28 protein-coding genes and 1 pseudogene (1 of these 29 only partly in view) are annotated in these 57,671 nt (G+C 72.7%); 17 read left to right on the forward strand and 12 right to left on the reverse strand.

The window, feature by feature from the left end:
• The first annotated feature begins 200 nt into the window (after nt 1-200).
• Both ABEA26_RS01030 and ABEA26_RS01035 read left to right on the forward strand, forming a co-directional pair.
• Nucleotides 201-1,373, forward strand: coding sequence for a type III PLP-dependent enzyme (locus ABEA26_RS01030; protein WP_345588307.1), 1,173 nt, complete (start codon nt 201-203; stop codon nt 1,371-1,373).
• Nucleotides 1,370-1,927 (forward strand): GNAT family N-acetyltransferase, encoded by a 558-nt coding sequence (locus ABEA26_RS01035; protein ID WP_345588227.1) that lies wholly within the window; start codon nt 1,370-1,372, stop codon nt 1,925-1,927. Before ABEA26_RS01030 ends, ABEA26_RS01035 begins: the two co-directional genes overlap by 4 nt.
• Before the next feature lie 211 nt (nt 1,928-2,138).
• On the opposite strand, the gene ABEA26_RS01040 is transcribed toward ABEA26_RS01035, so the two are convergent.
• The gene (locus ABEA26_RS01040; RefSeq protein WP_345588228.1) at nt 2,139-3,494 is read right to left on the reverse strand and encodes a type I glutamate--ammonia ligase; all 1,356 of its coding nucleotides are present in this window, start codon (nt 3,492-3,494) and stop codon (nt 2,139-2,141) included.
• Between the two features lie 433 nt (nt 3,495-3,927).
• On the opposite strand from ABEA26_RS01040, the gene ABEA26_RS01045 reads away from it, so the two are divergent.
• The 7 genes from ABEA26_RS01045 to ABEA26_RS01075 all read left to right on the forward strand — a co-directional run bounded on the left by ABEA26_RS01045 (nt 3,928) and on the right by ABEA26_RS01075 (nt 33,358).
• Nucleotides 3,928-4,257 (forward strand): DUF5132 domain-containing protein, encoded by a 330-nt coding sequence (locus ABEA26_RS01045; protein ID WP_345588230.1) that lies wholly within the window; start codon nt 3,928-3,930, stop codon nt 4,255-4,257.
• A 212-nt stretch (nt 4,258-4,469) separates the two neighbouring features.
• Nucleotides 4,470-6,770 carry an ABC transporter ATP-binding protein/permease gene (locus ABEA26_RS01050; RefSeq protein WP_345588232.1) on the forward strand — a complete coding sequence of 767 codons (2,301 nt, stop codon included), beginning with the start codon at nt 4,470-4,472 and terminating at the stop codon, nt 6,768-6,770.
• A 99-nt stretch (nt 6,771-6,869) separates the two neighbouring features.
• The gene (locus ABEA26_RS01055) at nt 6,870-30,869 is read left to right on the forward strand and encodes a non-ribosomal peptide synthase/polyketide synthase (protein ID WP_345588234.1); all 24,000 of its coding nucleotides are present in this window, start codon (nt 6,870-6,872) and stop codon (nt 30,867-30,869) included.
• A gap of 3 nt (nt 30,870-30,872) precedes the next feature.
• Nucleotides 30,873-31,088: an MbtH family protein gene (locus ABEA26_RS01060; protein ID WP_345588236.1), complete on the forward strand. Its 216-nt coding sequence runs from the start codon at nt 30,873-30,875 to the stop codon at nt 31,086-31,088.
• A gap of 11 nt (nt 31,089-31,099) precedes the next feature.
• Nucleotides 31,100-32,347 carry a cytochrome P450 gene (locus ABEA26_RS01065; protein WP_345588238.1) on the forward strand — a complete coding sequence of 416 codons (1,248 nt, stop codon included), beginning with the start codon at nt 31,100-31,102 and terminating at the stop codon, nt 32,345-32,347.
• 37 nt (nt 32,348-32,384) lie between these two features.
• A complete protein-coding gene (locus ABEA26_RS01070) occupies nt 32,385-33,128 on the forward strand; it encodes an SRPBCC family protein (protein WP_345588240.1) in 744 nt (247 codons plus the stop codon).
• Nucleotides 33,129-33,169: 41 nt separating this feature from the next.
• Nucleotides 33,170-33,358 carry a hypothetical protein gene (locus ABEA26_RS01075; RefSeq protein WP_345588241.1) on the forward strand — a complete coding sequence of 63 codons (189 nt, stop codon included), beginning with the start codon at nt 33,170-33,172 and terminating at the stop codon, nt 33,356-33,358.
• 160 nt (nt 33,359-33,518) lie between these two features.
• Here ABEA26_RS01075 and ABEA26_RS01080 read toward each other — a convergent pair whose 3' ends face one another.
• The 4 genes from ABEA26_RS01080 to ABEA26_RS01095 all read right to left on the reverse strand — a co-directional run bounded on the left by ABEA26_RS01080 (nt 33,519) and on the right by ABEA26_RS01095 (nt 39,130).
• Entirely contained in the window at nt 33,519-34,544 is a 1,026-nt protein-coding gene (locus ABEA26_RS01080) for an oligopeptide/dipeptide ABC transporter ATP-binding protein (protein WP_345588243.1), read from the reverse strand.
• On the reverse strand, nt 34,541-36,400 hold the full coding sequence (locus tag ABEA26_RS01085; RefSeq protein ID WP_345588245.1) for a dipeptide/oligopeptide/nickel ABC transporter permease/ATP-binding protein: 1,860 nt from the start codon (nt 36,398-36,400) through the stop codon (nt 34,541-34,543). Before ABEA26_RS01085 ends, ABEA26_RS01080 begins: the two co-directional genes overlap by 4 nt.
• Before the next feature lie 97 nt (nt 36,401-36,497).
• Nucleotides 36,498-37,484 carry an ABC transporter permease gene (locus tag ABEA26_RS01090; protein ID WP_345588247.1) on the reverse strand — a complete coding sequence of 329 codons (987 nt, stop codon included), beginning with the start codon at nt 37,482-37,484 and terminating at the stop codon, nt 36,498-36,500.
• 47 nt (nt 37,485-37,531) lie between these two features.
• A complete protein-coding gene (locus ABEA26_RS01095) occupies nt 37,532-39,130 on the reverse strand; it encodes an ABC transporter substrate-binding protein (protein ID WP_345588249.1) in 1,599 nt (532 codons plus the stop codon).
• Between the two features lie 389 nt (nt 39,131-39,519).
• On the opposite strand from ABEA26_RS01095, the gene ABEA26_RS01100 reads away from it, so the two are divergent.
• Together ABEA26_RS01100 and ABEA26_RS01105 are read left to right on the forward strand one after the other, a co-directional pair.
• Complete coding sequence (locus tag ABEA26_RS01100; RefSeq protein WP_345588251.1) at nt 39,520-39,849, forward strand: DUF5132 domain-containing protein; 330 nt, start codon at nt 39,520-39,522, stop codon at nt 39,847-39,849.
• A 259-nt stretch (nt 39,850-40,108) separates the two neighbouring features.
• The gene (locus ABEA26_RS01105; RefSeq protein WP_345588253.1) at nt 40,109-40,876 is read left to right on the forward strand and encodes a thioesterase II family protein; all 768 of its coding nucleotides are present in this window, start codon (nt 40,109-40,111) and stop codon (nt 40,874-40,876) included.
• A 161-nt stretch (nt 40,877-41,037) separates the two neighbouring features.
• Here ABEA26_RS01105 and ABEA26_RS01110 read toward each other — a convergent pair.
• The 5 genes and pseudogenes from ABEA26_RS01110 to ABEA26_RS01130 all read right to left on the reverse strand — a co-directional run.
• Nucleotides 41,038-41,938, reverse strand: a pseudogene (locus ABEA26_RS01110) (IS200/IS605 family accessory protein TnpB-related protein); the annotation flags it as partial.
• A gap of 160 nt (nt 41,939-42,098) precedes the next feature.
• A complete protein-coding gene (locus tag ABEA26_RS01115) occupies nt 42,099-43,994 on the reverse strand; it encodes an SMI1/KNR4 family protein (RefSeq protein WP_345588255.1) in 1,896 nt (631 codons plus the stop codon).
• Nucleotides 43,995-44,221: 227 nt separating this feature from the next.
• Nucleotides 44,222-45,724 carry a tripartite tricarboxylate transporter permease gene (locus ABEA26_RS01120; RefSeq protein WP_345588257.1) on the reverse strand — a complete coding sequence of 501 codons (1,503 nt, stop codon included), beginning with the start codon at nt 45,722-45,724 and terminating at the stop codon, nt 44,222-44,224.
• Nucleotide 45,725: 1 nt separating this feature from the next.
• Nucleotides 45,726-46,208, reverse strand: coding sequence for a tripartite tricarboxylate transporter TctB family protein (locus tag ABEA26_RS01125; protein WP_345588259.1), 483 nt, complete (start codon nt 46,206-46,208; stop codon nt 45,726-45,728).
• A gap of 74 nt (nt 46,209-46,282) precedes the next feature.
• A complete protein-coding gene (locus ABEA26_RS01130) occupies nt 46,283-47,269 on the reverse strand; it encodes a Bug family tripartite tricarboxylate transporter substrate binding protein (RefSeq protein ID WP_345588261.1) in 987 nt (328 codons plus the stop codon).
• A 330-nt stretch (nt 47,270-47,599) separates the two neighbouring features.
• Here ABEA26_RS01130 and ABEA26_RS01135 point away from each other — a divergent pair, with 330 nt between their 5' ends.
• Complete coding sequence (locus ABEA26_RS01135) at nt 47,600-49,246, forward strand: sensor histidine kinase (RefSeq protein WP_345588263.1); 1,647 nt, start codon at nt 47,600-47,602, stop codon at nt 49,244-49,246.
• A gap of 299 nt (nt 49,247-49,545) precedes the next feature.
• Nucleotides 49,546-50,259 carry a response regulator gene (locus ABEA26_RS01140; RefSeq protein WP_345588308.1) on the forward strand — a complete coding sequence of 238 codons (714 nt, stop codon included), beginning with the start codon at nt 49,546-49,548 and terminating at the stop codon, nt 50,257-50,259.
• Here ABEA26_RS01140 and ABEA26_RS01145 read toward each other — a convergent pair.
• The gene (locus ABEA26_RS01145) at nt 50,222-50,812 is read right to left on the reverse strand and encodes a TetR/AcrR family transcriptional regulator (RefSeq protein ID WP_345588265.1); all 591 of its coding nucleotides are present in this window, start codon (nt 50,810-50,812) and stop codon (nt 50,222-50,224) included. The genes ABEA26_RS01140 and ABEA26_RS01145 overlap by 38 nt on opposite strands.
• A gap of 211 nt (nt 50,813-51,023) precedes the next feature.
• On the opposite strand from ABEA26_RS01145, the gene ABEA26_RS01150 reads away from it, so the two are divergent.
• From ABEA26_RS01150 to ABEA26_RS01165, 4 genes are read left to right on the forward strand one after another with little or no spacing between them, the layout of a single operon-like run.
• Nucleotides 51,024-51,614 (forward strand): (2Fe-2S)-binding protein, encoded by a 591-nt coding sequence (locus tag ABEA26_RS01150; protein ID WP_345588267.1) that lies wholly within the window; start codon nt 51,024-51,026, stop codon nt 51,612-51,614.
• The gene (locus tag ABEA26_RS01155; protein ID WP_345588269.1) at nt 51,611-52,603 is read left to right on the forward strand and encodes an FAD binding domain-containing protein; all 993 of its coding nucleotides are present in this window, start codon (nt 51,611-51,613) and stop codon (nt 52,601-52,603) included. The genes ABEA26_RS01150 and ABEA26_RS01155 overlap by 4 nt, the downstream gene beginning before the upstream one ends.
• Nucleotides 52,600-54,750 (forward strand): xanthine dehydrogenase family protein molybdopterin-binding subunit, encoded by a 2,151-nt coding sequence (locus ABEA26_RS01160; protein ID WP_345588271.1) that lies wholly within the window; start codon nt 52,600-52,602, stop codon nt 54,748-54,750. Before ABEA26_RS01155 ends, ABEA26_RS01160 begins: the two co-directional genes overlap by 4 nt.
• Nucleotides 54,743-55,873, forward strand: coding sequence for an XdhC family protein (locus ABEA26_RS01165; protein WP_345588273.1), 1,131 nt, complete (start codon nt 54,743-54,745; stop codon nt 55,871-55,873). Before ABEA26_RS01160 ends, ABEA26_RS01165 begins: the two co-directional genes overlap by 8 nt.
• Nucleotides 55,874-55,921: 48 nt before the next feature.
• Here ABEA26_RS01165 and ABEA26_RS01170 read toward each other — a convergent pair whose 3' ends face one another.
• Nucleotides 55,922-57,671: the 3' portion of a glycoside hydrolase family 15 protein gene (locus ABEA26_RS01170; RefSeq protein WP_345588275.1), read on the reverse strand. It continues 26 nt past the right edge of the window; only the last 1,750 of its 1,776 coding nucleotides appear in the window; its start codon lies off the right edge, out of view; its stop codon occupies nt 55,922-55,924.

Raw genomic sequence — 57,671 nt, forward strand, 5'->3', positions numbered from 1 at the left:
GCGCGCCGGCGAGTACTTGGCGCCCATCATCCAGCCGGACCGAAAGTGCACACGTGAGGCCTCAGAACACCGGAACGCACCAGATCGCCGGACCGCGCCAGGCAGCCGATCATGACAGAACCAGCCACCGCGCCCCGATCGCACCGGCTGCCTCGAACACGGCCAACGCGCCTCTCCCCGTCCGGCACGGCCGCCCCGCCCTGCGCGCCGCGCTCGCCGCCGCCACCGAGGATGCCGTCATCTACGACCTGGACGGCATCGGTCGCCAGTACGCCGCCCTGTGCGCCGAACTTCCCGGTGTCGCGGTCCGTTTCGCGATGAAGTCCTGTCCGGTGGACGAGGTGCTCGGGCACCTGGCCCGGCTCGGCTCCGGCTTCGACACGGCGAGCCCACAGGAGGTCGCCCAGGCACTACGCGCCGGGGTGGCTCCCGGGATGGTTCACTACGGCAACACCGTCAAGTCCGACCGCAACATCGCCGAGGCCTACCGGCTGGGTGTGCGCGACTTCGCCACCGACTGCCTCGAGGACGTCGCGGCGATCGCCGTACACGCCCCCGGCTCGCGAGTGTTCTGCCGGATCGCCAGTACGGGTGAGGGTGCGCTGTGGGGCCTCAGCCGCAAGTTCGGATGCTCGCCCGAGGATGCGCCGCGGGTGCTCGATGCCGCCCGCACCGTCGGACTATTGCCCTCCGGCCTGTCCGTGCACGTCGGCTCCCAGCAGATGACCGCCGAAGCCTGGGTCGCGGCGATCGACTCGCTGGCCGCTGTTCTGAAGGCGCTCAGCCGACGCGGCATCACCCCGGAGCGGATCAACCTCGGCGGCGGACTGCCCGCCCTGGGTGTCCTCGACCGAGGCGGCCGGCCGCTGGTACCGCCGTTGCGCGAGATGTTCACGGCGATCCGCGAAGGCATGGAACGGCTGCGCGTCGTCAGCGCCGCCCCGCTGGCCTTCTTGCTGGAGCCCGGCCGCCACCTGGTCGCCGACCACGGCGCGATCCGCGCCCACGTGGCGCGGCTCACCTCCCGGCACCGGCTCGACGGCATCCGTGAGGACTGGCTCTACCTCAGCTGCGGCAAGTTCAACGGCCTCTACGAGATGGACCAGTTGCGGTACCGCCTGGAGTTCCCCTCCCATTCCGGCGAGCAGTTCGTCAACGCAGTGGTGGCCGGCCCGACCTGCGACAGCGACGACGCGTACGCCCAGGAGGGCAGTCCGGTACGGGTCCCGCGTGCGATCGCCTCCGGCGACCCGGTGTGGGTTCACTCCTGCGGCGCGTACGCCACCTCCTACGCCACCTGCGGCTTCAACGGCTTCCCGCCGCTGCCGTACACCTGTGTCGGTGGCCAGGCTGTGAGCGGGGAAGACGCGTGAACGACACCCGGATCCGGCCGCTCCGTGAAGAGGACTGGGACGATGTGGTCGCGTTGGAGGAACGGGCCTACGCAGCGAGTGGCCTGTCCGAGGGGCGCGAGGCGCTGCGCTCCCGGCACCGTGCCTCACCCTCGACCTGCTTCGTGCTGGAGCACGCGGGCGGCTTCGGTGGCTACGTGCTCGCACTGCCGTACCCGTTGTTCCGCTGCCCGGACCTGAGTCCGGCCGAAGAAGGCGCGGCACAGGAGGGCACCCGGGGAAGCAACCTGCACCTCCACGACTTGGCGATCGCCGAACGGGTGCGCGGCCGGGGCATGGCCCGCCGGATGGTGCGGCACCTGGAGGAGACCGGCCGGGCGGCCCGCTACCGGTCCCTCGGGCTGGTCGCCGTGTGCGGCTCCGAGACGCTGTGGTCCCGGCTGGGCTACCGCGCCCGGCCCGAGGTCGCGCCGCCCGCGAGCTACGGCACCGAGGCGGTCTACATGGTGAAGCCGCTGAGACCCGCTGCTGATGATCCGGCTCTCGGGTTCTCGCCCAGAGCCGAAGCGAGCTGATACGGACGCCCCCGTAGCCGGCGAGCTCCATGTCAGCCGCGTCGGCCGGCGGTCCGCCGAGGGCTGCCCCGGGCGTCCCGCGGCGGACCACAACGGTGCCTGGCCCGGGACCGTCCCGGTCACAGGCACAGGCAGTCGAGCGAATCGACGGCGAACCACGGGGCTTCGACCGTTCATCGGCCGGGAGCCGGCGGAGCAGCGTTGGTCCGCGTCAGTAGCGCCAGCGGACGGCTTCGATGACGTCCGCGTCCGTGTGCCCCGAGAACAGCTCCACCTCCGCCTGCCGGACGGCCAGTACGGCCTCGTACAGTTCGGGACCGAGCGCCTGCCGCAGCAGTGCGGACTTCTCGTACGCGTCGATCGCCTCAGGCAGGCTCGTCGGGAGGCGCTCGGCGGGGCCGAGGGCGGCGGGGCCGAGGGCGGCGGGGTCGCTCGGGGTCTCGGGCGGAAGAGGCAGGCCGGACTTCAGGCCGGCGAGCCCGGCGGCCAGCACGCCGCCGACCACCAGGTACGGGTTGGCTGCGGCGTCGAAGCACTTGAACTCGGCGTTGGCCTGTCCGGCGGCGGAGCCGGTGATCAGGCGCAGCGCCGCCTCACGGTTCTCCAGGCCCCAGCAGCGGTAGGCCCCGGCGAAGCGTGAGGGGACCAGCCGCAGGTAGGAGGCGACGCTGGGCGCGCCGAGGGCCAGCAGGGCGGGCAGCTCGGCCAGTGCGCCCGCGAGGAACTGTTCCGCGTCGGGGTGCAGCCCGTGGCGGCCGGGGCCGCCGTGCGCGAGGTTGCGGCCCTGTCGCCAGAGGCTGAGGTGCAGGTGGCTGCCGTTGCCGAGTGAGCCCTCGGTGAAGACGGGTGCGTACGAGACCCGCAGGCTGTGTCGGGCGGAGACGGCTCGGATGGTGTGGCGTACCAGCATCGTGGTGTCGGCCGCCTCGACCGGCCCCTCGGCGGCGATCGAGACCTCGAACTGCCCGGCGGCGTACTCGGGGTGGAGCTGGAGCACGGTCAGCCCCTGGTCGGTGAGGGCGCGCAGCACCTCCCGCAGGTAGTCGGAGTGTTCGATGAAGCGGGTCATCCCGTACGCGGGCGCGAGCGTCGCGGGGGCCCCGGCGCTGTCGGCCACCACCCACTCGACCTCGATCCCGGCCTTCACCGAGAGCCCGCGCCGTTCGATGGCCTCGGTGACCCGGCGGGCGAAGCCGCGCTGGCAGCCGGGATGCGGAGTGCCGTCCTGGGCGTAGCGGTCGGCCGGAGCCCAGGCCCAGCCGGGCTGCGCGGCCAGCGCGACGAGCCGGTCGAGGTCGGGGACGAGACGCAGGTCGCCCACCGGGCCGGTACTCGAAGGCGCGACGGTGAAGGAGTCGTCCACCAGGGAGACGTCGAAACAGGGCGCGGCGCCGACGCCGTACTCGGCGGCGTGTGCGAGCTGGGTGAGGGGGACGGACTTCACCCGGGTGAGCCCGGCATTGTCGACCCAGCCGAACACCACCCCGTCGATTCCGTCGGCGGCGAGCTGGACTGCGGCTGTCCGGGCCTGGGCAGCCCGCTCAGCTCGGGGATACGTGATGGCCATGCCGGTCATGCTGGTGATCGCAGCGGCCGGTGCGCCAGCAGCCGACCCGGGGTTCACTCGTCCGTGCAAGATGCGGAACCGGTTTCCCGGGGTGGGCTCCCCGATCACTGTTAATTAATAGGGTAATCAGAAAAACGCGCGGCTTGATAAGTGTCGCCTACTACGTCTCGTAGCGCTCTGAACAGGAACAGCACTCGCATGAGTGAAACCCCCGGGACCGTTTGGCCTCGTCGGACATGACTCGACTACGGTGATCCAGAAGCGGACGGCTCACCATATCGGCAAGGAATTCCGACCCGGCAGGCCGTTCGGCACGGGACGTCAAAAGACCCCGGAGGTGGGTGATTCCGCCCTCTCCTTTGTGCGTGCTCGGGGTTCACAGTGCCCTGGGTCCCCTGTCATACACTGCTCTGCGCAGAGAGGTTGGAGCATCATGCCTCCCATCGTTCCGCCGTTTCTCATCGGTCTCATCGCCGCGCCCCTGGCCAAGCGTCTCTTCAAGCCACTGGTGCGAGGTGTCGTCACGACATCCGTCGGTGTGGTCATGGAAGTGAAGAAGGCGGCCCACGCGGCCGGGGAGAACATCAACGACCTCGCGGCCGAGGTGGCTGCCGACGTGATGGCGTCGCAGATCGTCTCCGCCGACGGTCACCCGCCCACCGAGGGCGTGGTCTCGAAGGGCGAGAAGGGCGGTGACCGGGTCGAGAGCGAGAGCAGGAGCTCGAAGATCCGTACGAGCACCGGTGCCGGCAAGACCCAGTGACGTCCTGATGCGCGGCTCTTCCGCCGCCTGGGCGCGTCTTCCCGCCGGCTGAGGAAGACGAGCCCTCGCGGTGGACCGCCATTGGCCCTTCGGCCGTCCCCCCCCCGCTCCCCTCGGACCTTCCGTTCTGTCGCAGTAATCCGCCGTGCGCCGACTTCCGCCGCGCCCGTTGACGGACTATCCGTGACCTCCGTAAACAGGTGATCGTACGCATGTCATCGCTACTGGGCACCGCAGCAGGAACCCGCTCCGTGGAATGGAACGCGCGTCCGCGCTCGGTCACACCGGGCCGCCAGCGCTGGGACGTCAAGCCGGTGCTCGGACGGCCACGGACGGCCGAGGTGCTCGCCGCCGCCCTGCGCCGCATTCCCGGAATCACCGACGCTCAGGCCAACCCGGTCACCGGCGGGGTGCTGGTCCGGCACGAAGCGCGGGTGCACGCCGCAGACGTCGGCCGAATCGTTCGCAGAGCCGTCACCCTGATCGCGGGTGACCCGACCGGAACGGGCGGGCGTCCGACACCGGCCCGCCCCGCCGCCGCACCGGCCCCCCGGGCGGACCGCGGTCTGGTCGTGCGACCGGTGCTCGCGGTCGGCGGAGGGGTCGCGGCAGGGATCGCGCTGGTCAAGGGATCGGCGCGGAGCAGGCAACTGGTGGCGTTGGGCGCGGTGACCGCGGCGACCGCGACCGTCCTGAGGAAGGCATGGGACAGAACGACCGACGCGTCCCGGAACGCGGCCCGGCCCGGCGACGAACGCCACCCCCTGCTGGAGATCGTCGGACCGCACCGCCGCCGCCTCTCCCGGGCCGCTGCCCTGTCCATCGCCTGCCAGGTCTCGGAGATCGCGCTCGGTACCTTCCTCGGCTGGACCGGACTCGTCCTCATCAAGGGCGAGGCAGCTCCGCTGGCACGCCTCGGCCTGACCACCGCCTCCGCTCAACTTCTCGGCCTGGCCGGGCTGGTGGCCGCAGCATGTGCCGCCGTGGCGGGCCTCTCCTACGCCTCCAACCTCCAGTGGCGCCGGCTCGGCCAGGACATCGAGCACGACTGGCGAAGCCGCACGTACCGACACGTCCAGCACCTCGAACTGGGGCAGCTGGAGGGCGAGCGGACCACCCGGGTGGCAGGCGCGCTCACCGACGACGTCGGCCAGCTGGGCGCCTTCTTCGCCGGACCGGCCAACGAAGTACTGCAACTGGGCACCAGCCTGGCCCTCCTGGTACCGGCGTTCCTGCTGCTGGCCCCCCAGATCGCCTGGATCGCGTTCCTGCCCATCCCGGTCGTCGCCTGGCTGTCGCTGCGCCACCAGGACAAGGCCGCGGCCGACTACGCCGTCACCGGCGAACGGCGGGCCCGGCTGGGCAGCCAGGTGATCAACTCGCTGGAGGCCGGCGCCACCGTGAAGAGCTTCTGTACCGAGGACCACGAGGCCGAGCGCATCGACGAGTTGAGCGAGGCGGCCCAGGAGAGCGGTCGACGGACCGACCGCAGCACGATTCGCCACGCCGAGACAGTCCGGGCCTGTACCACCGCATCGATGGCCGGCACGCTGCTGATCGGCGGCCGCTCGGTGCTCAACGGCACCCTGCGCTTCGAGGTGTTCAGCCCGCTGATCGGGCTGCCCCAGATGCTGCTGATGCGGATGAGCCGGCTCGGCGGCATCGTCGACCAGTACCAGCGCACCCTCGCCTCCCACGACCGGGTCCAGCGGCTGCGGGCCCTGCCTGTCGAGGCAGACGGCACCGGCGGAACGGTCGACGTCGGCAAGGTGCGTGGAGAGATCGCCCTGGACCACGTGTCCTTCGCCTACCCCGGTCGGACGCCTGCACTGGAAAACCTCTCGATGACCATCCCGGCCGGGCAGGTCACCGCCCTGGTCGGCGCCACCGGCTCGGGCAAGACCACGATCGCCAGGCTGCTGATGCGGTTCCAGGACGCGGACTCCGGCAGCGTGCTGCTCGACGGGCGGGACGTGCGCGAGCTGCCGAGGCACCATCTGCGCCACGCTGTCGGGTTCGTCGCCCAGGACCCGTTCCTCTTCGACGGCACCATCGCCGACAACATCCGCTACGGCAGCTTCGACGCCTCGGACGAGGCAGTGGTCGAGGCGGCCATGAGGGCCGAAGCCCATCCCTTCGTCGCGGCGCTGCCGGACGGCTACGAGACGCTGATCGGCGAACGCGGTGCCGCGCTCTCCGGCGGACAGCGGCAGAGGATCGCACTGGCGCGCGCGATCCTCAAGGACGCGCCGGTCGTGATCCTCGACGAAGCGACCTCCGCCGTGGACAACGAGACCGAGGCCGCCATCCAGCGCACGCTCCGCGTCTTCGCGGCCGACCGGACCATGCTGATCATCGCCCACCGGCTCTCCACGGTCCGCCACGCCGACCGCATCTACGTCATGGACCAGGGCGGGGTCGTGGCCGAGCAGGGCACCCACGACGAACTCCTCGCGCAGCACGGACTCTACGCGTCCCTATGGCAACTCCAGGCCGGCGAACCCGCCGCCTGACCGCAGCCCCCGGCCGGCCGACCGCGTGACGACACCGCGGTCGGCGCGCTCCGGCGTGCCCCGCCACCACGCCTGCCCACACTCTCGGAGGTACCTCCCATGTCCCGTCGCGACGGTGACGCCCTTCCCCTGACAGCGGCCCAGCGCGAGATCTGGCTCGCCGAGCAGAGCTCCCGGACGCCGATCGCCGGCTACCGCGTCGGCGAGTGCCTGGAGATCCACGGGCCGATGGACCGGGAGCTGTTCGACACCGCGCTGCGCCGGGTGGTCGACGAGACCGACGCCCTGCACGTGACCTTCGTCGACGACGGCGACGGTCCGCGCCAGATCCTCCGGGAGAGCTGGGACTGGGCTCCGGCCCACCTCGACCTCAGCGGGGAACCCGACCCCCGGGCGGCGGCCCTGGAATGGATGGAGCGGGACCTGCTGCGCCCGCTGGACCTCGCCCGTGACCCGCTGTTCGGCCACGCGCTGATCAAGGCGTCGCCGACGGAGTACCTCTGGTACCTGAACTACCACCACGTGGTGTTGGACGCGATCAGCAACTCCATGCTCCGGGAACGGGTCGGGGAGGTCTATTCGGCACTGGCCGAGGGCGGCGCCGTACCCACCTGCCCGTTCGGCCCGCTGCGGGACCTGGTCGACAGCGACGCCGCCTACCGGGCCTCGCCCGACTTCGCCGCCGACCGCGCCTACTGGACCGAGCGCTTCACCGACCTGCCCGCCCCGACCCGGCTCACCGACACCTCCGCGGCCGACCCGCACCGCGCCCTTGGTCTGGCCGGGGAGCGGGAACTGCGCCGTCCGGAAGCCCTGCGGGCGGCGGCGGCACGTTCGGGCGTCCGGTGGTCCCGGCTGCTGGTCGCGGCGACGGCGCTCTACGCCCACCGGCTGACCGGCGACCAGGACGTGGTGCTCGCCCTGCCCGTCACCGCCCGACGGGGCGCCGACCGCGACCTGACGACGGTGCCGGGCACGACGTCCAACGTGGTGCCGCTCCGGCTGACGGTGCGGCCGGACATGCCGTGGCGCGAACTCGTCGCCCAAGCGGCGCGGGAGGTCGAGACGGCCGTCGCGCACGAGCGTTACCGCAGCGAGGATCTGCTGCGGGACCTCGGCGTCCCCGGCAGTATCGGGACGGCGTTCCCGCTGATCGTCAACATCATGGCCTTCCACTCCCGGCCGAGCTTCGCCGGGCTCCCCGCCTCCGTGCACCACTTCGTGTCCGGGTCGACCACCGACCTCGCCCTCTGGGTCTTCGACTACCGGGACGGCAATCCGCCGCTGCTCCGGCTGCACGGCTCTCCGGAGGCGTACCGCCCCGGCGACCTCGCCGCCCACCAGCAACGGCTGCTCACACTGCTGGACACCCTCGCGGACTGCGACCAGGACGAACCGGTGGGCCGGATCGAACTGCTCACCGCCGAGGAGCAACGCGAGCTGGCGGTGCTCGGCACCGGGCCGGTCGCGCCGGTCCCGACCACGAACCTCCCGGAGCTCTTCAGGGAACACGTCCGGGAGAACGGCGACCTGGTCGCGCTGGTGTGCGGCGACGCCTCGCTGACGTACGCGGAACTGGACGCGCGGACCAACCGGCTGGCGCACGCCCTGATCGCCCGCGGAGCAGGCCCTGAGCGGCTGGTGGCGGTGGCACTGCCGCGTTCTGTGGAACTGGTGACGGCGATCCTCGCGGTGCTGAAGACCGGGGCGGCGTACGTGCCGGTCGACCCCGAGTACCCGGCCGCGCGGATCGCGTACCTGCTCGACGACGCCCGGCCGGCTCTGCTGGTCACGGACTCCCGCAGCGAGGAAAGGCTGACGACGACCGGGCCCGCCGACCGGCTGGTACTCGACGCCCCGGAAACGGCCGCCCTGGTGGCCGCCTGCCCGGCGACCGACCCGATGGTGGCCATCGACCCGCGGCTCCCGGCTTACGTCATCCACACCTCCGGCAGTACCGGCCGGCCCAAGGGCCTGCTGCCGACCCACGGCGGCCTGCTCGACCTGTTCACCGACCTCCGGCAGGTGCACTTCGCGCCGGTGCTGAGGACACGGCAGCGGCTGCGGGTGGCGCTGACCACCTCGGTCTCCTTCGACGCTTCCTGGAACCAGCTGTTCGCCCTGTTCGGGGGCCACGAGCTGCACGTTCTGGGACACGCGACCTGGACCGACCCCGACGCCCTCGTCGGTTACGCGGCGCGCTGCCAACTGGACTACCTCGAAGCCACCCCGTCCTACCTCCAGGAGCTCGTCTCGCACGGGCTGCTGAGCGATCCGCGGTGGCGTCCGACGCTTGTCGCGGCGGGCGGCGAGGCCGTACCGGAGCGGCTGTGGGAGCAACTGCGGGCGGCGGAGGGCGTGACCTGCCTCAACCTCTACGGACCGTCCGAATGCACCGTCAACTCGGTGATCGCCCCGCTGGAGTCGAGCCCGCGCCCGGTGATCGGCAGGCCGGTCACCAACGCCCGCCTGTACGTGCTCGACGACGCCCTGCGGCCACTGCCGATCGGAACGGCCGGTGAGCTGTACATCGCGGGCGCGGGGCTGGCCCGCGGCTACCTGGGCCGGCCGGGGCCGACCGCCGGGCGGTTCGTCGCGGACCCGTTCGGGCCGAGCGGGTCGCGGATGTACCGTACCGGGGACCTGGTGCGGTGGGACGCGGCCGGGAACCTCGAGTTCCGCGGCCGCACCGACGACCAGGTCAAGATCCGCGGTTTCCGGATCGAGCTCGGCGAGATCGAGGCCGTTCTCGCCGAGCACCCGCAGGTCGCCCGGGCCGCCGTGACGGTGCGCACCGAGGAGGAACCCCGGCTGGTCGCCTACGCGGTGCCGGAGCCCGGCTCCTACGTGACGGGCGCCGCCCTGCGCGACCACCTGGGGGACCGGCTTCCCCGGCAGATGGTGCCGGCCGCGTACGTGCTGCTGGACGCGCTGCCGCTGACCCCGAACGGCAAGCTGGACCGGCGGGCCCTCCCGGCGCCCGAGCGGCAGCCCGCCGCGCCGGGCCGTGTCCCGCGCACCGCGACCGAGCACCTGCTCGTCGGGTTGTTCGCCGAGGTGCTCGGGGTGGCCGACCCCGGGCCGGACGACAACTTCTTCGACCTCGGCGGGCACTCTCTGCTGGCCACCCGGCTGGTCGCCCGGATCCGCTCGGTCCTCGGCGTGGAGCTGCGGCTCGGCGACCTGTTCGACGCACCGACAGCGGCGGAACTGGCGGCGGCCGTGGACGCCGCGGGCAGGGCACGCCCGGCGCTGGCACCGCGCGAGCGGCCCGAGGCGGTCCCCCTCTCCTTCGCGCAACGCCGGTTGTGGTTCCTGCACCGCATGGACGGCCCGAGCGCCACCTACAACATCCCGCTGATCCTGCGGCTGTCCGGGAAGCTGGACCAGCGGGCCCTGGAAGCCGCCCTGACGGACGTGGCCGAGCGGCACGAGAGCCTGCGCACCGTCTTCCCGGCGATCGACGGCGTGCCGTGTCAGCGGGTGCTGGACCCGGCACAGGCTCGGCCGCGGCTGCGGATGACCGAGACCGGCGAACGCGAGCTGCCGGAGCGGCTGGCGCAGGCGGCCCGGCACGGCTTCGACCTCGCCGAGGAGCCGCCGCTGCGCGCCGAACTCTTCCGGCTGACGGCCGAGGAGCATGTGCTGCTGCTGGTGGTGCACCACATCGCCGGCGACGGCTGGTCGATGGGGCCGCTCTCACGGGACCTGACGGCCGCCTACACGGCCCGGGTCGAGGGCGCGAAGCCGGAGTGGTCGCCGCTGCCGGTCCAGTACGCGGACTACGCCCTCTGGCAGCGGGAGCTGCTCGGCGACGGCTCGGACCCGGACAGCCTGCTGAGTGGCCAACTCGTCTACTGGAGCGAAAAGCTGGCGCATCTTCCGGAGCAGGTGGAGCTGCCGTTCGACCGGCCCCGGCCGACCGCGATGTCCTACCGGGGCGCCCACCTGCCGGTGCGCATCGACGCCGAGCTGCACCAGGGCCTGAGCACGCTCGCCCGTGACGGCGGGGCCAGCCTCTTCATGGTGCTCCAGGCCGGTCTGGCCGCCCTGCTGGGCAAGCTGGGCGCGGGCAGCGACGTCCCGATCGGCACGCCGGTCGCCGGACGCACCGACGAGGCCGCGGACGAGTTGGTCGGCTTCTTCGTCAACACCCTGGTGCTGCGGACCGACCTCTCCGGTGACCCGTCGTTCACCGAACTGCTGGGCAGGGTGCGCACCGGCGCGCTGGCCGCCTACGCGCACCAGGACGTGCCTTTCGAGCACCTGGTGGAGGCGTTGAACCCATCCCGGTCGCTGGCGCACCATCCGCTGTTCCAGACCATGCTCGCGTTGCAGAACGCACCCCTCGGCACCTTCCACCTGCCCCGGCTGCGGGCGGTGACCGGCCTGGTCCCCACCGGGACGGCCAAGTGCGACCTGACCTTCGTCCTGGCCGAACAGCCCGGTGAGGACGGTCTGTCGGGCGTGGTGGAGTACAGCACCGACCTGTTCGACGAGCCCACCGTGACCGGGATCGTCGAGCGGTGGCTGCGGCTGCTGCGCGCCGTCGTCGCCGATCCGGGCCGCAGGGTGGGGCAGGTGGACGTGCTGTCCGCCGAAGAACTCCGCGCGCTGCTCCCGGCGCCCACCGAAAGGAGCGTGAGGCCCTCGACGAGCAGCCTGACCGCGCTGTTCGAGCGGCGGGTACGGGCGAACCCGGACGCGGTCGCCCTCACGGACGGCGACGTCACCCTGACGTACGGCGAGCTGAACGCCCGCGCCAACCGGCTCGCGCACGCCCTGATCGATCGGGGGGTGGGTCCGGAGCAGCGGGTGGCGCTGGCCCTGCCGCGCTCGGCGGAGCAGGTCGTGGCCGTACTCGCCGTGCTGAAGGCGGGCGGCGCCTACCTCCCGGTGGACCCGGAGTACCCGGCCGCCCGGATCGGCTACCTGCTCCAGGACGCCAGGCCCGCGCTCCTGGTGACCACGAGCCGGATCGGCGACCTGCCGGGAGCGGGCCAGGTGGACCGCCTGCTGCTGGACGCCGCCGACCTGGACGGGCTGCCGGACACGGACCCGGAGCCCTCCCCGGGCCCGGACCACGCCGCCTACGTCATCTACACCTCCGGCTCCACCGGCGCCCCCAAGGGCGTGGTGGTCCCGCACCGGAACGTGGTGCGGCTGTTCGGCGCCACCGAGAAGCTGTTCGGCTTCTCCGCCGAGGACGTCTGGACGCTCTTCCACTCCTACGCCTTCGACTTTTCGGTGTGGGAGCTGTGGGGGCCGCTGCTGCACGGCGGGCGTCTGGTGGTCGTGGACCACGAGACCAGCCGCTCGCCCGGCCGTTTCCTGGACCTCCTCGCCCGCGAACGGGTGACCGTGCTCAACCAGACGCCGTCCGCGTTCTACCAGCTGATGCAGGCGGACGCGGAGTTCCCGCGGACCGGCCGCTCGCTCGCGCTGCGCACGGTCGTGTTCGGAGGCGAGGCGCTGGAGCACGCCCGGCTGGCGAGCTGGTACGAGCGGCACCCGGACGACGCCCCACGGCTGGTCAACATGTACGGCATCACCGAGACCACGGTGCACGTCACCCACACGGCGCTCGACCGGACAGGAACCGCCCCCGGTCAGGTCGGCGCGGCCCTTTCGGACCTGCGGACGTACGTGCTGGACGCCCACCTGCGCCCGGTGCCCCCGGGCGTGCCCGGCGAGCTCTACGTCGCGGGCGCGGGCCTGGCGCGCGGCTACCTCGGCCGGCCCGGCCTGACCGCCGGGCGGTTCGTGGCGGACCCGTTCGGACCGCCGGGATCGCGCATGTACCGCAGCGGCGACGTGGTGCGCCGCGCGACGGACGGCATCCTGCGCTACGTCGGCCGCGCCGACCAGCAGGTGAAGGTGCGTGGCTTCCGGATCGAGCTCGGCGAGATCGAGGCCGCGCTGGCCGCGCACCCCGGCGTCGCCCAGGTCGCCGTCCTGGCCCGGCAGGACCGGGCCGACGACACTCGACTGGTCGCGTACCTGGTTACGGCCGCGGATGACGCCCCGAGCCCGGCCGACCTGCGCGCGCACCTGCGCGAGCGGTTGCCGGAGTACATGGTGCCGTCGGCGTTCGTCGCGCTGGACACGCTGCCGCTGACGGCCAACGGGAAGCTGGACCACCGGGCTCTGCCCGCCCCCGATTTCGCCCCGGCGGCCACCGCCCGGGCGCCCCGCACCCCGCAGGAACAGATCCTCTGCGAACTGTTCGCCGAGGTCCTGGGCGTCGCGTCGGCCGGCGTCGAGGACGGCTTCTTCGACCTGGGCGGGCACTCGCTGCTGGCCACCCGCCTGGTCGCCCGGATCCGCGCGACGCTCGGCGTGGAAACGCCGCTGCGGACCCTGTTCGAGGCGCCGACCCCGGCCGGCCTGGCCGCCGCCCTGGCGGCGGCCGGACCGGCGCAGGCCGCCCTGGCACGGCGCGAGCGCCCCGAGGCGATCCCGCTGTCGTTCGCGCAGCGGCGGCTGTGGTTCCTGCACCAGTTGGAGGGCGCCGGCGCGAACTACCACATCTCCCTGGCTTGGCGGCTGTCCGGGCATCTGGACCGGCGGGCCCTGGAGGCCGCCGTGACGGACGTGGTGGCCCGGCACGAGAGCCTGCGCACCGTCTTCCCCACGGTGGACGGCGTGCCGTACCAGCGGGTGCTGGACGTGGTGGCAGCCCGCCCGCGGCTGCTCGTCAGCCGGACGACTGAGGCCGAGCTGCCGGCCGTCCTGGCGGAAGCGAAGGCCGCTCCGTTCGACCTGGCGGCAGATGTGCCACTGCGGGCCGGTCTGTTCGAGCTGGCGGCGGACGAGCACGTGTTCCAGGTGGTGCTCCACCACATCGCTGGTGACGGCTGGTCGCTGGGCCCGCTCGCGCACGGACTGACCACCGCCTACGCGGCGCGCTGCCGCGGCGAGGAACCGCGGTGGGCCCCGTTGCCGGTCCAGTACGCCGACTACACCCTGTGGCAGCACGAGCTGCTCGGTGACGCGGCCGACGGGGACAGCCTGTTCGCCCGCCAGGCGGCCTACTGGACCCGGCAGCTGGCCGGTCTGCCCGAGCAGCTCCAGCTGGTCGGCGACCGGCCCCGCCCGGCGGTCGCCTCGCACCGGGGCGGTTCCCTCCGTGCCGAGTTGGACGCCGAGCTGCACCGCGGGCTGCGCGAGCTCGCCCGCGCACACGGCACCAGTCTCTTCATGGTGCTCCAGGCCGGACTGGCGGTGCTGCTCAGCAAGCTCGGCGCGGGTGACGACATCCCGATCGGCAGCCCGGTCGCGGGCCGGACCGACCAGGCGCAGGACGAACTGGTCGGCTACTTCGTCAACACCCTGGTGTTCCGTACCGAAATCTCGGGTGACCCCACGTTCGCCGAACTGCTGGGCCGGGTCCGGGAGACCGCGCTGGCCGGGTACGCGCACCAGGACCTCCCCTTCGAGTACATGGTCGAGGTCCTCAACCCGGTCCGGTCGCTGGCGCACCACCCGCTGTTCCAGGTCATGCTGGTGCTGCAGAACGCGCCCCGGGCCGACTTCGCGCCCCCCGGCCTGCGCGTCGACGACATGCCGTCAACGTCCACCACCGCCAAGCTCGACCTGATCTTCACCATGTCCGAGCGGCACGCGGAGGACGGCTCCCCGGAAGGGATCGACGGGACCGTCGAGTACGCAGGCGACCTGTACGAACCGGCCACCGTCGAGACGATGTTCGGGCGGTGGGTCCGGCTGCTTCGCGCCGTGGTCGCCGACCCGCGGTCGCGGCTCAGCCGCTTCGGCCTGCTCACCGCAGAGGAACGCGGTGAGCTGACGGCGCTGGGCACCGGCCCGGCGGCCCAGGCCTTCACCGAGAGCCTGCCCGAGCTGTTCCGGGCACAGGTGCGTGCCACTCCGGAAGCCGTCGCGGTGGTGGGGCCGGAAGCCTCGCTGACGTACGCGGAGCTGGATGCGCGGGCGAACCGGCTGGCGCACGCCCTGATCGCGCGGGGCGCGGGGCCGGAGCGGCTGGTGGCGGTGGCCCTGCCGAGGTCGGCCGGGCTGGTGGTGGCCATCCTCGCGGTGCTGAAGACCGGCGCCGCCTACCTCCCGGTCGACCCCGAGTACCCGGCCGCGCGGATCGCCTACATGCTCGGCGACGCCCGGCCGGTCCTGGGGGTGACCGACGCACGCACCCGCGGCCGGCTGCCGAAGACCGGTCCCGCCGAGTGGCTGGTGGCCGACGACCCGGAGACGGCCGCGCTGGTGGCCGGGTGCCCGTCGGCGGACCCGGCGGTGGCCATCGATCCGGGCCACCCCGTCTACGTCATCTACACCTCCGGTTCCACCGGCAGGCCCAAGGGCGTGGTGGTCACGCACGGCGGCCTGTTCAACCTGTTCGCGATCCAGTGCCCGCTGGTCTTCCGGACGGGGAAGCGGTTGCGGATGGGGTTCACCACGTCCGTGTCGTTCGACGCCTCCTGCGACCAGATGTTCGCCCTGTACGCCGGCCACGAGCTGCACGTCCTGGACGAGGCGACCTGGTCCGACCCGGACGCCTACATCGAGTACGCCGCGCGGTGCGAGCTGGATACCGTCGGCGGCACCCCGTCCTACCTGCACGTGCTCGTCGAGAACGGCCTGCTGGACCATCCGCGGTGGCGTCCTTCGCTGGTCGCGCTGGGCGGGGAGGCCGTACCCGAGCAGCTGTGGCGGCGGTTGCGGGCGGCCGACGGAGTGTTCTCCCTGAACTACTACGGGCCGGCCGAGTGCACGGTGGACTCGGCCTGCGCGCCGCTGGAGTCGAGCCCGCGCGAAGTGATCGGCCGACCGCTCGCCGGTGTCCGGCTGCACGTCCTCGACGCCGCGTTGCAGACGGTGCCCGCGGCTGTGGCCGGTGAACTGTACATCGCCGGGGTGGGGCTGGGGCGCGGCTACCTGAACCGGCCGGGCCTGACCGCCGGGCGGTTCGTGGCGGACCCGTTCGGGCCGGCCGGCACGAGGATGTACCGCACCGGTGACCTGGTGCGGTGGGGGGCGGACGGAAACCTGGAGTTCCTCGGCCGTACCGACGACCAGGTCAAGGTACGGGGCTTCCGGATCGAGCTCGGCGAGATCGAGGCGGCACTGGCGGAACACCCGCGGGTCGCGCGGGCCGCCGTCATCGTCCGACAGGACCGGGCGGGGGACGCCCGCCTGGTCGCCTACCCGGTGCCCGCCACCGGGGCGGAACCCCGGCCGGAGGACCTGCGGGCACACCTGCGCGAGCGGCTGCCCGACTACATGGTGCCCGCCGTGTTCGTCGTCCTCGACGCCCTGCCGCTGAACGCCGGCGGCAAGCTGGACCGGCGCGCCCTGCCCGAGCCCCAGGCCACCGCGACGCGGTCCGGCCGAGCCCCGCGCACTCCCCAGGAACAGGTGCTGGCAGAGCTGTTCGCCGAGGTACTGGATCTGCCTCGGGTCGGGGTCGACGACGACTTCTTCGACCTGGGCGGGCACTCCCTGCTGGCCACCCGGCTGGCGGCCCGGGTCCGTGCGGCCCTGGGCGTGGAACTGGCGCTGCGCACCCTGTTCCAGACCCCGACGGTGGCCGGGCTGGCCGCCACGCTGGGTGACGCGGACCGGGCCCGGCTCGCCCTGGGGCGGGTGGAGCGGCCCGAACGGGTGCCGCTGTCGTCCGCTCAGCACAGGCTCTGGTTCCTGTGCCAGATGGAGGGCGCCGCCTCGGTCTACAACATGCCGCTCGCCTGGCGGCTTTCAGGACCGCTGGACCTGGCGACCCTGGAGGCGGCGCTGGGAGACGTCGTCAGCCGGCACGAGACCCTGCGCACCATCTTCCCGGCCGTGGACGGCGTGCCCTGCCAGCAGGTGCTGGCCACCGCGGAGGCGCACCCGAGGCCGGTGCTCACCCCGGCCGACGAGAAGGACGTGCTGGAGCTGCTGGCGGGAGCCGCGGCGCGGGGATTCGATCTGGCGGCCGAACCACCGTTGCGCGTCGAGGTGTTCCAGCTCTCGACGGACGAGCACGTGCTGCTTCTGGTGATGCACCACATCGTCGGTGACGGCTGGTCACTGGGCCCGCTGGCAGCCGACCTGGCCACCGCGTACGCGGCACGCCGCCAGGGTGAGGAGCCGCGGTGGGCCCCGTTGCCCGTGCAGTACGCCGACTACACCCTGTGGCAGCGGGAACTGCTCGGCGACCCGGCCGACCCGGCCAGCCTGTTCGCCGGCCAGCAGGCCTACTGGACCGGCCGGTTGGCGAACCTGCCGGAGCAGATCCGGCTCCCCGCCGACCGCCCCCGCCCCACGACCCCCTCCTACTCCGGTGGCCACCTCGCGATCGAACTGGACGCCGAACTCCACGCCGGTCTGGTCCGCCTGGGCCGCGAGCACGGAGCCAGCGTCTACATGGTGCTGCAGGCCGCGCTGGCGGCGCTGCTGGACAAGCTCGGCGCGGGAGACGACATTCCCGTGGGCAGCCTGATCGCAGGCCGGACCGACCAGGCCCTGGACGACCTCGTCGGATTCTTCGTCAACACCCTTGTGCTCCGCACGGACACCAGCGGCGACCCGACCTTCACCGAGCTGCTGGGCCGGGTCCGCGAAGGCGCGCTGGCCGCGTACGCGCACCAGGACCTGCCGTTCGAGTACGTAGTCGAGGCACTCAACCCGTCCCGGTCGCTTGCCCGCCAGCCGCTGTTCCAGGTGGCGCTCGCGCTGCAGAACGTGCCCCGCACCGAGTTCGTCCTGAGCGGTCTGACCGCCGAGATCGTCCTGGTGCGGACGCCGACGGCGATGTTCGACCTCGGCTTCCACCTGCTGGAGCGCGGCGGCGCCGGCGGACCGGCCGAGGGCATCGTCGGGCGGGTCGAGTACAGCACCGATCTCTTCGACACCGCCACGGTGAAGACACTGGTCGCCCGGTGGCTGCGTCTGCTGGCGTCGGTGGCCGCCCGGCCGGACCGACCCCTGAGCCGGATCGACGTCCTCACCGCCGAGGAGCGGCACGAACTGCTGGTCGTACGCAACGACACCGCCTGCCCGGCTTCTGGTGCCGGACGCTTGCCCGCTCTGTTCGAGGCGCAGGTCCGATCCACCCCCGAGGCTCCGGCGGTGGTGTTCGAGGACACCGTACTGACCTACCGGGAGCTGAACCGCAGGGCCAATCGCCTGGCGCACGCGCTGATCGCGCGCGGGGTGGGGCCGGAGCAGGTCGTGGCCCTGTGGCTGCCGCGCTCCGCCGAAGTGGCCGTCGCCGTCCTCGCGGTGCTCAAGACGGGTGCGGCGTACCTGCCGGTCGACCCGGACTACCCGTCCGCCCGTATCGCCTACATGCTGGAGGACGCGCGGCCGGCCGTGGTGCTCGACGACCTCGCGGCCGTCACGCCGGACGGGGATCTGCCGGAACACGATCCGGCCGTCGCCGTGGACGCGCGCCACCCGGCCTACGTCATCTACACCTCGGGCTCCACCGGCAGGCCCAAGGCCGTCGTGATGCCCGCCGCCGGGCTGCTGAACCTGCTGGCGTGGCACCACGGGTCCGTCGGCGGCGAACCCGGCACGCGAACCGCGCAGTTCACCGCGATCAGCTTCGACGTCTCGGTGCAGGAGACACTCTCCGCGCTGCTGTACGGCAAGACCCTGGTGGTGCCGACCGAGGACCAGCGCCGCAGTGCCGAACTGCTCGCCCGCTGGCTGGACCTGCACGGGGTCGAGGAGCTGTTCGCCCCCAACCTGGTGATCGAGGCGTTGGCCGAGGCCGCCGAGGAGGCCGGTCTCGAGCTGCCGAAGCTGCGGCTGATCGCGCAGGCCGGCGAGGCGATGCGCCTCGGCGGTGTCGTACGCCGCTTCCGGTCCCGGCGGCCGGGCCGGGAACTGCACAACCACTACGGCCCCGCCGAGACCCATGTGATCACCGCCTACCCGCTGCCGGCCGACCCCGACGACTGCCCGCTGCCGGTGCCGATCGGCCGTCCGATCGCCAATTGCCGCGCCTACGCGCTCGATCCGGCACTGCGGCCGGTCGCGCCCGGCGTACTGGGTGAGCTGTACCTCGCCGGGACGGGCCTCGCCCGCGGTTACCTGAACCGGCCCGGGCTCACCGCCACGCGGTTCGTCGCGGACCCCTACGGCCCGGCCGGCACCCTGATGTACCGCACCGGTGACCTGGTTCGCTGGAGCGCCGACGGCGAGCTGGAGTTCGCGGGCCGGGCGGACCACCAGGTGAAGGTCCGCGGGTTCCGGGTCGAGCCGGGCGAGATCGAGGCCGAGCTGGCCGCGCACCCGCGGGTCGCCCAGGTCGCGGTACTCGCCCGGGAGGACCGGATCGTCGCCTACGTAGTCCCCCTGGCCGGGACCGGGGCCACCGTGGCGGAGCTGGTGGCGTACCTGCGTGACCGGTTGCCCGACTACCTGGTGCCGTCCGCGTTCGTGCTGCTGGACGTGTTGCCGCTGACGCCGAACGGGAAGCTGGACCGGGCGGCGCTGCCCGCGCCCGAGCCGGGTACGGCCACCGGTGGCCGGGCGCCGCGCACGCCGCAGGAGGAGATCCTGTGCGAGCTGTTCGCCGAGGTGCTGGGCGTGTCGCGGGTCGGGGTCGACGACGGCTTCTTCGAGCTGGGCGGGCACTCCCTGCTCGCCACCCGGCTGGTCTCGCGGGTCCGGGCGACCCTCGGCGTCGAGCTGGAACTGCGCTCCCTGTTCCGCACCCCGACACCCGCCGGACTGGCCGCCGGGCTGCACGACGCCGGCACAGCCCGCCGGGCGCTGGTACCCCGGCCCCGCACCGAACCGATGCCACTGTCGTTCGCCCAGCGCCGGCTCTGGTTCCTCCAGCAGTTCGGGGCGCCGAGCGCCACCTACCACATGCCACTCGCCCTGCGCCTCTCCGGCAGCCTCGACCGGGCCGCGCTGGATCAGGCGCTGGCCGACGTGGTGGCCCGGCACGAGACCCTGCGCACGGTCTTCCCGCACACCGCCGGAATCCCGCGCCAGCGGGTGGTGGACAGTACCGAGGTCGCTGTCCCGCTGACCGTACGCGCGGCCGGCGAGGCGGAGATGCCCGCCCTGCTGCGCGAGGCGGCGGTACGGGCGTTCGACCTGACCTCCGAAGTGCCGCTGCGGGCGGAGCTGTTCGCACTCGCGCCGGACGAGCACGTGCTGCTGCTGGTCATGCACCACATCGTCGGGGACGGCTGGTCCATGGGCCCGCTCGCCCGTGACCTGGCGACCGCCTACACCACCCGGCGGGGCGGCGGGGCGCCGGCCTGGCCGCCGCTGCCGGTGACGTACGGCGACTACACCCTGTGGCAGCACGAGGTCCTCGGTGACGAGCACGACACGGACAGCCTCTTCGCCCGCCAGGTCGCCTACTGGAAGGAGGCGCTGGCAGGGCTGCCCGAGCAGGTGCCGCTGCCTGCCGACCGGCCGCGCCCGGCCACCATGTCGTACGGCGGCGACCTGCTGGAACTCCGGATCGGCGCCGAGCTGCACGCGGCGCTGGTGGAGATGGCGCGCCGCTCGGGCGCGACCCTGTTCATGGTGCTGCAGGCCGCGTTGGCGGCGTTGTACACGCGGCTGGGCGCGGGGACGGACATCGCGATCGGGTCTCCGGTCGCGGGGCGTACCGACGAGGCGCTGGACGACCTGGTCGGCTTCTTCGTGAACACGCTGGTGCTTCGTACCGACACGAGTGGTGATCCGAGTTTCGCCGAGTTGCTGGGGCGGGTACGGGAGACGGCGCTGTCGGCGTACGCGCACCAGGACGTGCCGTTCGAGCACCTGGTGGAGGTGCTGAACCCGTCCCGGTCGCTCTCCCACCACCCCTTGTTCCAGACCGGCCTCGTCGTGCAGAACGCACCGGGCGGCGACTTCGAGCTGCCCGGTCTGATGGTCTCCGGCGTCCCCGTGCTCACCGGGACCGCGCGGCTCGACCTGACCTTCGGGTTCGCGGAGGAGCACGGTCCGGACGGCACGCCGGCCGGACTCAGCGGTGCGGTCGAGTACAGCACCGACCTGTTCGACCGCTCGACGGTCGAGACCCTGGTCGCCCGGTGGACCAGGCTGCTGGCCGCGGTCGTCGCCGCGCCCGACCGGCCGATCGGCGGTATCGACCTGCTCTCCGACGACGAGCGCCGCGAGCTGCTGCCCGCCGTCCGGGGTGAGGCGGCCGGCGGGGCGAGCCTGACGGAGCTGCTGGCGGGGCAGGTGGCGGCGACGCCGGACGCGGTCGCGCTGGTGTGTGGTGATGTCGAGTTGACGTACCGGCAGTTGAACGCCCGGGCGAACCGGTTCGCGCACGCGCTGATCGCCCGGGGTGTCGGTCCGGAGCAGACCGTGGCCGTGGCCCTGCCGCGGTCGGTGGAGTCCGTGGTGGCCGTCCTGGGGGTGCTGAAGGCCGGAGCCGCGTACCTGCCCGTGGATCCGGCATACCCGCAGGCGCGGATCGGGTACATGCTGGACGACGCGCGGCCGACCGCGGTGGTCGACGATCCGGCACTGGTGGCCGGGGCGTCCGGCCTGCCGGAGACCGACCCGGGTGTCGTGGTGGACGCCCGGCACCCGGCCTACGTGATCTACACATCAGGGTCGACGGGCCGGCCCAAGGGCGTGGTGGTGAGCCACACCGGAGTGTCGGGCCTGGTGGCGGCGCAGGCCGACCGGCTGGGCGTGGCGCCGGGCAGCCGGGTTCTCCAGTTCGCCTCGACCAGCTTCGACGCGTCCTTCTGGGACCTGTGCGGTGCCGTGCTCACCGGCGCCGCCCTCGTCCTGGCCCCGTCCGAGACGCCGCTGGAGGCCCTGACGGACCACCGGCTCGGCATCACGCACGTGACGCTGCCGCCCTCGGCCCTGGCCACGGTGGAGAGCGCCGACCTCACGGCCGGCACCCTGGTGGTCGCGGGTGAGGCCTGCGCGCCGGAGCTGGTCGCCCGGTGGGCGCCGGGCAGGCGGATGATCAACGCGTACGGTCCGACGGAGACGACGGTCTGCGCGACCATGAGCGACCCGCTGTCCCCGGGGGCGGGTGCGCCGCCGATCGGCCGGCCGGTCGCGGGCTTCGGGGTGTACGTCCTGGACGAGCGGCTGCGCGTCGTGCCGCCCGGGGTGGTGGGGGAGTTGTACGTCGCCGGCCCCGGTCTGGCGCGCGGGTACCTGAACCGGCCCGCTCTGACGGCCGGGCGGTTCGTCGCCTGCCCGTTCGGCCCGACGGGTGCGCGGATGTACCGCACCGGGGACCTGGTGCGCCGCCGGACCCGGGGGTGCCCGATGACGGAGGCCGGGGGAGGGGAGCTGGAGTACGTCGGCCGTGCCGACGACCAGGTGAAGGTGCGTGGTTTCCGCGTCGAACTCGGCGAGGTCGAGGCGGCCCTGGCCGAGCACCCGGGCGTCGCCCGGGCGGCCGTGCTCGCCCGGGACGACCGGCTCGTCGGCTACGTCGCGGCGCGTCCCGACGTCACCGTCCGCCCCGCGGAGCTGGCGGCGTACCTGCGTGACCGGTTGCCCGACTACCTGGTGCCGTCCGCGTTCGTGCTGCTGGACGTGTTGCCGCTGACGCCGAACGGGAAGCTGGACCGGGCGGCGCTGCCCGCGCCCGAGCCGGGTACGGCCACCGGTGGCCGGGCGCCGCGCACGCCGCGGGAGGAGATCCTGTGCGAGCTGTTCGCCGAAGTGCTGGGCGTGTCGCGGGTCGGGGTCGACGAGGACTTCTTCGAGCTGGGCGGGCACTCCCTGCTCGCCACCCGGCTGGCCGCGCGGGTGCGCTCGGCGCTCGGTGTGGAGCTGGCGCTGCGCACGCTGTTCCAGGCGCCCACCGTGGCGGGCCTGGCCGAGGCGCTGACCGAGGCCGGCCGCGCCCGCCCGGCGCTGACCGGGCGCGAGCGGCCGGAGGCGGTGCCGCTGTCCTTCGCCCAGCGCCGCCTCTGGTTCCTGCACCGCATGGACGGTGCCGCCGCGACCTACCACATTCCGCTGGCGCTCCGGCTGACGGGGACGCTCGATGGAGTGGCGCTGGATCAGGCGCTGGCCGACGTGGTGGCCCGGCACGAAAGCCTGCGGACCGTCTTTCCGGAGGTCGACGGCGTACCCCGGCAGATCGTCCTCGACCCGGCCGAGGCCCGGCCCCGGGCGGGGCTGATCGAGGTGTCGGAGGCCGAACTGCCGAAGCGGTTGGCCGAGTTCGCACGACGGCCGTTCGGCCTGGAGGCCGAAGCGCCGCTGCGGGCTCAGCTGTTCGCGCTCGCACCGGACGCGCATGTGCTGCTGCTGGTCATGCATCACATCGCCGGTGACGGCTGGTCGACCGGACCGCTGGCGCGCGACCTGGCCGAGGCGTACGCCGCCCGGTGCGAAGGCCACCCCCCGCACTGGCCGGTCCTGCCGGTGCAGTACGCGGACTACACGCTGTGGCAGCGCGACCTGCTCGGCGACGCCGCCGACCGCCGAAGCCGGTTCGCCGAGCAGCTCGACTACTGGAAGGGGCAGCTGTCCGATCTGCCGGAGCTGCTCCAGCTGCCCACCGACCGGCCGAGGCCCGCCGCGGCCGGGTGGCGCGGGGACCATGTCGGCCTGGAGCTGAGCCCCGAACTGCACGTCTCGCTGCAGGAGTTGGCTCGGAAGTCGGGTGCGAGCCTGTTCATGGTGCTGCAGGCGGCGGTGGCGGCGTTGTACACGCGGCTGGGCGCGGGGACGGACATCGCGATCGGGTCTCCGGTCGCGGGGCGTACCGACGAGGCGCTGGACGACCTGGTCGGCTTCTTCGTGAACACGCTGGTGCTTCGTACCGACACGAGTGGTGATCCGAGTTTCGCCGAGTTGCTGGGGCGGGTGCGGGAGACGGCGCTGTCGGCGTACGCGCACCAGGACGTGCCGTTCGAGCACCTGGTGGAGGTGCTGAACCCGTCCCGGTCGCTCTCCCACCACCCCCTGTTCCAGACCGTCCTGGCCCTGCAGAACGCTCCGACGGGCCGGTTCTCCCTGCCGGGCCTGGACGTCACCACCTACGCGGTGGACACCAAATCCGCCAAGTTCGATCTCGGGGTGAGCCTGGTCGAACAGTTCGCTCCCGACGGCAGCCCGGCGGGCATCGTCGGCGCGGTGGAGTACGCCACCGACCTGTTCGACCGCTCGACGGTCGCGGCGCTCGCCGGGCGCTGGACACGCCTCCTGGAGGCGGTCACCGCCGACCCGGACCGGTCGATCGGACGGATCGAGCTCCTCGACGCCGACGAACGGCACCGTTTGCTGGAGCGGGGCAACGAGACGGCCCGACAGGTGGCGGCCGTCCCGGTGCCGCGGGCCTTCGCGGGGCAGGTGGCGGCGACGCCGGACGCGGTCGCGCTGGTGTGTGGTGATGTCGAGTTGACGTACCGGCAGTTGAACGCCCGGGCGAACCGGTTCGCGCACGCGCTGATCGCCCGGGGTGTCGGTCCGGAGCAGACCGTGGCCGTGGCCCTGCCGCGGTCGGTGGAGTCCGTGGTGGCCGTCCTGGGGGTGCTGAAGGCCGGAGCCGCGTACCTGCCCGTGGATCCGGCGTACCCGCAGGCGCGGATCGCGTACATGCTGGGGGACGCCCGGCCGGCACTGATGGTCGACGACCCGGAGCTGGTGACCGAGGTGTCCACATGGCCCGACACCGACCCCGTGGTCGCGCTCGACGTCCGCCATCCCGCCTATGTGATCTACACCTCGGGCTCGACCGGCCGCCCCAAGGGCGTCGTCGTGGGCCACGGCGGCGTCGCCAGCCTGGTCGCCGCACAGATCGAGCGCTTCGCGATCGACCCCGACAGCCGGGTGCTCCAGTTCGCCTCGCCCAGCTTCGACGCCTCGGTGTCGGAGATCTGCACCGCCCTGCTGCGCGGCGCGGCCCTGGTGCTGCCTCCGACGGCGGACCCGGTCGCCGCGCTGACGGACCGGGACCTCGCGGTCACCCACGTGACCGTGCCCCCGTCCGTCCTCGCCGCCGTGCCCGAGGGCTCGATGCACGTGTCGACGCTGGTGGTCGCGGGGGAGGCGTGCCCGCCGGAGCTGGTGGACCGCTGGGCGTCCGGGCGCCGGATGGTCAACGCGTACGGTCCGACGGAGACGACGGTGTGCGCGACCATGAGCGACCCGCTGTCGCCGGGAGCGGGTGTGCCGCCGATCGGCCGTCCGATCGCCAACGCCCTGGTGTACGTACTGGACGAGCGGCTGCGACCGGTGCCGCCGGGCGTGGCGGGAGAGTTGTACGTCGCGGGCGCGGGACTGGCGCGCGGATACCTGAACCGGCCGGACCTGACGGCCGGGCGGTTCGTCGCCTGCCCGTTCGGAGCCGGTGAACGTATGTACCGCACCGGAGACCTGGTGCGCTGGCGGGGCTGGGGCCACCCCCGGCCGGAGGCTGGGGGAGAACAGCTGGAATACGTCGGCCGTGCCGACGACCAGGTGAAGGTGCGCGGTTTCCGGATCGAGCCCGGCGAGGTCGAGGCGGCCCTGGCCGAGCACCCCGCCGTCGCCCGGGCCGCAGTCCTCGCCCAGGACGACCGGCTCGTCGGCTACGTCGTCCCGCGCCGGGACGAGGACCGGGACAGTGGCCTGGAAACGGACCACGTGGTCGAGTGGCAGAACATCTACGACGCCCTGCCCATCACCTCCGAGGAAGCCGGCTTCGGCCAGAACTTCGTCGGCTGGAACAGCAGCTACGACGCGAGCCCGATCCCCGTCGAGCAGATGCGGGAATGGCGGGACGCCACCGTGACCCGCATCCTGGCCCTGCGCCCGCGCCGGGTACTGGAGATCGGCGTCGGAACCGGACTGCTGCTCTCGCAGACCGCACCGCACTGCGAGACCTACTGGGCGACGGACTTCTCCGCCACGGCGATCGACGCGCTGACCGCCCAGGTCGCCCGCCGGACCGACCTGGCCGAGCGCGTCGTGCTGCAGACCCGCCCGGCGCACGACACCGACGGCCTGCCGGCCGGAGGCTTCGACACCATCGTGATCAACTCGGTGGTGCAGTACTTCCCGTCCGCCGACTACCTCGCGGACGTGATCGGCAAGCTGATGCGGCTGCTCGCCCCCGGCGGCACACTCTTCGTCGGCGACGTACGCAACCTGCGGCTGCTGCGCCCGCTGGCCACCGCTGTCCAGCTGCGCAGGACCGGTGCCGACGGCGACCTCGCGGCGGTGCGCCGCGCGGTGGAACAGGCCGTCAGGGTGGAGAAGGAACTCCTGGTCGACCCGGACTTCTTCACCGTCCTGCGGGAGCGCGGCACGGACATCGGCGCTGTGACCGTCGAGGTCAAGCGCGGCCGCCACCACAACGAACTGACCCGCTACCGCTACGACGTGACGCTGCACAAGCCGCCGGTGACTCCCATGGTGGCGAGCCGGCCCGTCGAGCTGGAGTGGGGACGGCGGCTGGCCGGACTGGACGAGCTGCGTGAGCTGCTCGCCCGGCCGCAGGGGGACCTGCTGAGGATCACCGGAGTGCCGAACCGCCGCGTGGCGCGCGAGTCCGCCCTGGCCCGCGCCGTGCAGAACGGCGACGACTCGCTCGCCGAGCTGCTGGAACGGCTGCACGGCCCGGAGGAGAGCGGACTGCCCGATCCGGAGGACTTCCAGGCCATCGGGCTGGAGTTCGACCGCCGAGTGTGCGTCACCTGGTCGGCCACCGAGGACGACACCGTGGACGTCGTCTTCGCCGCCCCGCGGGCGTGCCACGGCTCCCCGGTCGAGCCGTACCGGCCGGCCCTCACCACCGGCAGGCCGCTGTCGTCGCTCACCAACCGCCCGACCGGCAGCCGGGGCGCCGGCGCCCTCGTCGGCGAACTCCGTGGATGGCTGCGCGGGCGACTGCCCGACTACCTGGTCCCATCGGCGTTCGTGGCGCTGGAGACGTTGCCGCTGACGGCCAGCGGCAAGCTCGACCGCCGCGCACTGCCCGCGCCCGGCCTCGGCCCCGCCGGAGCCGGGCGGGCGCCGCGCACCCCGCAGGAACAGCTCCTCGCCGAGCTGTTCGCCGAGGTGCTGGGCCTCACCCAGGTCGGTGTCGAGGACAGCTTCTTCGACCTGGGCGGACACTCACTGCTGGCGACCCGCCTTGCCTCCCGCGTCCGGGCGACCCTCGGTGCGGAGCTCGAGGTCAGGACGCTGTTCGAGACGCCGACGGTCGTTGGACTGGCGGCCCGCCTCGACGGCTCCGGCACGGCGCGGCCGACGCTGACCGCCCGGCCACGGCCCGAACGCGTCGAGCTGTCCTTCGCCCAGCGCCGTCTGTGGTTCCTGCACCGGATGGACGGGCCGAGCGCCACCTACAACATGCCGCTCGCGCTGAGCCTGACCGGCGAACTCGACGGCCCTGCCCTGCACGCCGCGCTCGCGGACGTGATCGCCCGGCACGAGAGCCTGCGGACGGTCTTCCGCGAGATCGACGGTGTGCCGTACCAGGTCGTACTGACCGCTGAGGAGGCGTATCCGGAGCTGCCGGTGGTCGAGCTCGACGAGGGCCGGCTGGCCGAGCGGCTGGCTCGGACCGCACGGCGGGGCTTCGACCTGGCGGCTCAGCCGCCGGTGAGGGCCGAGCTGTACGCGCTCGCGCCCGACCGGCACGTACTGCTGGTCGTCGTGCACCACATCGCCGCCGACGGCTGGTCCATGGGGCCGCTCTCCGCCGACCTCGCGGCCGCCTACACGGCGCGCTGCCGGGGCGAGGACCCGCAGTGGTCCCAGCTGCGGGTGCAGTACGCCGACTACACCTGCTGGCAACGCGACCTGCTCGGCGACACCGCCGACCCGGACAGCCTCTTCGCCCGGCAACTGGCCTACTGGAAGGGTGAGCTGGCGGGAATTCCGCAGCAGGTGCAGTTGCCCGCCGACCGGCCCCGGCCGCCGGTGGCCTCCCAGCTCGGCAGCCGGGTCGTGGTCCAGCTGGACCCCGAACTGCACCAGGCACTGCGGGACCTGGCCGCCGCACGCGGCGCCAGCATGTTCATGGTGCTCCAGGCCGGTCTGGCCGCGCTGCTCACGCGGCTCGGCGCCGGCACCGACATCCCGGTCGGCAGCCCGATCGCCGGCCGTACCGACCAGGCGCTGGACGAGCTCGTCGGCTTCTTCGTCAACACCCTGGTACTGCGCACCGACACGAGCGGCGATCCCGGCTTCGCCGAACTGCTCGACCAGGTGCGGCAGAAGGCGCTCGCCGCGTACGACCACCAGGACGTGCCGTTCGAGTACCTGGTCGAGGTGGTCAACCCGGCCCGCTCGCTGTCGCACCACCCGCTGTTCCAGGTCATGCTGGCCCTGCAGAACGCGCCGGTGGGAGAGTTCGCGCTGCCGGGCCTGTCGACCGGCCACCTGGAGGCGTCGACCGGGACCTCGCGGGTCGACCTGACGTTCAGCCTGGCCGAGCGGTTCCGTGCGGACGGCGGCCCCGACGGCCTGGTCGGCGCGGTGGAGTACGCCACCGACCTGTTCGACCCGGACACCGTGGAGCTGCTGTTCGCCCGCTGGGCACGGCTGCTGCGGGCGGCGGCCGACGACCCCGGCCGGCCGATCAGCCGGATCGACATCCTGTCGGACACGGAACACGCACGGCTGCTCTCCGCGTCCACCGGCGCCGCGGCCGAGCTGCCCGAGGCCGCGCTGCCGGAGCTGTTCGCCCGTCAGGTGCGCGCCACCCCGGACGCGGTGGCCGTGGTGGCGAACGCCACCGAGCTGACCTACCGGGAACTCGACCAGCGGTCCAACCGTCTCGCGCGGGCACTGATCCGCCAGGGCGTACGACCGGAGACACCGGTCGCGGTGCTGCTGGACCGCTCGGCGGACCTGGTCGTGGCGCTCCTGGCGATCACCAAGGCGGGTGGCGCCTATGTGCCCCTCGACTCGCGCTTCCCGCAGACCCGGATCGATCTGATCCTCCAGGAGGCCGGGGTCGCGCTGGTGCTCACCGAGGACGCGCTGACCGCGTTGACCGAGGACGAGCCCGATGCGTCCGACGTTCCAGTGCACTGCGCTCAGCGGCAGGTGGCGTACGTGATGTACACCTCCGGCTCGACCGGGCGGCCGAAGGGCGTGGCCGTCACCCACCGGGACGTCGTGGGCCTGGCGCTCAGCCCCGAATGGCACGGCGGCGGCCACGAGCGGGTGCTGATGCACTCCCCGACCGCCTTCGACCTCTCGACCTACGAGCTGTGGGTGCCGCTGCTGGGCGGTGGCAGGATCGTGGTCGCACCGCCCGAGCGGCTCGACCTGGACCTGCTGCAGCACACCATCAGCACGCACGGGGTGACCGGACTGTGGCTGACGGCAGGCCTGTTCCGCCTGGTCGCGGAGGAGCGCCCAAGCCTGCTCGCAGGGGTCCGAGAGGTGTGGACCGGCGGTGACGTGGTCTCCCCGGCCGCCGTCGCCCGGGTGCTGGAAGTCTGCCCGGGCACCGAGGTGGTCAACGGCTACGGACCCACCGAGGCGACGACCCTGGCCACCCGGCACCCGGTGCGCCACCTCCCCGAGCACGCCGCGACCGTGCCGATCGGCCGGCCGATGGCGAACATGCGCGCCTACGTGCTCGACGACCACCTGCGGCCGGCGCCCACGGGGCTGGTCGGCGAGCTGTACCTCGCGGGGACGGGCGTGGCCCGGGGCTACTTCGGTCGGCCCGGCCTGACGGCGGAGCGCTTCACGGCCGACCCGTACGGGCCGCCCGGAAGCCGGATGTACCGCACCGGCGACCTGGCACGGTGGGCGGCCGGGGGGACACTGGAGTTCGCCGGACGGACCGACCACCAGGTCAAGCTCCGCGGCCTGCGCATCGAGCCCGGCGAGATCGAGGCGATCCTCGCGGACGCCCCGGGTGTCGCGCAGGCGGCCGTCGTCGCCCGCGAGGACCGGCCCGGCGACAAGCGGCTCGTCGCCTACCTGGTATCCACCCCCGAGGGCGCGCCCGAGGCGGGCGAGCTCTCCGGGCGACTGCGCCGCGAACTGCCCGACTACATGGTGCCGTCGGCGTTCGTCGTCCTGGACACGCTGCCGCTGACCGCCAACGGCAAGCTGGACCGGGCCGCCCTGCCCGCCCCCGAGTACGGGGCGACGGGCGCCGGACGCGGTCCCCGGACGCCGCGGGAGCAGTTGCTGTGCGACCTCTTCGCCGAGGTACTCGGCCGGGAACAGGTGCGCATCGACGACAACTTCTTCGATCTGGGCGGGCACTCGCTGCTGGCCGCCCGCCTGGCATCCCGCGTCCGCGAGACGCTCGGCCTGGAGCTGGGCCTGCGCATGCTCTTCGAGGCGCCGACCGTGGCCGGTCTCAGCGAGCGCCTGGTCATGGACGACCCCGACGACGCGTTGGACGTGGTGCTGCCGCTGCGGTCGACCGGGACCGGCACGCCGCTGTTCTGCGTCCACCCCGGCGGCGGCATCAGCTGGTCGTACAGCGGACTGCTGAACCACATCGGTCCCCAGCACCCGGTCTACGCGATCCAGGCGCGCGGCCTCGGCCGTCCCGAACCCCTGCCGACGTCCTTCGAGCAGATGGCGGCGGACTACGCCGACCAGATCCGCAAGATCCAGCCTCAGGGCCCGTACCTGCTGCTCGGCTGGTCCGCCGGCGGGCTGATCGCCCACGCGCTCGCCTGCGAGCTGCAGGCGCGCGGCGAGCGGACCGCGCTGCTGGCCATCCTCGACGCCTACCCGGTGAAGGACGTGCGGTTCGAGGAGATGCCCGTGCCCACCGAGCGGGACGTGCTCGTCGGTGTGCTCGACGTCGACCCGGACGAGCTGGGCGACCGGGAGCTGACCTACGGCGAGGTCGCCGAGGTCCTGAACCGGAGGGGCAGCGCGCTGCAGGGCCTGACGGAGCGGCAGATCGAGGTCATCGTCCACATCATGATCAACAACGCGAAGCTGGCGGTCGACTTCGTCCCCGCCGAGTTCGACGGCGACCTGCTGCTGTTCAACTCGACCGTCGACCGCGGCGGGGACGACGCCGGGCCCGCGACCTGGCGCCCGTACCTCACGGGCCGGATCGAATCGCACGAGATCACCACCCGGCACAACAAGATGACCGAAGCCGGCTCACTGGCCCAGATCGGACCGATCCTGGCCGCCCGCCTGGCCGAGGCCACCGGTGACACCACCCTTTCCCTCCAGGAGGACTGACCCATGACCAACCCGTTCGAGGACCAGGACGGCACCTTCCTCGTGCTCGTCAACGACGAGAACCAGCACTCGCTCTGGCCGCAGTTCGCCGACGTCCCCGCCGGCTGGACCGTCGCCCACGGCCCCGACACCCACGCCGCCTGCCTGGAGTACGTCGAGCGGTCCTGGACCGACATGCGGCCCAAGAGCCTCGCCGACGCCATGAACACCCAGCGGTAGCGCGGTACGCAGTGAACCTGACCGAAACCACCGACGGGGCCCGCGACAGCGCGGGCCCCGCCCGGTCCGACGACCTCGCCGCGGCCCTGCTCACGGCCGAGGCCCGCCGGGACCCGTACCCGTTCTACGCCCGCATGCGGCGCGCGGACCCGGTCCACCGCAGCGCCCAGGGCATCTGGTACCTCACCCGGTACGCCGACGTCGAGGCCGCACTGGGCGACCTGCGGCTCTCCAACGACCGGGACAGGATGACCCGCGCCTACAGCGCCCTCGGCGGCGACCTGAAGGCTTTCAGCCGGCTCACCGACCGGCTCGGCCGGGTGATGAGCAACACCGACCCGCCGGACCACGCCCGGCTGCGCAAGCTGGCCAACCGGGCCTTCACCGCCCGGCGTGTCGAGGCCCTGCGCGACCGCGTCCAGAAAATCGTCGACCGGCTCGTCGACGAGGCGGTCGCGGCCGGGCCGGCCATGGATCTGATCGAGGCGGTCGCCTCTCCGCTGCCGATGTCGGTCGTCTGCGAGCTCTTCGGCATCCCGCCCGAAGACCTCCCGCAGGTCAGGGCCTGGTTCCACCGCTTCGGCCGGCTGAGCGAGGACATCGACAAGTCCGAGGCGGCGATCGAACAGTACGAGGAGTACCTCTCCCGGCTCGTCCGCCGCCGCCGGGCCGACCCCGGTGACGACCTCATCAGCGCCCTCGTCGCCACCCAGGCCCAGGACGACCGGCTCACCGACTCCGAACTGCTGTCCACCTGCTTCGTCCTGATCACCGCCGGCGACGAGACCACGACCCACCTGGTCGGCAACGGCATGCTCGCCCTGCTGCGCCACCCCGACCAACTGGCCCGGCTGCGCGCCGACCCGGCGCTGGCCCGCGCCGCCGTCGAGGAACTCGCCCGCTACGACACGCCGACCCAGGCGATCGTCCGGGTCGTCGCCGAGGACATCGAGATCGGCGGGCGGACGCTGCGCGAGGGTGAGCTGGTCTACCTGTTCCTCGCCGCGACCAACCGGGACCCCGAGACGTTCCGGGATCCCGACCGCCTCGATCTGACGCGCTCCGGCAGCCGGCCCCTCAGCTTCGGCAACGGCCCCCACTTCTGCCTCGGCGGTCCGCTGGCCAAGCTCCAGGCAGAGGTGGCCTTCGGCACGCTGGTCCGTCGGCTGCCGCACCTGCGGCTGGCCGACGGCGCGGTCCTCGACTGGCGGCCCAACCCGTTGCAGCGGCGGCTCACCGCGCTCCCGCTCACCTACTGACCCATGTGACCGTAACGACGACGAAGGAGAAGTGACCATGGCGCGAGAGTTCGAGGTCCGCCGGGAACAGGACCTGCCCGCCACACCCGAACGGGTCTGGGACGCGGTCGCCACCGGCACCGGAAACCTCGGCTGGCTGTATCCCATGGAGGTCGAGCCGGGCGTCGGCGGAAAGGTGACACGCGGCGACAGCACTGTCGTGGCGTGGGAGCCGCCGAGCCACTTCGCGGTCCGGGCGGCGCAGGACGGCGGATTCTCCAATACGCTCACCTACCTCGTCGAGCCCGCCGACGACGGGACGAGCCACCTGCGGATGGGGATCCACTGGGTGCACACGGGGGTCGTCGACGACACCTGGGAGTGGGACACCAAGACGGACGCCGCCGAGAAGTACGTCGACTTCTACCAGCACTCCCTCGCCGAGTACCTGAGCCACTTCGCAGGCCGCCCCGCCGCCTACGTCAGGGCCTCCCGTGCCGAGCGCACCGACGACCCCGCCGACTTCGCCGCGCTGCGCCGACGCCTCGGCCTCGACGACGACTCGGCCGTCGGTGACCGGCTGTCGCTCGATCTCCCGGGTTCGGACGGCGGTCCGACGGAGGTGGTAGTGGACTGGCTGGACCCCGACTTCGTCGGCCTGCGGGGACCGGACGCGCTGTACCGGTTCTTCAACGGCAGTACCTGGAACTGGCCGATCTGGCTGGGCCACCACCTGTTCGCCGAGGACGCGGACGACGAGCCGGCCGCCATGGCATGGAACGCCTGGCTGAACGACGCCTGACCTCGTCGCACGACTCGCACGACACAACCGAAGGGCCTCTGGTGGAAACACTGCTCTACGCCGCCGAACTCGTCCGGGACGACGGCACCTACAAGCTCGTGGTGAGGGACGTGGTGCGCGACACGGTCCAGGTCACCCCGGTTCCCGAATCCGCGGTGGCGAAGCTTCCGGTCTTCTTGTCGGCGCTGAATTCCAAGCTCGGCTCGGCGTCGGCACCCGGACGCCGGTAGACCGCCTCCGGCCGCACGACGCTCGGCGTCGGCACCCGGACGCCGGTAGACCGCCTCCGGCCGCACGAGGCCGGTGCCGCGACCGGGTACGTCAACTGCCGCACGAGTCTCCTTCCCGGGCCGTCGTCGCGGTCGTTCCTCGGAGGCTCGCGGGGCCCGGTCACCCGTTCACGTCCGGCGGAACGCGACGGGGCTGGGGCAGACGGTCGTCAGCGCTGTACGGGAAGTGACAGGCGGTGCGATGCGGCTGACGGGCCGCGTCCCGCTGCGGGTCCCGTGCGGCGCAGACGTCCCGTCCGGGATGCCGGTCCGGCCCGACGGGGCAGCGCGGATGGAAGCGGCATCCGGCAGGCGGCGACGCGGGGTCGGGCGCCTCACCGGCGAGAAGGGGTCCCCCGGCCGGGCGTCCGCCGGCGTGCAGACTCGGCACGGCGGACAGCAGCGCTCGGGTGTAGGGATGCCGTGGGCCGCTCAGCAGGCTCTCGGTCGCGGCGGTCTCGACGATCCGGCCGAGGTACATCACTGCGACGGCGTCCGACACATGGCGGACGGCGGCGAGGTCATGGCTGATGAACAGCATGGCGAACCCCATGCGCCGCTGCAGATCCCGGAGCATGATGAGCATCGCCGCCCGGACCGACATGTCGAGCGCCGAGGTGATCTCGTCGGCGATGAGCACCGCCGGATCGACGGCGAGCGCGCGGGCGACGGCCACGCGTTGACGCTGGCCGCCCGAGAGCTGCCGCGGCAGCCGGCCGGCGCAGTCGGCGTCGAGACCGACCAGTTCCAGCAGTTCGCCGACGCGCTGTTCACGCCCGCGGCGGTCCATCCGGACGAACGCCCCGGCCGCCTCGGCGATCGACTGCCGGACCGTCATACGCGGATCCAACGCCGTGTCCGGGTCCTGGAACACGAGTTGGACCTGTCGTCCCAGCCGGCGCCGGTCGGCCGTCCGGCGCCCACCGTACTCCCGCTCTCCGACGGTGATCCGTCCGGCGCACGGGGGATCCAGCCCGACGACCGCTCGTGCCAGCGTGGACTTCCCCGACCCGGACTCGCCCACCAGACCGACCGTCGTGCCCCGGGGAACGTCCAGCGACACGCGGTCCACAGCCGTGATCGGTCCGAGCGGTCCGTGATGGCGAACGGTGACGTCGTACAGCGCCAGCCCCGACCCCGTGCTCACTTCTGCGCCTCCTCGGTCCCATGCCGCTCACCGGACGGTGCCGCGGGCAGCGGTTGCCAGCAGGCGACCTCGTGCCCCGGAGCGAGCGGGGACAGCACCGGGCTCTCCACCGCGCACCGGTCCAGCCGATGGGGGCAACGGTCACGGAACGGGCAGCCCGGGGCCGCATCGTACGGATCGGGCGGCCCTCCTTCGATGGCGCGCAGGGGACGGTCACGCTCCGCGGCCAGGTCCGGGACGGAGGAGACGAGCATCCGCGTGTACGGATGCCGTGCGCCGGTCGCGAGGTCACGGGCGGGAAGATTCTCCACGATCGTCCCGCCGTACATGACCAGGACCCGGTCACAGGCATCGGCCACCAGGGCGACGTCGTGGCTGATGAAGAGGATCGCAGTGGCGTCGTCGTGCCGGACCTGGTGAAGCAGGTCCATGATCTGCCGCTGTACGGTCACGTCCAAGGCCGTCGTTGGTTCGTCCGCGATGATGAGGTCCGGGCGCGTCATCGAAGCCGCGGCGATCGCCACTCGCTGGCGCTGACCGCCGGAGAGCTGGAAGGGACGGGACCGGAGCAACCGGCGGCCGGCGGGCAGTGCGACTCGGTGGAGCTGGGTCAGCGCCTGGTCGACGGCCTCGGCACGACGGGTACCGAGGTGGGTGCGCACGGCCTCCGTCATCTGCGTTCCGATGCGCAGGGACGGGTTGAAGGCCGAGGCAGGGTTCTGGAAGACCAACGCCATTCCCGTCGCCAGCTGCCCGCGCCGCTCCTCGCGGGTCAACGACGCGACGTCCGCGCCGAGGAACCGGTGGGTGCCCCAGGTCGCGCGGGCGCCGTCCGGCAGCAGGTCGGCGATGGCGAGCGCTGTCAGTGACTTGCCGGAGCCGGACTCACCGACCAGGCCGACCATCTCGCCCCGCCGCAGGGTGAGGGTGACACCGCGGACGGGCCGGACCACCCCGTCCGCGGCGAGGAGGACGACCCGCAGATCGCGCACCTCCAGCACGTGGTCCAGGGATGCCGGGCGGTCGGTGTGCGCCGGCTGTGCCACGGGCTCCTCCGCCGGCTGCGGGCGGGCTCGCCGTGCGGCGGCCCCGGCCAGCATCTCGCCGAGCAGCTGGAACGCGACGGCGGCGTGGACGATGGCGATGCCGGGCGCCACAGCGGGCAGCGGTTCGGTGTAGATGCGGTTCAGCCCCTGGTTCAGCAGGAGTCCCCAGTCGTACGACGGCGGCTGCACTCCCAGCCCGAGGAAGCTCAGTCCCGACAGCGCCACGAGCGCCGAGCCGGCGGCGACCGTGGTGTTGAGCAACAGCGGCTCGGCGATGTGGGGCAGGACATGGCGCAGCAGGAGCCGGGGACGGCGCAGGCCGAGTACTCGCGCCGCGGCCATGAAGTCGGTCCCGGCCACCTGGGCGGCGAGGGTCTGCGTGATCCGAGCGAAGCCCGGGGCGGAGGCCACGGCCAGTGCGGCCACCGCACCGCCCGTGCCCGCCCCGAAGAGGGCCGCGAGGAACATCGCGACGAGGATCGCGGGAAAGGCCAGCAGGAGGTTGATCAGGGCTCCCAGCAGGCGGGCGGCGCGCCCGCCCACCACGGCCGTGAGGGCGCCGAGCGTGATGCCGGCGGCCGCCCCGAGAAACGTGGCCGTGACGGCCGGCAGTAGGGAGGGCCAGGTCGCCGAGAGCAGCCGGGCGAGCTGGTCGCGCCCGAGATGGTCCGTCCCGAGCAGATGATCCGCGGTGGGCCCGCGCAGCACCGCCGACGGGTCCGGCCGGTCGGCCTGCTGCCCCCACAGCACCGCCCCGGCGACGGCCAGGACGGCGAGCGAGGCGAGCATCACCAGGGTGATCACCCCCATGGGCGTGGCCCAGCCCGACCGGAACGCGCGAGACCGGCCGCGGTCGGCGGAGGGCGAGGACGGGGAAGAGGAGGATGAGGACGACAGCATCAGCGGATCACGTCTTCCGGATGACCGATCGGGGGTCGAGCAGCGCGAGGGCCAGATCGACCAGGAAGTTCACCACGAGGACCGACGAGCCGAGCACCAGGACCGACGCCTCGACGACCGCGTGGTCCTGCGCGGCCACGGACTGCGCCATCACCGAACCGATGCCCGGCCAGGCGAACACCTTCTCGACCAGCACGGTCCCCGCGATCAGGGCCGGCAGCAGATTCCCGGTGTAGGTCAGCGAGGCGGTCAGCGCGTTCGGTGCCACATGGCACAGGTGGAGCCGGACGGCGGACAGCCGCTTCGCGCGGGCGGTACGGACATAGTCCGCGGCGAGGACCCTGAGCGTCTCCACCCGCACGATCCGCAGCAGGACCGCGGTCGGAGCGAGCCCCAGCGCGAGGACGGGCAGCACGTAGGACCGTGGACCGAGGTCGCCGGCGACGGGAAAGAGGGGCAGGGCGACCGACAGTCCCGCGGTGAGACCCGTGGCGAGGACGAAGTCCGGCACGCCCGCCAGGACCGAGGTGGTGGCGGTGAAGGCCAGTTCCGTCCGTGGCCGTCGACCTCCGAGTGTCCACACAGCGGCGAGCATTCCCCCTGGTAGAGCGACGACGAGTACGCAGGCGAAGGCCAGGACGGCGAGCAGCAGGGTGGCCGGCAGGCGTGCCCCGACCAGGTCTGCCACCGGCTCGCCGGACACCAGCGAGACCCCGAGGTCGCCGCGGGCAAGCCGCGGGAGGTACTCCCAGTACTGCTGCGGCAGGCTGCGGTCCAGACCGAGTTCGTGCCGCTTCGCCGCCACCAGGTCCGGCGGGGCGTCCACGCCCAGCGCGGCCCGGACCGGGTCCCCGGGGATCAGCCGGATCATCGCGAAGGAAGCCGTGACGACCAAGAAGAGCGAGATGACCAGCCGTGCCGCGCGCCGACAGCAGAACACCACCCACGGGTGGCGCCGGGGTGGGGCACCGATCCGTGCGGCCACGGTCGTCATGGGAGTCTCCTCGACTGGCGGGTGTCCGGACGGCGCGTCCGCCACGGCTATCTGTGCAGGCGGATGCTGGTCGGTACGATCCGGCCGCCGGGTGCGAGGGTGAAGGTCGTCCGGTAGCCGTACACCGTGCTAGTGCCGTCGGCGACGGGCAGCACGTCGGCCGAGTGGAGAAGCGCCGCCGCGGCCCTGTTCCAGTCCGCACAGCCGGACGCGTCGGGCGAACGCAGGGCTCGGGCGACGAAGCGGTCGTACGCGGGGTTGGTGACGTGCGCGAAGTTCAGTTCTCCCGACGACGGCGGGCCGGAGAAGTACGGGACGAGCTGCGCGGGCAGCCGCGGCCCCGGCGAGCTGCCGACCACGACGTCGAAGTCGCCGCTCGCGTACATGGCGTGGACCACCGCGTTGCCGCTCTCGCTGATGAGGTCGACGTCCACGCCCAGCGCCTGCCACGTCACGGCCATCAGTTCGGCGACCGACGGAAGGGTGGAGCCGAAGTCGGCGCTGCTGAGCAGCCGCAGACTCAGCGGCCGGCCCCGCTTGACCAGCCTGCCTTGCGCGTCCTTCGTCCAGCCCGCCGCGCGCAGGGCCCGCACGGCGCTGTGCGAGGGCAGGCTTCCCGTGGCCACGTCGGAGTGGCAGAGCGAGTCCGAGGCGGTGAGATGGCGCGCGGGCGTACCGTCGCCACCGATCGCCACATTGGCGAGGCCCTTGCGGTCCAGGGCCGCCACCAGCGCCCGGCGCAGCGCGGGATCGCTCAGGGGCCGGTCGGAGCGCTCGTTGAAGAACGTCAGTCCCACCACGGTCGGCACCTGGGCGGTGGCCAGGCCGTGGCCGGTCAGCCGCGCGCGGTCCGGACCGGTCACCATGGCGATGTTCAGTCCGCCCGTGAGGAGCAGGTTCGCCACCGTGGACTCCTGCGGCACCACCCTCACCACGATCCGTTCAGGCTGCCCCGGAGCCGCGTTGTCCGCTCCGCCCGGCCCCCAGGCGTAACCGTCGCGCCGTGTGAAGACATACGGACCCCCGGAGGCGTAGTCACTCAGCACATACGGGCCGGTGCCCTGCGACCTCGTGTCCAGCGCGCCGGGATCCGCCAGCCCGGCGGGGCAGACGACGGGCAGGAGACCGATCGTCCGCGCGATGAAGCTGTACGGCGATGCCGTCCGCACCGACACCGTCCGCGTCGCGTCGTCGGCCGACACCGTGAACGGCACACCGGGCAGGGCGGTCCGGGCGCCGACGAGCCGGTTGCGAGGGTCGCCGGCGTAGCGCAGCGACCGGGCCACCCCGGATGCCGTGAGAGCCGTACCGTCGGAGCACGTCACCCCCTTGCGCAGGACGAAACTCGCCGAAGTGGCCTCGGCCCGCCATCTCTTGGCCAGGCCGGACACCACACGTCCGTCCGGCGCCACGTCGACCAGTGAGTCGTAGGCATAGGGAGCCAGTGAGAGGCCGAACTGCGAGTACGGATCGAAGCTCGGGGTCTCGGAGGCGGTGGCGATCGTGACGGTGCCGCCCACGACCACAGGCGTGCGCGTCGATGACGCCTCGCCGCGGCAACCGGCCAGCAGGGCTGACATGACGACCGTGGCCACGACCGACCGGGCCATGGGAGACGACGCGGTGCGGCGGTGCATGGCGCTCATCGTGTCACCGTGATCGACGGCGGCGTCCGGGCTTTGCGGGGCCGGGCCTGGTCGCGGCGGACGATTTCCCCCGTCCGAGCGACGTCGCCCGACGTCTGTTCCATGGCGTCGTCGATGACGCTGCGTCACCTCTACGGAAGTCGCCGCTCGGACATGACTCGTAGATGGGTTTGTGAAACCGGTTCCACTCGAATGGGTGAAGGAAACGGGGGATTCGTAGCAGTTTGGTCGACGTCGGATATTCTCTTGCGATGAGTGGGTGTGGGTCCGCTGATGCGGAGTTCGTCCATTTCGCCGAATCTTCGCCCGATCACCTCAGGCTTCGTCGTCCACATCACCACTGTGTTGTCAGTCGTCGTCTCCTCGGCAGAAGAGAAGGATGTTGTGCCATGCCGCCTGTAGTTCCTCCTTTCCTGATCGGTCTGGTCGCCGCGTCCCTGGTGAAGAGGGTGGGCAAGCCCTTGGTGCGAGGGATCGTCAAAGCGTCAGTGGGCGTGGGGCTCGAAGTCCAGAAGGCCGTCCACGAAGCCGGCGAGGGAATCCAAGACATCGCCGCCGAGGCGAGCGCCGAAATGCGCGCAGTCCACGCGCCACGAGGAGCCGGGCACGACGCCGGTGCCCCGGAGGCCGGCCCTGTGGTCCCGGGGCAGTCCGGTGGGCGGAGTAAGCCCGCCGGTAAGGCCCGTAGCGCCGGGTCGGCCGGCACCACCGCGCGCTGAGTCTGCCGGCCGGCCCACGGTGTGATGCCGGCCGGGCTCGCCCGGCGGAGTCCTCGGCTTCGTGTCGACGGTGTCGGCGAGGCCATGGAAGGCATGGCCGAGAGAAGACGCCACGAAGGAAGACGACCCTGATGGAGACAGGTCAGATGTCAGTGCCCCAAACATGCCTGTATTTCGCGGAACTCACGCGAGAAGGCGACCGCCGCGCACTCGGCCTCACTGATCGCCTGTGCCACACCGGGCAGACCGCATACGTGGCATGCGGGTTCCGTCGGCGATGACCGTGACCGACGCGACGAAGTGGTTGCGTGTTCACCGGCGTGTGTCGGACCCCAGGATCCGACTGCTGTGCTTTCCGCACGCCGGCGGCACGGCACAGCTGTTCCACGGCTGGCCCGCGCTGCTGCCCTCGGACGTCGAGGTGCTGGCCGTGCGGTACCCCGGCCGCCAGGACCGGCTCGCGGAGGCCTGCATCGAGGACATGGCCACCCTGGCCGACACGATCGAGACCGCGCTACGGCCCTGGCTCGACCGACCGCTGGCACTCTTCGGGCACAGCATGGGCGCCTGCGTCGCCTACGAGGTGGCCGTGCGGCTGGAAGCCCGAGGCATCGTCCCCGAGCACCTGATGGTCTCCGCGCACGAAGCCCCTCAGTGGCCCAGCCACGATGCCCCGCACGAGGTCGACGACGACAATCTGATCAGCCATGTCCGAAGCCTCGGAGACCTGCACTCGGAGGCCTATGACATCCCGGAGCTGCGGGACCTGCTGCTGCCCGCCCTCCGATCGGACTACCGGCTGATCGGGGGCTACCGCCCCGCGAACCCGACTCCGGTCAAGGCGCCGATCACCGCGTACACCGGCCAGGACGATCCGACTTGCGTCGTCGACGGGGCCCTCGCCTGGTCCGGCCTCGCCGCCCCCGGCTCCTTCGAGCTGCGCCCGTTCCCCGGAGATCACTTCTACCTCGTGGCTCGGGAGGCAGAAGTGGTCGCGGACGTGGCAGCACGTCTTGCGCGCGTGTGAGGCCCTGGTCGGGCCTGACAGGTGAGTCCGATTCGTTGCCCCTCCTCCTCGTGGCGCCACGCGATCCGTCGGGCGGTGGCGAGACCTTCGACGCGTTCGACGATCCGCAGGAGAGCGCCCGGGTACAGCGCTTCTCCCGCACCGTGAGAGAGCGCTTCCTCGCGGCCTCCAGGCAGGGGGCGGAAGGTCTGCACTCCGGGAGCCGTCAGATACCGGCGGCCGCGTGTGACGTCGTGGTGGATGCGGTAGGCGACGGCCCGGTTCGCCCGCGACACGGTTGGCCCATTTTTGCCCGCGGTGCGCGAATGCCACCCGGCCGGTGAGGACGTACCGGCCGTGCGGGGCATTGGCCCACTCCTTGAGCGGGGCCGGCAGCTTGACGCTGACCTCACCGTCCGGGCTGATGCGCAGGGTCTCGTTCCCGAACCGTTTCCCGCTCTCCCCGCCCGCCTGCAGGAACCACCGTGCCGCCTCCCAGCGTTCACGCCACTGGGATTCGGACAGTTGCGCGGCGGGCAGGTGATGCCGGGTGCGGGCCAGGTGCTTGCCGCCCCGCACCACGTGCACGGTTCCGGCCGCCCAGTCCGCACGCTCGCGCTTCAGTCGGTCCTCCAGCACATGCAGGCGGCGGGCCTTGGCATGCCATTCCCGCCGACTGCGGTATCCACCAGGAGCCTTCTTCGACCCCTTCTCCCCGACCGGCAGCGACAACCGATGCCGCACCATCCGCGCACCCGCCTCCAGAGACTGCAGATGGGCACGCTGACAACGGCGGGCCAGCGCCCACTGATCGTGCGTGGCTTTCGTGATCGCACCCGCCCACCGGGCCGACGACTGCGGTGTCAGTTCCCGCTTGCGCACCGCCCACGCCCCGGCATCATGACCGAGTCCGTCACGGCAGCGCGCTTTCAGATCACCGGAGGCCAGGGCGCCCAGATACGCGCCCACCCGCCGCAGCACCTCCACATCAGCAGCGGTGAGCTGCCCCAGCCGGGTCCGGACCGCCACCCCCGACGGGCCCAGCGCGACGAACGGCGCCGCAAGCTCCCGCAGACCACCCACCCCCACACCCCCCGAAAACCCTCTCACCCCACCCAACGAACACACCCGTCAAAGGCCACCCATTCGACACACGGACTCCCGTTCCTTCCCCCGGACGCAACAAAGCGCATCCCACGGACCACACCCCACTCCGCACTCACTCACACACGCCAGAACACACTCATACGCACTCAGAGACAGCAGTTCCACGCCCCTCACCCTCGCGTGGCGCGCGGTTCCAGGAGCGGGTGGTCAGCCGCGGCAGCAGGCCCTCGACCAGAGCGAGCCGGGGCAGGGAGAGGGCGAACTCGTTCTGCACGGCAGCCAGCAGGCACCGCTCGTGGTCGTTCTCGGGGACGCCGTCGAGGACCCGTTCCGGATCGAGCGTCCCCGGAACAGGGCCCGAGTGTTCGACCTCGGTGCCGCGCAACGTGTACGTGTACAGCTCCTCGCCCCGTCGGGCGACCGACAGGTGGAACTCCCGCAGGCCGCCGCCGCGCCGGGCCCTGCGCACCCACAGCACCACCGAGCGTCCGTCGCGCGAGGCGGCGGCAGCAGGGGAGACGAAGAAGCTCCCGGCCACCTTCGTCCTCGGGGCCGCGTCGAAGCCGAACGCCCATCCCGAGCCCGTCCGGCCCACCGACACGACGGCCCGGTCCTCCCACGGGGCGTCCTCGTTCCGCTGCCGGGGGCCGTACAGTTCCGACCAGTGCGGACGGCCGGGTGGAACGGTCAGACCCCCGCCCTCTTCCTCCCCGACCAGGACGGGCAGCGTCCCGGGCTCCACGCCCTCCACCCACAGGCACCGGTACGAGTCGTGCGGTGCGTTCCACCGGGGGGAGTCCGCCAGCCAGCACATTCCCGGCGGGTCCAGGTCCGGCACCGGGCCGGGCCGCGCGCCCGACCGGCCGGCCCGGGGCGTGGACAGCAGCTCCCGGCCGCGTTCCGGCGTCACCATCGGCCCCAGCACGGAATCCCCCAGCAGACCGAGCGGCGCCAGCAGATCCGGCCCCGGCGGCGACCACGACGGCAGCGCGGCGCGTATCGTCCGCCACGCCGTGTCCGTGTCGCCCCACCGCGCCGCCTCTCGTGCCTCGGCCACCGCGGCTCCGAAGGCGCCGTCCGGCGCGTAGTGGTGGGAGCCTTCGCGCACCCGGGCGAGGATCGCCTCGGCGGCCGCTGTCACGGCCTCGTCGGTCTCGGCGCCCAGCACGAACCGGGAGCCGAGGGGACTGTGGTGCCGCTCCCGTACGTGTGTGACGGCCATGACCGGCACCAGTTCGTCCGTGTAGCGCGGATCGGCCACGAGGGTACCGAAGCCGTAGGACCCGCCGTGCCGCGACAGCAACTCGAGCTGCCGCAGCATCCCCGAGGCACCCGGCCGTCCGTAGCGCGACGTCTCGGTCAGCAGCTCCCGGGCGGTCTCCCAACGCCCCGCCAGGGCTTCCTGCCGTGCGCGCTCGACATCCGCGTCCAGGGCACGCGTGCTGTCGTTCACGAAGGCGGGAATGCCTGCCCGGCCCGCGTGGAAGTCCCGGTACGACTCCTCCAGGTAGGCGCTGAACGACGGGTACCTGTCCGGCGGTTCACCGCTCCACCCCTTGTACACGTACAGCGCCCACTCGCCGTCCTCGTCGGTGTCGCCCGGGTCCAGCAGGGCGTGCGACATGTCCGAGTCGGTCTCCAGCCGCAGGGCGCGCTCCCACATGCCGGCCAGCAGCACCTCCTGCTCGGTCGAGCGGTCGGTGAGCGTCCGCCGGTAGAGGGGCGTCATGGCGTACGGATCCCCGAACCAGTCGATCTCCTGGACCGCGCCCAACTGGTAGATGGACGCCGTGCCGGCCGTCCGCCAGCCGTTGCTGGCCTTGAGGAACTCCCGGTAGGACGGAGGGAGCCGGATACCCAGGCGTTCCTCGGCCGCCGCGACCTCCGCCTCCGTCGCGGGTGGGGCGGCGAGCGTCAGCTCGGCGAGGGTCACCCCGCCGTCCGCCATGTCCTCCGCCTCACCCTCGTCCGGGATCCATTCGTCCTGCCAACGACTGAGGAAATGCTGCCAGTTGAGACGGTTTTCGATCATGCGGCCGATTGTGGCACCCGCCTCCGACAAGAGGCCGGCCGGTGTCGCCCCGCACCGCCACCACTCCGCCCGTCACCCACGTCGCGGGTGGGCCTCCCCGACGAGTGGCAGCCCGCCCCGGAAGTGGCAGCCCTTCCCCAGCAGTGCCGGCGTGGGGGGAGGGGAGGACGACGACCGGGTGACCGGTCGCGGACGCGGCGCCGGTCCCGGAGCCCTCGGGGCCGGGGTCAGGCCTCGGACCGGCTCCGGCGCACGCGCATGATCAGCCCCTTCAGCAGCGGCCACGCCAGCAGCAGCACGATCACCGCGTACACCGTCACCGCGAACGGCGTGTCGACCAGGCCCGTCACGCTGCCGTCGCTGATCTGCAGGGCCCGGCGCAGCTGTTGTTCCGCGTTCGGGCCGAGGATGACGCCGATCACGGCGGGCAGGATGGGCAGGCCGTAACGCCGCATGCCGAAGCCGATCAGACCGATGATCAGGAGGGTCACCAGGTCGACGACCTCGCCGCCGACCGCGTAGGCGCCGACCGCAGCGAAGAACATGATGCCGGCGTAGAGGTACGGCCGCGGGATGCGCAGCAACTTGGCCCACACCGGTGCCAGCGGCAGGTTGAGCGCGAGCAGCAGCACCATGCCGACGAACAGGGACGCGATCAGGCCCCACACCAGCTCGGGTTCGCGCTCGAAGAGCAGCGGGCCGGGCTGGATGCCGTACTGCTGGAAGGCGGCCAGCATGACCGCCGCGACCGCCGTCGTGGGCAGGCCCAGGGTCAGCATGGACACCAGCGTGCCCGCAGCCGAGGCCGACGCGGCCGACTCCGGGCCGGCCACGCCCTCGATGGCGCCCTTGCCCCACTCGTCCTTGTTCTTGGACAGGCGCTTCTCCGTGACGTACGACAGGAACGTGGGGATCTCCGCGCCGCCCGCCGGGATCGCGCCGAACGGGAAGCCGATGAACGGACCGCGCAGCCAGGACTTCCAGGTCCGCCTCAGATCACTACGGCCGAGCCAGGGGCGGCCCACCGGGATCGGCTCGGTCGCCCCGCGCCGCAGGTGGGCCGCCACCCACAGCGCCTCGCCGATCGCGAACAGGCCGACCGCGACGATCACCACGTCGACACCGTCCGCGAGCTGGAGAGAACCGAAGGTCAGCCGCTGCTGTCCCGTCATCTGGTCCAGGCCCACCAGGCCGATCGTCAGGCCGATCAGCAGGGAGGCCAGACCTCTGACGCGCGAGGAACCCAGCACCGACGTCACGGCGATGAACGCCAGCACCATGATGGCGAAGTAGTCCGGCGCACCGATGTCCACCGCCAGGTCGGCGACCGTCGGCGCCAGCGCCACCAGCAGGATCGTGCCGATCATGCCGCCCGCGAAGTGGCCGATGGCGGCGGCAGCCAGCGCCTGGGCACCGCGCCCCGCCTTGGCCATGGGGTTGCCCTCCATGGCCGCGACCACGGCGGCGCTCTCGCCGGGGGTGTTGAGCAGGATGGAGGTGGTCGAACCGCCGAACATCGCACCGTAGTAGATGCCCGCGAACATGATGAACGCGGCGACCGGGTCGAGCCCGTACGTCACCGGAAGCAGCAGCGCCACCGCCATCGCGGGGCCGATGCCGGGCAGGACGCCGATGGCCGTGCCGAGCAGCACGCCGACGGCGGCCCACAGGAGGTTGAGCGGGGACAGAGCCGTCCCGAAGCCGTCCATGAGGGAGTTCAGGGCGTTCATGTCAGAGCACTCCCATCAGCGGACCGCCGGGCAGGGGCACGCCGAGCAGCTTGTCGAAGACGACGTAGGTGAACAGGGACAGCACCGCGGCGATCAGCGGGTCGCGGTCCACGCGGCGGCTGCCGAGGGCGAAGGCGGCACCCCAGAACAGCAGCGCCCCGGCGACGGGGAAGCCGGCCGGCTCGATGAGTACGGCCGCGCCGAGGAAGATCCCGGAGAGCAGCAGCACCGTGCGCCAGTCGGCCGGCTCGGACAGGTCGACGTCCTCGCCGCCCTCGGCCTCACCCCGGCCGCCTCGTAGCACGTCGACGGCGAGCAGCGCGGCGATCACCAGCAGTCCGACGCCGACCACGATCGGCACCGTCTTCGGGCCCACCGGCCCGCGCTGGGTGATGTCGACGTCCATCGTGAGCGCGTCGGTCAGGACGAGCACGCCGAGCGCCAGTAGCAGTACGCACACGCCCAGTTCGGAGTGGTCGCGCATCCATGAGCGCCGCGCGGACGCCGGGGCAGGGGGCGGGGGAGGGGTCGGGTCCGGGGAAGGGCCGGTCCGCGTCGTCACAGTCCCAGCTCCTTCAGTACCGACACCACGCGCTTGTCCTGGGCGTCCAGGAACGCGCCGAACTTCTCACCGGTCAGGAAGGCGTCGTCCCAGCCGTTCTGGTCCATGGACTTCTTCCATTCGGGGGAGTCGTGCAGCTCCTCGACCAGGCGGGTCAGCTTGTCCCGCTCCGCTTCGGAGATGCCGGGCGGGGCGACGATGCCGCGCCAGTTGGTGAAGTCCACGTCGTAGCCGGACTCCAGAAGCGTCGGCGCGTCCTTCAGGTCGTCGACCCGTTCCGGGCCGGTCACCGCGAGCACCCTCAGCTCGCCCGCCTTGATCTGGTCCAGGTACTCGCCGACGCCGGAGACCCCGAAGCCGACCTTGTTGCCGAGGATCGAGGCGAGCAGTTCGCCGCCGCCGTCGAAGGGGATGTAGTTGACCGACCTGGGGGAGATCCCGGCGGCCTGCGCCATCAGCATCGGCGCGAGGTGGTCGGGCCCGCCCGGTGACGAACCACCGCCGACGGGGAGCTTGCCCGGGTCCTTCTTCCAGGCGGTGACCAGTTCGTCGATCGTCTTGTACGGCGAGTCCTTGCCGACCACGACGACGTCCTGCTCCTCGGTGAGCCGCGCGATCGGCGTGGTGTCGGCGAGGGTCTTGGGCGCGTGGTTGGAGCGGGCGGCGCCCACCACACCGAGGCCCATGGACATGGCGAGCTTGCCGTTGCCGTGCTCGCTCACCAGCCGGCTCAGGCCCACGGTGCCACCCGCGCCGGGCAGGTTGAACACCTCGATGTTGTGCGTGAGTCCGGCGTCCTCGGCGTTCTTCGCGGCCGTGCGGGCGGTGATGTCGTAACCGCCGCCGGGCGTGTTGGGGACCATGAAGCGCAGGCCGGGGATCTGCGTGCCGGTCTCGGCGTCGCTGCCCGTGGAGAGCAACGGCGGTCCCGCGAGCACGAGCACGGCGGCCCCGAGCAGGGCAAGGGGGGTGCGCAGGCGCACGTATGACACCACCTGTCGGTTGGGTAGATCGGGTTGGGGGAGGCCCTGTGGGGGAGGGTGACGTGGGCCACATGGTGCCCGCGGACCGGCGGCCTGTCTTCCTTGCGGAACCAAGGGAGGTTGTGGACTTTGCGGTCGCCGGCGAATCGCCCGGTGCCGTGCCGGTACATCCCCCGATGCGCCGCCGGCGATGTGCCGACGCATCGCCGGTTCATCGCCGGTTCGTTGCGAAGACAACACATCTCTTTCCTTCGCCGCAGGTGGGCGCCATGATGGCGACCCGGCACACCTGCCGCTCCCCCGCCCCCGTCAGTCGAGATCGAGTCCGCCGTGGCCCCCACCTTCCGCCGTCAGACCCTCGCGGGCGAGATGCTGGTCCTCCAGCTCGCCATCGTCGTGGTGGTCCTGCTCGCGGTCGCCGCCGTCTCGCTGGCCCAGTCCAAGGCCACCTTCAACCGCGTCGAGGGCCGCCGGGTCGCCGCCCTGGCCGAACAGCTGGCCGCCACGCCGCTGGTCCGCAGTCAGCTCCTGCGCCCCGTGCCGCAGGAGGCCCTGGCCCCGCTGGTGAACGCCACGCAGACCCAGTCCGGAGTCACCTCGGTCACGGTGGCCGACGCCGACGGCCGCGTCGTCAGCTCCACCGACCCCACGATGATCGACGGACCGTTGCCGCGCGGTGAGGGCGCCGCCCGGGGACGCGGTTGGTCGGGCCCGCTCACGGTGCGGGGCAGCCGGGAACTCGTCGCCCAGGTGCCGGTGCTCGGCGACACCCGGCAGACCCTCGGCCGGCACCTGGGCACGGTGATGGTCGGTGAGGCCGATCCGACGGTGTGGCAGCGCCTGAACGGCGCCTCCTCCTACCTCCTCGCCTACCTCGGCATCGCCAGCGGGCTGGGAGTGGCCGGCTCCTGGCTGCTCGCCCGGCGTGTCAAGCGACAGACCCTCGGCCTGGAGCCGCGCGAGATCGCCGGTCTCGCCGAGCACCGGGAGGCGATGCTGTACGGCATCGCCGAGGGCGTGGTCGCCCTCGATCCGCAGCACCGGCTCACGCTGGTCAACGAGATGGGGCGGCGCCTGCTCGCCCTGCCCGCCGACTGCGTGGGCCAGAGCCTGGACGGCCTCGGCATCGACGGGAGGCTGCGCGACGTCCTGGCCGGCGCCGCGGCGGACGAGGCCGGACCACGTGACGAGGTCGTGGTCCGCCACGGCCGGGTCCTGGTGATGAACCGTATGACCGTCACCAAGGACGGCCACCCGCTCGGCTCGGTCACCACGCTGCGCGACCGCACCGAACTGGCCCGCCTGGAACGGGAGATCGGATCCTTCCGCAGTACCTCCGAGCTGCTGCGCGCCCAGGCCCACGAGTTCGCCAACCAGCTGCACACCATCTCCGGGCTCATCCAGATCGGCGAGCAGGAAGAGGTGGTCCGCTATATCCGCGCGCTCAACCAGCGCCGCCAGTCCCTGGACGTCACCCTCAGCCGCCGGGTCCGCGACACCGCCGTCGCCGCGCTGCTGACGGCGAAGTCCTCCCTCGCGGCGGAACGGAGGGTCGCCCTACGGGTGTCGGAGCGCACGGCGCTCGACCGGCTCGCTCCCCAGGACGCGGCGGACGTGGCGACCGTGGTCGGCAACCTCGTCGACAACGCCGTGGACGCCGCCGCGGCGCCCGGCACCGGCCACGAGGCCTGGGTCGAGGTCGAGCTGCGGCAGGACGCCGCCAGCGTCGAGATCGTGGTCCGTGACTCCGGGCCCGGCGTGGCGCCCGAGCTGGCCCGCGAGGTCTTCTCCCACGGCTTCACCACCAAGGCCGCCCGGCAGGGCGAGCGTGGCATCGGCCTGGCGCTGACCCGGCTGGTCTGCGAGCGTCACGGCGGTGAGATCTCGGTGACCAACACCCCCGAGGGGGCCATGTTCACCGCACGCATGACCGTCAGCCACCTCACTGACGCGGTGGCGGAAGGAGCAGCACGATGACGGGTACGAGCGGCACGGCCGGTGCGACCGGTGCGACCGCCTGGGCCAGAGGGGCCGGTGGGGCCGGTGCGACTGACCAGGCCGGTGAGGCCGATGGGACCGCCTGGTCCGGCACGGCCGACGCCGGCGCCCGGGCCGGCGCGACCGCCCGGGCCGGCAGGGCCCACGTGACCGCCCGGCCGCGTACGGCCGGCGCGGCCACCACGACCACGACCGGTACGGCACACGCGCGTACGACGAACGGTTCGGCACACGCGGCCGCTACGGCCGGGCCGGCGCCCCACGCCGTCGACGCCGGGATCGGCGTGCTCGTGGTCGACGACGACTTCATGGTCGCCCGCGTCCACCGCGCCTTCGTCGAGCGCGTCCAGCCCTTCCGGGTCGTGGGAGTCGCCGGCACCGGGGAGCAGGCGCTCGCCGCCGTCGGGGAACTGCGCCCCGACCTCGTCCTGCTCGACCTGTACCTGCCGGACGTGTTCGGTCTCGACGTCATCCCCCGGCTGCGCGCCGCCGGTCACGACTGCGACGTCATGGTCATCAGCGCGGCCAGGGAGGCGGACGCGGTGCGCGGCGCCGTCCGGCACGGCGTGGTCGACTACCTGCTCAAACCGTTCGAGTTCGAGGACCTGCGGGTCCGGCTGGAGCGCTACGCCGTCCAGCGGGGCCGACTGCTCGGCACGGTGGTACGCAGCCAGGCCGACGTCGACCGCGTACTCGCGGGAGCGGCAGCGCCGGCCACCGCGGCGCCGGCACTGCCCAAGGGTATGAGCGTGGAGACCGCCGAGCTGGTCGAACGCACCCTCCGTGAGGCCGACGGCACGCTGTCCGCCAGCGAGTGCGCGGCGCTGACCGGCGTCTCCCGGGTCAGTGCGCGCCGCTACCTGGAGTACTTCCACACCGTCGGCAGCGCGGACGTCTCCCTGCGCTACGGCGTGGCGGGCCGGCCCGAGCGCCGCTACGGGTTCCGGGGCGCGGTCACCGGCCGGGTGCTCCCGCCCGCAGTCCGTCCATGACGAAGTCCAGGAGGCGGGTGGCCCGCGGCTGCCAGTCCTCGCCGGGATCGATCAGCCAGAGACCGCCGATGACGAGGAAGAAGTCGTCCGCGGAGATTCCGGGCCGGATGGTGCCGGCCGCCTCGTTGGCGCGGAGCAGGAGCTGGGCCGCGTCCATGACCGGGGTGGGGCGCGGTTTCTCCGGCCCTCCGGGCACGCTGGTGACCAGCCGGATCGCGTCCGCCAGGCCTGCCTTGGTCATGGCGAAACCGGCAAGGCGGTCCATCCACTCGCGCAGGGCCTGTTCGGGCTCCTGAGTGGTCAGCAACTGGGGCGCGGCGTCGGCCACCTGCTGCATCTCGTAGCGGTAGACCTCCAGGACCAGTGCCTCGCGGTTCGGGAAGTTGCGGTAGAACGTGCCCTGTCCGACGCCCGCCTTCTTGGCGATGGCGCTCAGCGGGGCGTCCGCGCAGCGGGTCAGCTCCTCCGTGGCCACGTGCAGGATGCGCTCGCGGTTGCGCTGGGCGTCCGAGCGCAGGGGAGTGTCCGGCCTGACCCTCTTCGGTTGCGGCACTCGTCCTCCTCGCAGGTGTGTGGCCGAATATCGTTCTTGATAAGCGGACAGCTGTCCGTTACGTTTCCAGAGAGCGGACAGATGTCCGGTTACCTGCCCACTTTAGCGGTGGATGCGACCGGCGGATGCGAGACCGGTGCTTTCCGACCCCACACGAACCCACTGCCTACAGCCCCTTTTCTCTGTCACCAGACACCACAGAAGGCTGATCATGGCCCCAGCGACCTCGTCGGCGTCCAGCGCCGTCACCCTGAACATCAACGGTGAGAAGCACCAGCTGACCGTCGACCACCGCACGACCCTGCTCGACGCCCTGCGTGAGCGCCTCGATCTCACCGGCACCAAGAAGGGCTGCGACCAGGGGCAGTGCGGCGCCTGCACCGTCCTGGTCGACGGACGCCGCGCCGTCTCCTGTCTGAGCCTCGCGGTCGCCTCCGACGGGCGAGAGATCACCACCATCGAAGGCATGGCCGAGGGCGACCGTCTGCACCCGGTGCAGCAGGCCTTCCTCGACCTCGACGGCTACCAGTGCGGCTACTGCACACCCGGACAGATCTGCTCGGCCGTCGCCGTCATCGAGGAGCACGCGGCAGGCTGGCCCAGCGCCGCCACCGACGACGTACGGCCCGAGGCCGGACCACCACCCCTGACGCCGGACGAGATCCGCGAACGGATGAGCGGCAACCTGTGCCGTTGCGGCGCCTACGTCTCCATCGTCCAGGCGGTCGCCCGTGCGGCCGAGGCCCACGAGGCGAACCGGCGCGAGTCCCGGACGGAGAACGCGAAGGAGGCCGCGGCATGAGGGAGTTCGGCTACCAGCGCGCCGACGACGTCTCCGGCGCGGTGGCGCTGCTCGCCGCCGACCCGGACGCCCGCTTCCTCGGTGGCGGCACCAATCTCGTCGACCTGATGAAGACCGGCGTCGAACGCCCTGCCCGGCTGGTCGACGTCCGTCAACTGCCGCTGGACGGCATCGAGCCGACCGCCGACGGCGGCCTGCGCGTCGGTGCGACCGTCACCAACAGCGACCTCGCCGCCCACCCCGAAGTGCGCCGACGCTACCCGGCGTTGACCCAGGCGGTACTGGCCGGCGCCTCCGGGCAGCTGCGCAACATGGCCACCGTCGGCGGCAACCTGCTCCAGCGCACCCGGTGCGGCTACTTCACCGACGTGAGCAAGCCGTGCAACAAGCGTGCTCCCGGCAGTGGTTGTCCCGCGATCACGGGCGAGCACCACAATCACGCCATCCTCGGTGCCTCCGAGCACTGCGTGGCCGTGCACCCCTCGGACATGGGTGTCGCACTGACGGCCTTCGACGCCGTCGTCGCCTACGAAACCCCCGACGGGCCGGGAGAGTCGCCGCTCACCGACTTCTACCTCCCCGTCGGCGACACCCCGGACCGGGAGACCGCCCTCCCGCCCGGCGCGCTGATCACCGGCATCACCCTGCCGCACGCCCCGGTCGCCGCCCGCTCCCGCTACCGCAAGGTGCGCGAGCGTGCCTCGTACGCCTTCGCGATCGGCTCGGTCGCCGCCGCGCTCGACATCGAGGACGGCATCGTCCGCGACGCGCGGCTGGCCTTCGGCGCGGTCGCCTCCCGGCCCTGGCGGGCCCGCGCGGCCGAGCACGTGCTGATCGGCGCACCGGCCGGCGGCGACACCTTCGCCGCTGCCGCGGACGCCGAACTCGCGGCCGCGAGGCCGCTGCCCCACAACGGATACAAGGTGACCCTCATGCGCAACCTCGCGGTGGCCGTCCTGACCGAACTCGCAGAGGAGGCCGCCCGATGACCACCGCCACGACCGGCCGTACGACGGTCGAGGGCGCCGTCGGCAGCTCGCACACGCGCGTGGAGGGCCGCGACAAGGTCACCGGAGCGGCCCGCTACGCCGGCGAGATCCCCTTCGCCGACCTCGCGCACGGCTGGCTGGTGCTGTCCACCGTCGCCCGCGGCCGCATCCGCTCCGTCGACACCGATCCGGTCCTCGGCATGCCCGGCGTGCTCGCCGTCCTCCACCACGGCAACGCCCCGCGCGTCGACACCGACTACATCGGCATGCTGGGCATCCTGCCGGACCCGACCGCCGCCGTCTTCCAGGACGACCGGGTGCGGCACGCGGGATGGCCGGTGGCCCTCGTCGTCGCCGGGACGCCCGAGCAGGCGAGGGAGGCCGCCGAGGCCCTCGTCGTCACGTACGACGAGGAACCGCACGACATCACGCTCTCCGCCGACCGCGCCGACGCCTACCCGGCCGAGGGACACATGCCCGCGGTGACCGGAAAGGGGGACCTGGCGGCCGGCCTCGCCGCGTCCGCCGTCGTGGTGGACGAGGAGTACACCACCCCCGAAGAGCACCACAGCATGATGGAGCCGCACGCGGCCACCGCCCTCTGGGACGGCGGCCGGCTGGAGGTCGCCGACTCCAACCAGGGCACCACATGGGTCCAGAGCGAACTCGCGAAGATGTTCTCCCTCGACGAGTCCGCGGTGCGGGTGCGCTCCGAACACGTCGGCGGCGGCTTCGGCAGCAAGGGCCTGCGCGCCCACCAGGTCTCCGCCGTGATGGCCGCGACCGTGCTGCGACGGCCGGTGCGGGTGGTGATGACGAGGCGCCAGATGTTCTCGCTGGCCGGCTACCGCAGCCCCACCAGCCAGCGTGTCCGGCTCGGCGCCGACCCCGACGGCCGGCTGCGCGCCCTGGAGCACCGCTCGCTCAACCAGACGTCGACCGTCTACGAGTTCGTCGAGCCCAGCGCCGGTGTCGCCAGGGTCATGTACGAGGCCGAAGCACATCACACGGCCAACCACGTCGTACGGCTCGACGTGCCGTCCCCGACCTTCATGCGCGCGCCGGGCGAGGCCCCGGGCTCCTTCGCTCTCGAGGCGGCGCTCGACGAACTCGCCGAGCGCTGCGGCGTCGACCCGATCGACCTGCGCCTGCGCAACGAGCCGGTGGTCGGCCCGGTCTCCGGGCTGCCGTTCAGCAGCCGCAACCTGGCCGCCTGCTTCAGCGAGGGAGCCCGCCGCTTCGGCTGGGCGGAACGCGATCCGCGCCCCGGGGTGCGCCGCGACGGGCGCTGGCTGCTGGGCACCGGTACGGCGGCGGCCTCCTTCCAAGCGGGCGCCGGTCCGTCCACCGCCCTCGTGACCGCGGAGGCCGACGGCACCTTCACCGTGCGGATCGCCGCCGCCGACATCGGCACCGGCGCCCGCACCGCGCTCACCCTGGTCGCCGCCGACGCGCTGGAGGTCACGCCCGAGCGGGTCCGGGTCCGCATCGGGGACAGCGACTTCGGACCGGCGATGATCGCGGGCGGCTCGATGGGCACCCGCTCCTGGGCCTGGGCGATCACCATCGCGGCCGATGAACTGCGGGAGCGGCTCGCGCTGGGCACGACCGTCCCGCCCGAGGGCATCACCGTACGCTCCGACTCCACCGAGGCCCTGGGCGCCCTCGCGCAGAAGGAACGGCACTCCTTCGGGGCCCAGTTCGCCGAGGTCGCCGTGGACACCACCACCGGCGAGGTACGGGTGCGCCGCATGCTCGGCATCTTCGCCGCGGGCCGCATCGTCAACCCGCTCACCGCACGCAACCAGCTCGTCGGCGGCATGGTCTGGGGCATCTCCATGGCCCTGCACGAGGAGGCGGTCCGGGACCGGGCGAGCGGCGGCCTCTACGGCCCCGACCTCACCGGCTACCACGTCGCCACGCACGCCGACGTCCCGGACGTCGAGGCGGACTGGGTGGACGACCCCGACCCGGACGACCCGGTCGGGATCAAGGGCGTCGGCGAGATCGGCATCGTGGGCGCCGCGGCGGCCGTCGCCAACGCCGTCTGGCACGCCACCGGCGTACGCCACCGGAACCTGCCGATCCGGCCCGACCGCGTGCTGTCGGCGACGGTGCCCACCGCCGGGGGCGGGACGGATGCTTGACATCGCCGACGAGCTGGACCGCTGGCTCGGTCAGGGCCGGGAGTTCGCCGTCGCCACCGTCGTCTCCGTCGGCGGCAGCGCCCCGCGCGGGCCCGGCGCCGCCCTCGCCGTCGACAGCGAGGGAACGGTGATCGGCTCGGTCTCCGGCGGCTGTGTGGAGGGCGCGGTGTACGAGTTGTGCGCCGCGGCCCTCCGGGACGGCGAGACGGTGCGCGAACGGTTCGGATACAGCGACGAGGACGCCTTCGCGGTCGGGCTGACCTGTGGCGGGATCATCGACGTGCTGGTCACGCCGGTCGGCGCGGACGCGCCCTGGCGGGAGGTGTTCCGGGCGGCGCTGTCGACCGCGGCCCGAGGCCGGGCCGCGGCCCTCGCCCGGGTCGTCCAGGGGCCGGCCGGCCTCCTCGGGCGGTCCCTGCTCGTCCACCCGGACGGTTCGTACGAGGGCGGTCTCGGCGGCCATCCGGACCTGGACAGCACGGCGGCGGCCGAGGCCGGGGCCCTGCTGGACGCAGGCCGCACCGGCACGGTCGGTCTCTCGGAGGACGGTTCGCACTGTCCAGGCGGGCTCACGCTGCTGGTCGAGTGCAGTGTGCCGCCTCCCCGCATGATCGTCTTCGGAGCGGTCGACTTCGCGGCGGCGCTGGTGCGGGCCGGCAAGTTCCTCGGCCACCACGTGACGGTCTGCGACGCCCGGCCCGTCTTCGCCACCACCGCCCGCTTCCCCGAAGCGGACGAGGTCGTCGTCGACTGGCCGCACCGCTACCTGCCAAGTACGCCGACCGACGGACGCACGGTGCTGTGCGTACTCACCCACGACGCCAGGTACGACGTGCCGCTGCTGACGGAGGCCCTGCGGATGCCGGTCGCGTTCGTCGGCGCGATGGGATCGCGCCGCACCCACGAGGACCGCGACCGGCGACTGCGCGAAGCCGGACTGACCGAGCCCGAGCTGTCCCGGCTCCGCTCGCCGATCGGCCTGGACCTCGGCGCCCGGACGCCCGAGGAGACCGCGCTGTCCATCGCGGCGGAGATCGTCGCCGCCCGGCGGGGCGGCACGGGCGCGCCGCTGACGGGCCGGGAGGAGCCGATCCACCGGGACCTGACCGGAGCGGCTGCCTGACGGACCGGGCGGGGGAAGCGCCCATGGAGCGCGCGGTCGTCCGTCGGGTCAGGGCAGCACCGACTCGCCGGCCAGGCGGACGGCGCACTCCAGCATCAGGGCGTGCACGAACGCCTGCGGGAGGTTGCCGCGCAGCTGCCGCTGACGCACGTCGTACTCCTCTGCGAACAGCCCGGGCGGTCCGCAGGCCGCCCGGGTGCGCTCGAACCAGCGGAACGCGCCGACCCGGTCATCGACCCGGTGCGTGGCGAGCGCCATCGTGAACCCGCAGAGCAGGAAGGCCCCCTCGGCGTCACCGAGCGGCTCCCCGGGGTGTTCGAAGCGGTAGAGGTACCCGTCCTCGGCGAGGCGGGACTCGATGTACGCGCGGGTGGCGGCACCGCCGTCGTCCCCGAACGCGCAGCCGCGGGCCATCGGCACCAGCAGCGCGGCCTCGGGCCCGTCGTCGTCGGCGGCCCGTCGCCAGCGGCCGTCGGAGTCCAGGCACCGGCGCCGGGTCTCCCGCAGCACGGTGCGGGAGAGCTCCACGCAACGGTGTCCCGCCTTCCCGGGCAGCACTCCTCCCATCCGCCGCAGACCGCACACCACACTCAGCCGCGAGTGGGTCCACCAGCGGTTCTCCAGTTCCCACAGTCCGGCGTCCGGCTCGAGCCACTGCCGTTCCACGACGTCCACGGCCACGGCGGCGGCCCGTTGCGCCTGCTCCGTCAGCCGGTCGTGCGCGGCGGCCGCGGCGAACAGCTGCAGCGCCTCGCCGAAGGTGTCCAGCTGGAACTGGGCACCCGCGTCGTTGCCGATGTGGTCGGTGCCGCCGGGATAGCCCGGCAGCCGCAGGGAGCGTTCCCCGCCGACCGGCCGCCCGTCGACCGTGTAGGCGGGGCGGACCTTGTCGCCGTCCTCCAGGATGCGTTCGGCGACGAAGCGCACGGCGTCGTCCACCAGCGGGTGCGGGCCGTGTGCGGCGACCGCGAGACCGGCGTAGCACTGGTCGCGCAGCCAGGCGAAGCGGTAGTCGTAGTTGCGCCCGCTGTTGGCCCGCTCCGGCAGGGACGTGGTCGCGGCGGCCACCATGCCGCCGGAGACACTGGTCAGCCCGCGCAGCACGGCGTACGCGTGCCGGGCGTCGCGTGGTGCGACCAGCCGTGAGCAGTCCGGGACGGCCCGCCCCCACTCACGCTCAGTGGCCCGCCACAGCGCGTCGGCGTCGAGCGGTCCGGCCTCCCGCCCTTCGGCCAGTTCCAGTACCAGGTCGTGCGTCTCGCCCTCGCGCAGCCGGAACTCGCCACACAGTCCGGCGCCGGCCCGCCACACCGCCTCCGGAGCCCCGGCGAGCCGCATCCGCAGCCCTTCGGCCTCGGCCGTCCAGACCCCGTCCTCCTGCCGGTGGCCGCGCATCCGGCCGTCTCCGAATCCGGGCCGCGGGTCCAGGTCCAGGCACAACCGTGCCTCGCCGCGCTCCACGCGCATCCGGCGCAACAGGACGAGCCGGTCGGTGCGGGCGGGCAGGGCCAGGGCCTCCCGGCATTCGATCACGCACTCGGCGGTCACCCACCGGCTCACCCGGATCAGCGTGCCCTCCTCGTAGGAGCCGCCCCAGACGTGCCAGGGGTCCGCCGGCTCCACGGCGAAGTGCCCGGCGCCGCCGATGAGCGCGGAGAACACCGCGTCGTCGTGCCACCGGGGGGCGCACAGCCACACGATCCGGCCCCGGGGGTCCAGGACCGCGCCCCGCTCACCGTCGGCGAGTACGGCGTACTCGCGCAGGACCCAGGGTGGAGAGGCCGGATCCGGCGCCGCC

The sequence above is a fragment of the Streptomyces marokkonensis genome, assembly GCF_039539045.1.
Lineage (GTDB): Bacteria > Actinomycetota > Actinomycetes > Streptomycetales > Streptomycetaceae > Streptomyces > Streptomyces marokkonensis.

Excerpts from the sequence above, each read along its gene's own strand:
- ABEA26_RS01040 (WP_345588228.1), bottom strand. The coding sequence starts at position 3,494 with ATGGCCATCACGTATCCCCGAGCTGAGCGGGCTGCCCAGGCCCGGACA.
- ABEA26_RS01045 (WP_345588230.1), top strand. The coding sequence starts at position 3,928 with ATGCCTCCCATCGTTCCGCCGTTTCTCATCGGTCTCATCGCCGCGCCC.
- ABEA26_RS01050 (WP_345588232.1), top strand. The coding sequence starts at position 4,470 with ATGTCATCGCTACTGGGCACCGCAGCAGGAACCCGCTCCGTGGAATGG.
- ABEA26_RS01055 (WP_345588234.1), top strand. The coding sequence starts at position 6,870 with ATGTCCCGTCGCGACGGTGACGCCCTTCCCCTGACAGCGGCCCAGCGC.
- ABEA26_RS01060 (WP_345588236.1), top strand. The coding sequence starts at position 30,873 with ATGACCAACCCGTTCGAGGACCAGGACGGCACCTTCCTCGTGCTCGTC.
- ABEA26_RS01070 (WP_345588240.1), top strand. The coding sequence starts at position 32,385 with ATGGCGCGAGAGTTCGAGGTCCGCCGGGAACAGGACCTGCCCGCCACA.
- ABEA26_RS01085 (WP_345588245.1), bottom strand. The coding sequence starts at position 36,400 with ATGGGGGTGATCACCCTGGTGATGCTCGCCTCGCTCGCCGTCCTGGCC.
- ABEA26_RS01090 (WP_345588247.1), bottom strand. The coding sequence starts at position 37,484 with ATGACGACCGTGGCCGCACGGATCGGTGCCCCACCCCGGCGCCACCCG.
- ABEA26_RS01095 (WP_345588249.1), bottom strand. The coding sequence starts at position 39,130 with ATGAGCGCCATGCACCGCCGCACCGCGTCGTCTCCCATGGCCCGGTCG.
- ABEA26_RS01100 (WP_345588251.1), top strand. The coding sequence starts at position 39,520 with ATGCCGCCTGTAGTTCCTCCTTTCCTGATCGGTCTGGTCGCCGCGTCC.
- ABEA26_RS01105 (WP_345588253.1), top strand. The coding sequence starts at position 40,109 with ATGCGGGTTCCGTCGGCGATGACCGTGACCGACGCGACGAAGTGGTTG.
- ABEA26_RS01115 (WP_345588255.1), bottom strand. The coding sequence starts at position 43,994 with ATGATCGAAAACCGTCTCAACTGGCAGCATTTCCTCAGTCGTTGGCAG.
- ABEA26_RS01120 (WP_345588257.1), bottom strand. The coding sequence starts at position 45,724 with ATGAACGCCCTGAACTCCCTCATGGACGGCTTCGGGACGGCTCTGTCC.
- ABEA26_RS01125 (WP_345588259.1), bottom strand. The coding sequence starts at position 46,208 with ATGCGCGACCACTCCGAACTGGGCGTGTGCGTACTGCTACTGGCGCTC.
- ABEA26_RS01150 (WP_345588267.1), top strand. The coding sequence starts at position 51,024 with ATGGCCCCAGCGACCTCGTCGGCGTCCAGCGCCGTCACCCTGAACATC.
- ABEA26_RS01155 (WP_345588269.1), top strand. The coding sequence starts at position 51,611 with ATGAGGGAGTTCGGCTACCAGCGCGCCGACGACGTCTCCGGCGCGGTG.
- ABEA26_RS01160 (WP_345588271.1), top strand. The coding sequence starts at position 52,600 with ATGACCACCGCCACGACCGGCCGTACGACGGTCGAGGGCGCCGTCGGC.
- ABEA26_RS01165 (WP_345588273.1), top strand. The coding sequence starts at position 54,743 with ATGCTTGACATCGCCGACGAGCTGGACCGCTGGCTCGGTCAGGGCCGG.